Below are 56,770 nucleotides of genomic sequence, written 5' to 3' on the forward strand. Positions count from 1 at the left end.
GGCTGGCGCTGGCCCGTGCCTGGACCCTGCAGCCCGAAGTGCTGTTCCTCGACGAGCCGACCTCGGCGCTGGATGTCCGGGGCATCCGCGAGGTCGAGGAGGCGCTGACCCATTTCCACGAGACCGGCACCAAGATCGTCATGACCAGCCATGATTTCGGGCAGGCGCGGCGGTTGGCCGACGAGATCGTGTTTTTGCATCACGGAAGGCTGGTCGAGGTGACCCCGGCCGAGCGGTTCTTCCGGGAACCACAGAGCGAGGAGGCCCGCGCCTTCATCAAGGGCGAACTTCTCTGGTGAGAAATCGAAATTCCATAAACAGGAGGATAGCAATGAACAGGTTTGGCAAATTCCTCGCCGTCGCGGCGCTGGCTGTTACCGCAGCTGTGGGCTCCGCGCAGGCACAAGACAAGTTCATCACCGTGGCCTCGACCACCTCGACCGAGAATTCGGGGCTGTTCAAGCACATCCTGCCGCTGTTCAAGGCGAAGACCGGCATCGAGGTGCGGGTGATCGCGCAGGGCACCGGCCAGGCGCTGGACACCGGGCGGCGCGGCGACGCCGACGTGGTGTTCGTGCATGCCCCGGCGGCGGAAAAGAAGTTCGTGGCCGAGGGCCATGGCGTCGAACGGTTCGAGGTCATGTATAACGACTTCGTCATCGTTGGCCCGAAGAGTGATCCGGCCGGTGTGAAGGGCATGAAGGACGCCCCTGCCTCGCTGACGAAGATCGCCGCCGCCAAGGCTGCCTTCGCCTCGCGCGGTGACGATTCCGGCACCCACAAGGCGGAGCTGCGGCTCTGGAAGGAAGCCGGCGTGGATGTGAAGGCCGCCGGCGGCGGCTGGTACCGCGAGCTGGGCTCCGGCATGGGCGCCACGCTGAACACCGCGGCGCAGATGCCGGCCTATGCGCTGACCGACCGCGCGACCTGGATCAGCTTCCAGAATCGCGGCCCGCTAGAGATTAGCGTCGAGGGCGATGCCAAGCTGTTCAACCAGTATGGCGTGATCCTGGTGAACCCGGAGACGCACAAGCATGTGAAGAAGGCGGAAGGTCAGGCCTTCATCGACTGGCTGGTCTCCGGCGAAGGCCAGAAGGCGATTGCCGACTACAAGCTGAACGGCCAGCAGCTGTTCTTCCCGAACGCGAAGAAGTCCAGCAGCTAATGGTCGCAAGCGGCGCACAGGCGAAGGGAGGATGGCATGAAGCTCCGCACTCTGGTTGTGGTTCTGGCGGTGCTGGTGAGCATGCCCGCTAAAGCCGCTGATACTCTCACCCTGTTCGCTGCCGGCAGCCTGAAGACGGCGCTGGGGGAGGTGGCGAAGGCCTATACGGCCAGGCACAGCATGGCGGTGGCGACGGAGTTCGCCGCCTCCGGCCTGCTGCGCAAGCGCATCGAGGAAGGCGCGCGGCCCGATGTCTTCGCCTCCGCCAACATGGCGCATCCGCAGAAGCTGGCCGCCGCCGGCATTGGCGGGCCGGTCATGCTGTTCGCCCGCAACCGGCTGTGTGCCCTCGCCCAGCCGGGCCTCGCGGTGACCAGCGAGACGCTGCTGGAGGTCATGCTGCGCCCGGAGGTGCGGCTCGGCACCTCGACGCCGAAGGCCGACCCGTCCGGTGATTATGCGTGGGAACTGTTCGGCAAGGCCGATGCGCTGAAGCCCGGCAGCCTGAAGCTGCTGGACGGCAAGGCGCTGAAGCTGACTGGTGGCCCGGATTCGCCGAAGCCGCCGGTCGGGCGCAACACCTATGGCTGGGTGATGGCGGAGAAGCAGGCCGACCTCTTCCTGACCTACTGCACCAATGCAAGGCTGGCGCAGGCGGAGGTGTCGGGGCTGCAGATCGTCGCCCTGCCGGAGAGCCTGTCGGTGGGCGCGGATTACGGCCTGACCGTCATCGGGGCGGACAAGCCGGCGGCGTGGCAGCTGGCGGCCTTCATCCTCTCGCCGGACGGCCAGACCATCCTAGATAAGTACGGGTTCACCGTGGCCGGGGTGCCCGCCGAGAAATAGAACACAGGAGGATGTGGATGGGCCGTTTCGTCCTTCTGCTGCTGGGCGGCCTGATCTGCTGGAGCCTTGACTCTGCGCCTGCATCGGCGCGGACACTCACCGATTCGGCCGGGCGCACTGTCACCCTGCCCGACCGCGTCGAGACCGTGTTCGCCGCCGGTCCGCCGGCCACGGTCTTCCTTTACACCCTGGCACCGGAGACGCTGGCCGGCTGGTCGCGCCCGCTGCATGCCGATGAGCGCCCCTATGTGCCGGAACGCTTCCGCGACCTGCCGAACCTGGGGCGGCTGACAGGGCGCGGCGGCACCGCCAATCTGGAGGCTGTGCTGGCGGCGAAGCCCGACCTCATCTTCGATTTCGGCTCGACCGCGCCGACCTATGTGTCGCTGGCGGACCGGGTGCAGGCGCAGACCGGCATTCCCGCCATCCTGATTGACGGGCGCTTCGAGAATACGGCGGCGGCTTTGCGTCTGCTGGGCGAGGCGCTGGGCCGGCAGGAACGCGCGGAGGCACTGGCGCGCTATACCGAGCGCACGCTGGTCGAGGTCGATGCCATCGCCGCGCAGGTGCCGCAGGACCGGCGGCCGCGCGTCTATCTGGCGCGCGGGCCGGTCGGGCTGGAGACCGGGGTGCGCGGCTCCATCAATACCGAGATCATCGAGCGTGCGGGCGGCATCAACGTGGCCGACGCGCCCGGCCAGCGCGGCATCGTGAATGTCTCGCTGGAGCAGGTGCTGGCCTGGAATCCGGAAGTCATCATCACCTGGGACGAGCGCGGCCTCGCCCATATGCTGACCGATGCGCGCTGGCGCAATGTCCGCGCGGTACAGACCGGGCGGCTCTATCTCGCCCCCTCGGTGCCCTTCGGCTGGATCGACCGGCCGCCCTCGATCAACCGGCTGCTCGGCCTGCGCTGGCTGGCGAAGGTGCTCTATCCCGATATCGATACCGGCGACATGCGGGCGATCACCAGGGAGTTCTACCGGCTGTTCTACCATGTCGAGCTGGATGAGGCGCTGCTGGCGCCGCTGCTTGCCGGCCCAGGGCGCTAGACGGTTTTGGGCGCTAGCCTGATACTGCGCGCATGACAGTGGAAACCCGGCATGGCGCGGCGGCGGGCGTGCGCTCCTGGCTGATGCCGGGGGCGCTGCTGGTGCTCTTGGCGCTGCTCATCCTGCTGGCCCTGTCGGTCGGCCAGTATCCGGTGACGCCGGGGCAGCTGTTCGACCTGATCGTCGCCGGCCTGACTGGGCGGCCCTCCGCCGTGCCGGAAACCGTGCAGACCGTCATCTGGCAGGTGCGCCTGCCGCGTGTTGCCGGCGCGCTGCTGGTCGGCGCGGCGCTGGCTGCCGCCGGGGCCGCCTATCAGGGGCTGTTCCGAAACCCGCTGGTCTCGCCGGACATACTGGGTGTGTCTGCCGGCTCCGGGCTGGGCGCGGTGCTGGGCATCTTCCTGTCGCTGCCGGTCATCTTCATCCAGCTCAGCGCCTTCGTGTTCGGCATCGCGGCGGTCACGCTGGTCTATCTGATCGCCGCCTCGGTGCGCGGGCGCGAGCCGGTGCTGGTCCTTGTGCTGGCCGGCGTGGTGCTGGGCACGCTGGCCGGCGCCGTCATCTCGCTGCTGAAGGTGCTGGCCGACCCCTATGACCAGTTGCCCGCCATCACCTTCTGGCTGCTGGGCAGTCTTGCCACGCTCAATCCCGGCGATGTGCTGGCGGCGGCACCGCTGGTGCTGCTTGGCCTCGCGCCGCTGTATCTGCTGCGCTGGCGGATGAACCTGATGGCGCTGGGCGATGAGGAGGCGAAGACGCTGGGCGTCGATGCCGCGCGGCTGCGCCTGCTGTTCATCGCCGCCGCCACGCTGATGACCGCCGCCGTGGTGTCGATCAGCGGCATTGTCGGATGGGTCGGCCTCGTCATGCCGCATATCGCGCGCATGCTGGTGGGGCCCAATTTCGAGCGGCTGCTGCCCGCCTCGTTGCTGCTGGGGGCGGGCTATCTGCTGATCGTCGATACGCTGGCGCGCACCCTGACCGTGACCGAGGTGCCGCTGGGCATCCTGACCGCCTTCCTCGGCGCGCCCTTCTTCCTGTGGCTGCTGGCGCGCGGGAGGCACGGATGGCAGTAGAGGCAGGATTGCGCGTCGAGGCGCTTTCCTTCGGCTATGGCGGCCGGCCGGTCGGGCGGGAGGTCGGCTTCGCGCTGGAAGCGGGGGAGGTGATCTGCCTGCTGGGACCGAATGGCGGCGGCAAGACCACCCTGTTCAAGACCATGCTGGGCCTCTTGCGTCCGCTCGGCGGGCGGGTAACGCTGGGCGGTGAGGATATCGCTGGCTGGAAGCGCGAGACCCTGGCCCGCCACATCGCCTATGTGCCGCAGGCGCACAGCGCCTTCTTCCCCTTCACCGTACGCGACATCGTGCTGATGGGGCGGGCATCGCAGGTCGGCCTGTTCGCCACGCCGGGGGCGGCTGACCGCAAGGCGGCGGAGGCCGCGCTGGCGGCGCTGGGCATCGAACGACTGGCGGACCGCGCCTATACGGAGATCAGCGGCGGCGAACGCCAGCTCACCCTGATCGCCCGCGCGCTGGCGCAGGAACCGCGCGTGCTGGTGATGGACGAGCCGACGGCCAGCCTCGATTTCGGGAACCAGATCCGGGTGCTGGAGAAGGTGCGCGGGCTGGCCCGCACCGGCATCGCCGTGCTGCTCAGCACGCACGACCCGGACCATGCCTTCCTGTGCGCCGACCGGGTGGCGCTGCTGCATGAGGGGCGGCTGCACGCGCTGGGCGCCCCGGCGGAAGTGGTCACCGCCGAGGCGCTGCGCCTGCTCTATGGCGTGGAGGTCGAGATCGTGACGCTGCCGGAGTCAGGACGGCGCATCTGCGTGCCGTCCCTGGTTTCATTTTAGGGCCGATAGACCGCCAGGAACTGCGCGCGCTGCTGGCCGGCCTCATCCAGCAGGGACAGCCGGTCGCCGTCGATCCGCCAGGTCGCCGTCTCCTTCAGTACGTTCGTCAGCGCGGCCTCGCGGCTCATCGCCGGTTCCGGGCAGGCCATCCGGGTAGCAAGCCCGTCGCCGAAGCGCAGCGTGTCGCCTTCCAGCCGATAGCCGCCGGCAATCTGGTTGCAGCCGGCATTGGCGGCATAGCGCGCCGGCTCCGGCAGCAGCAGCAGATAGGGCTCACGCCCGCCTTCCGTAGGGGCCACCGGTTCGCCCTCCAGCGCAATCAGCCGCCAGTAGCCATTGGCCAGCGTGTTGGAGGCCGGCACGCCGGGATCGCAGGCGCGTTCGGTGGATAGCCGGTCGAAGCGCTGTACCAGAATGGTGGGCTCGCTGCCGGGGCCGTCCATTCTGGGTCGCTGGGTGAGGGCACCCTTGAACTCCGCCGTCAGCGGTGCGGCACCCTTCGGCTTGGCGGCGAGGTAGGCGCGCTCCAGCGCCAGATACTCGCCCTCCATTGCCACCGGATAGGAATTGCCGGTGCGGCATTCGGTCAGGCGCGGCGCATCGGCCATGTAAGTGAAGGCGCCGCGCAGCGGCAGCACCGGCTCCAGCGGCGCCGCGTCCATCTGTCGGGTCAGCTCGTAGGGCAGGGTAGAGGCAATCGGCTGGCCGGTACGGTCGAGCAGGCGCAGCGTGCCATTGCCCATTATCTCCAGGCGCAGCACCTCGGGCGTGCCGGCTTCCTCGCTGCCGAGGATCAGCGTGCGGCGCGCCGGGTCGGCATGCCAGCGCCCGATGCTCTCCTCGCTCAGATTGCGTTCCAGATAGGTCCGGCGCAGCGCGTAGCTCTGGTCCGGGCGCAGGGTCAGCTCGTGCCTGATGCCCGGGCAGTCGGCGCAGGGCAGCACGCCGGCATAGCTGCCGGGCAGGCTCAGGCCGTTCGCCGCGACATAGCTTGCCGGCATGGCGGGCGGCGTCATCGGCCCCTCGGCAATGTGCTGGTCCGTGGCACAAGCGGCCAGCGTCAGGCCAAGGGCCACGATGGACAGGCTGAGGGTGGGGCGCATTGGAACCTCCCGCGGTATCGCGCTCTTCGCATTGAGTACTTGCCAGAAACGGCAACGGCCCGCCGGCGGTTCCGGCGGGCCGTCAGGGCGGTGCGGAAGGCTGCCGTCTATTTCTGCGCGATCGGCGCGAACACGGTATCCATCTCGATGCTGTCCACATCCTCAGGTCGCGCGAAGGGCGCAGGCGCCGGCTCGCCGGGCGTGCGCGGGCGACCGATCTCCTCGAAGAACAGGTCGAGCCCGCCCGGCATGATGGTCCAGAACATCTTCAGGTCCTTCGTGCCGGTGTTCATGATCTTGTGACGGCGGAAGGAGCCCAGCAGGATCGCCGTGCCGGGGCGCACCGGATGCGGCTCGCCATCCAGCTCCACCGTGCCCTCGCCCTCATAGAAGAACAGGATCTCGGTATGGTCGGGGTGCTGATGGTCGCGGATGAAGCAGCCCGGCGCGATGGACTGGACGCCGGTGGAGAAGGGCAGGCCCGGCACGTTGCGCTGGGAGAACTTCACCTCGCCATAGCCATTGGCCGGCACCGGCTGCCACCAGCTCGGCCCCTCGTCAGGCTGCACCACCACCGCGAAATTCCGGGTTGCGTCTTCGTGCTTCAGCGCGGTCATCGCTTGTCCCTCTCCTTCGCCAGACCTCTATCCACCAATGCTGACATAAAGGTCAGGCGACGCCAAGGCCAGTCCGACAGGTTCGTCCATCCACAAAAGATAACCAATGGAATGACAATACTCAACTGTCATCATTTATAATGAATGCCGGGGATTCTTAAAGGTCCCTTAAGCCAGTGGCGTTAATCTCCGTGCATAACCGTGCGACCGCCGAGAAGAAGCGGGTCGCGCAGATAACAGGCCGGAAACGCCAGGCAGGAATCAGCATGCAGGACACCAAGCTCCCGGATCGTGTGAAAAGCTTCGTCGGCCGTATTTTTGGCGCCGCCGAGGCCGAACAGGCCGGAAACGGGCAGCCTTTGACCCGCCCCATTGTGGCGGCCGGCAACCGGTCCGTGCCGGAAGCACAGCGCAGCCGCGAGGATTTCCTGCGCCGGCTGACCGACGTGCTGCAACAGCACAAGGCGGCGGCGGTGGGCCGGGTGCATCTGTTCGACCTAGAGGCCATCCGGCAGAAGCTGGGCGGCCGCTGGGAAGACCATCAGGCGCGCGTGCATGGGCTGACGCAGAAGGTGCTGGGCCGGCACCTGCAGGGCGGCGATGTGTATTGCCCGGTTGCCGGCGATTCCTATGTCGTGGTGTTCGCCGACGCCAGCCCGGAGCATGCGAAGGTCATGCTGATGAAGGTTGCACTGGAGATCGAGCAGCAGCTGTTCGGTGAGGTCGAGAAGCCTGTCGCCGCGGTCCAGGTGGCCAGCGCCACGGTGGATGGCGATGTGGTGTTCGCCGAAGAGAATCTGGAGTCGGTGTTCGAGCGCATCGGCATGCTGCTGGACGCGACGCTGCCTGTGGTGAAGCCTGCCGCGAAGGCCGATGGCGATCCATTGCAGGCAAAGCGGCCGCAACGGGAATCCGTTGATCTGCTGATCGACCGGCATCTGCCAGAACAGCTCGTCACCGAGGAGGATATCTGCTTCCTCTACACGCCCTATTGGGACGTGAAGGCACAGGCGCTGTCGATCTGGCAATGCGCCGCCGTGCTGAAAGACGGCAGCCTGCCGGACATCGTCGGCTACGACGTTCTGGGCCGCAACCCGGATACCGGGGATATCGGCTGGCTGGACAGTTTGCGGCTGGTAAGCGCCTGCAGCACGCTGGTCGAGATGCTGGCGAAAGGCTTCACCGTCTTCATTTCCGCCAACATCCATTTCGAGACGCTGGCGAATCGGCGCAACCTGGCGACGGTCACCAAGATTCTCGACCGGCTGCCGGGCCATGCGCACAAGTTCCTGGTCATCAGCATTGCCGGCGCGCCGGCCGGTGTACCGCAGAGCCGGATCGCGGATTTCGTGAACCTCTTGCGCCCGCGCTGCCGGGCGGTGCTGCTGCAGACCGAACTGGGCACGACCGAGATCGGCACCTTCACCGGCGTCGGGCTGGGCGGCCTCAGTCTCAGGGTCGCGCCGGATGCCTGCTATGACGCCCGCTTCGAGGTCAAGCTGGCCGGTTTCTCGGCAGAATGCCGCAAGGCGCGGCTGCTGCTGGCGGTGAACGGGCTGAACAGCGAAGGCCTGGTCCGGTCCGCCGTCAATGGCGGGGCGCGCTATATCGCCGGCGCGGCCATCGGCGGTCGCGTGGAGAAGCCGCGCAATATTGCCCGTTACACGCTGGAAGAAGTGCTGGTCGCCGCCTGACCGTTCCAGTACCTGCCCTATCGCATGGCAGCCTCACCATCGCCGGGGTTACGCGATCCCGGCGATGGCGGCATGCTGTTCCCCTGAACGTCAATACTAACAGGGTAACAACAGGGATGGGCAGGCAATGACCCGACGGATTTTCACCGCCACGCTGGGCACCGAGACAAACACCTTCTCCTCGCTGCCGACCGGCATGAAGATGTTCGAGGATACCTGCCTCTACCGCAATGCCAGCTATGGCGACAAGCCGCCGATGTTCGGCGCGCCGCTGGTGGTCTGGCGCCGCCGGGCGGAGGAGCGCGGCTGGGATGTGGTCGAGGGGCTGTGCGCCTTCGCCATGCCGGCCGGCAAGACGGTGGCGCGCGTCTATCGCCAGTTCCGTGACGAAATCCTGGCCGACATCAAGGCGGCGATGCCGGTCGATGCGGTGCTGTTGTCGCTGCATGGCGCGATGGTGGCCGAGGAGCATGACGATGCCGAGGGCCAGCTGATCGAGGCGGTGCGCAAGCTGGTCGGCCCGGATGTCGCCATTGGCGTGGAGCTGGATTTGCACGCCAATGTCGGCAAGCGCATGCTGGAGAACGCCACGGTCATCGTGCTGTTCAAGGAATATCCGCATATCGACATCCCGGAACGCGCGGAGGAGGTCTTCACCCTGATCGCCGACCATCTGGACGGCAAGACGAAGCCGGTGATGGGCTGGTTCGACTGCAAGACCATCGGCGTGTTCCATACCACCCGCCCGCCGATGCGCGGCTTCGTGGACCGGATGGCGGCGCTGGAAGGCAAGGATGGCATTCTGTCAGTCTCCGCCATTCACGGCTTCCCCTGGGCGGATGTGCCGGATATGGGCAGCAAGATGCTGGTGGTTGCCGATGGCGACCGGGCGAAGGCGACCGCGCTGGCGGAAAAGCTGGGGCGGGAGTTCTACGGCTTCCGCGAAGAGGCGCAGCCCGCCTACACCAGTCTGGATCAGGCGATGGCGCGGGCGGCCAGCCACAACCAGCCGAAGCCGCTGGTGCTGGCCGATGTCTCCGACAATGCCGGCGGCGGGGCGGCCAGCGATTCCACCTTCGTGCTGGAGGCGATGCTGAAGAAGGGCATAAGCGACGCCGCCATCGGCATGTTCTGGGACCCGATGGCGGTGCGCGTCGCCTTCGAGGTTGGCGTGGGCGCGGAAACCGATATCCGGCTTGGCGGCAAGCTGGGCGCGTCCTCCGGCCAGCCGCTCGACCTCAGGGTGAAGGTGCTGGCCCTGCTGGAAGATGCGACCGTGCAGTTCGGCGGTGCCCGCAAGGGCCATCAGAAGGTCGGCGACATGGCGGCGCTGGAGGCGGACGGCATCGTGATCGTGGTGAACACGCTGCGCACGCAGTGCTCCAGCGCCGACTGCTTCACCAATCTCGGCATCGATCCGGCGTCAAAGAAGGTCGTGGTGGTGAAGTCGATGCAGCATTTCCATGCCGCCTATGCGCCGCTGGCCTCCGACGTGCTCTATGTCGCCGCTCCCGGCGCACTGATGCCGGACTTCACCAAGCTGGATTACAAGAAGGCGCCGCGCGATCAGTGGCCGCTGGTGCCGGCCCCGCTGGGCTGAAGCCTCAGGGCGGCGCGCCTGTCACGCAGGCGTGCCGCCAGCACCGGCAGCGCCAGCAGCAGGCTGGCCGCGCACCACAGCAAGGCCTGTGTGTTGTGCGGGCCTTCCCGGACGGCGATGAAGATGGCGCAGGGGACTAGGGCGAGGGCGAGGCCGACCTCCGCGTCGCCGATGGCTTCCGGCAGACCGCGGAGCAACGCCAGCAGGGCAAGCCCCACCGCCGGCAGCAGCGCGAAGGAGGCCGGGAAGTCGCGGTAACGCGGATCGAACACCAGCCCCAGACACATCGCCAGCACGAAGGCCAGCGCCAGCAGCCGCACCGGATCGACCAGCCGGCTTGTCGCGCTGTCGGGTTTTTCCTCAACAGCACGCGCCAGCGCCGTCGCCAGCACCAGCATGGCGCCCAGCGACAGCAGCCACAGCGCCCCGCCCGCCGCCCATTCGAAGGGCATGCGGCTCATCTCAACGACATAGCGTGCCTGCATGGTGAGCAGCGTGCCGGAGGCGGCACCCGTCAGCACCAGCGTGGCCCAGCCGGCGGCTGTACCCGGCGCCTCGCGGCGGAGGGTGGCCCAGGCCAGCGGCAGCAGGCCGAACAGCAGAGATCCGGTGAGCCAGAGCTTCCAGCCGGGCAGTTCCTCGACCGGGCCGGTCAGCGGGAACTTGGCCTCGCGGCCGACATCATACAGGCCCCAATGGCCGCCGACCGTGCCTTCATTGGCGCGCTTCCAGGGCTGGTCGAACGCCTCGATCAGATTGTAGTCGATGCCCTGCTTGCTGACCTCGGAAACGAAGTCGCGCAGGAAGGCGGCCTGGTTCACCCGGCCGGGCACCGCGCCCTCGCGCTGGCGGCCGGCGCTGGGCCAGCCGGTCTCGCCGATCAGCAGGGTGACACCCGGCATCTGCTTTTCGACGAAGCGGTAGATGTCCATGATGTGGGCGACGGCCGCGTCGATGCCGACCGGCTCGTCCTCCCAATAGGGCAGGATATGGATGGTGGCGAAATCCACCTCATCGAGCAGCGGCTTGTGCCGCATCCAGAATTCCCACACATCGGCATAGGTCACCGCCACCTGCGAGCGCTGCCGGACCCAGCGAATGGTCTCGGCCAGCTTCTCGCGCGGCAGCTCGCCGCGCAGCATCACCTCATTGCCGACGACGATGGCGCGGACCGTCTGCGGATGGGCGTTGGCGAGTTCGACCGCCTTTGCCATCTGCAGCATGTTCTTGTCGGCCTGGCTGCCGATCCACACGCCCAGCAGCACCTCCAGCCCGTGGCGGGCGGCGATCTCCGGCACCTTGTCGAGGCCCTGATCGACGGCATAGGTGCGCACGCAGCGCGTGTTGCTGGCGAGGGCCGCGAAATCCTCGTCGATCTGCCATTCCGGGATGATGATGCCTTCCTGGAAGGGCGACTGGCCCTCGCGGAACGGCGCGTAGGAGACGCAGGCGAACTTGCCGCCGCTTACATCCGGCAAGGCCACCGGAACGCCTTGCGCGATCCAGTGGCCAATACCGGCAATTGTGGCCAGCGCCAGCAGCGCCAGCCCGGCAAGCCTGCGTGCCCGCATCCTGTCCAGACTCACTTGGCCTGCTGGTTCGCCGGGGTCTTGCCCGTGCTGGTCCAGGGCAGCATGCCGACCAGCGCGCGGTAGGGGGCGACATTGATGAAGGACATGCCCAGCGCCGCCCAGTAGGGCAGGGACAGCACGCCCAGCATCGCCAGCCACAGCCGTTCCTCAAGCTGGTTGAAGTGGTTGGTCAGCAGCATGGCCGCCATCGCGCCCAGCAGCAGCACCAGCATCAGTGCCTCCTCGCGCACCTGGCCGATCACCTGCACCCAGGCCGGACGGTTCTCCAGCTTCGGGGTACGCAGGAACGGACGTCCGGAGGTGAAGATGCCGGTCAGCATCGCCTTGGCGACCATGTGGCCCAGTGCCAGGCCGCCCAGGGCCGCGCCCAGATTCTCCGCGAAGGAGCAGGGCACGCGCAGCTTGTACAGCCACAGCGACCGCAGCACCTTGAACACGAACACCGACAGGGCGGGCACCACGAAGGCGGCGGACGGGAATTCCAGCACCTTCGGGAAGGCGATCATCATGCCGGTCCAGAAGATCGCGGCGACGGTGAAGACCATGCCCAGCGCATCGGCGAACCAGGGCGCCCAGCCGCTGATGAAGTGATAGCGCTGCGCGTTGGTCAGGTGGGTGACGCCCGGCTTCAGCAGGCTGCGCCAGTGCCGCTTCAGGATCTGCACCGAGCCATAGGCCCAGCGGAAACGCTGGGTCTTGTAGGCATCCAGCGAATCCGGCATGACGCCCTTGCCGTAGGAGCGGGAATCATAGACCGACTGCCAGCCCTCCTGGAACAGGCGCAGGCCCAGCTCCGCGTCTTCGGTGATGCACCATTCCGCCCAGCCGCCGACATCCTGTAGCGCAGACTTGCGCACCATGGTCATGGTGCCGTGCTGGATGATGGCGTTGTCGTCGTTGCGCTGCACCATGCCGATCTTGAAGAAGCCGGCATATTCCCAGTAGCAGGCCTTCTTGAAGGCGCTTTCGTCCTGGTCGTAGTAATCCTGCGGCGCCTGCACCAGGCCGACGGCAGGGTCCTGGAAGTGCGGCACCATGTTCGTCAGCCAGTCGGGCGTGACGATGTAGTCGCTGTCGATGACGGCCACCACCTCGGCGTCGCCGGCGGTCTCCTTCAGGGCGAAGTTCAGCGCGCCCGCCTTGTAGCCCGGCCACGGGCACAAGTGGAAGAAGCGGAAGCGGTCCCCCAGCGCCTGGCAATGGATTTCCACCGGGCGCCAGACGGCCTCGTCCTTGGTGTTGTTGTCGATCACCAGCACTTCGAAATTCGGATAGTCGAGCTTCGCCAGCGCGTTCAGCGTCTGCTTCAGCATCTCCGGCGGCTCGTTGTAGCACGGCACGTGGATCGACACCTTGGGCAGGCGCGACATGTCCGTGCCGGCGACGCGCGGCGCCTGCACCCGGCGGTTCTTGCGCCAGATCACGTCGATCAGCTCCACCATGTCGCCGGCGACAGCGGTGAACAGCAGCACCTGCAGCATGATGAGCACGGCCCAGGCAGCGATCTCGCCGGCGCCCAGATAGCGCATGGCTGGGATCAGCATGGCCATGGTGATCGCCGTGCCGGCACCCTGGAAGGTGGCGGCGAACACGGCGCGGCCGGGCAGCTTCAGCTCGCCGCGGGCGCGCAGATAGACGATGGTCGGGATCAGGCCGATGAACACCGCGATGGCAGCCCAGAGCGGCCAGTCCGGCAGTTCGGAGACCGGCTGGTTCCAGGAGAATTTCGGCTGGCGGTCAGCGTCGTACAGGCCCCAATAGGCGCCGACGATGCCTTCCTCGCCGATCTTCCAGGGCTGGTCGAACGCCTCGATGATGTAATAGTCGAACTGGTGGATGCGCGCGACATTCACCCATTCGCGGATGAAGCGCGCCTGGTTGACCAGCGAGGCCTCGGCGGCGCCCACCTTCTTGCCGGCGCTCGGCCAGCCCACCTCGGTGATGACGATCGGCTTGTTCGGATACAGCTCGCGCAGCTTGGCGTAGCGCTGCAGCGTGTCCTCGATGGCCATTTCGACCGGCACGCCTTCCCAGTAGGGCAGCAGCTGCACGGCGATGAAATCGACGGCCTCGACCAGTTCCGGATGCTTGTGCCAGATGTGCCAGGGCTCCGCCGTGGAGACGCGCACCGAGGCATTCATCTGCACCTGGCGGATGAAGTCGATGATCTCCGGCACGGTCACCTCGGCGCGCAGCAGCGCCTCGTTGCCGACGATGACGCGCGAAACGTTGCGGTTCTGCCGCACGATGCTGATCAGGTCGGCCACCTCGCGCTTGTTGCGCGCGTCGTCGCTGCCGATCCAGGCGCCGGGCATGACACGCAGCCCATACTCGCGGGCCAGGGCCGGTATCCGGTCATGGCCATCGCTGGTGGTATAGGTGCGGATGCCCGAGGTCTCCTTCGAGACCAGTTCGAGGTCGCGGCGGATTTCCTCCGCCGACGGACCCTTGGTCAGCGGACCCTGGTCGCGCCGGTAGGGGCTGAAGGACATGCCGGCAATCGCGCCATCGGCATTGACGGCCGGGCGCGGCCAGTAGATGGCGCCCCAGACCGCGACATTCGCCAGAATGACAAGCCCGACGATAAGCAGATTCGACAAACGCAACATGTTCAGTGCCGTTTCATTGTCAGAAGGCTTCCGTGTTCAAGATCACAGCATGACGAGAAAAACGGCCAGCAAAGGGCGGAGGTTCCGTCCCTTGGCCCAGCAATGGCCATATTCCTGGCTGCCATTTCGGCTGTATGTCCCGAAGACGGGAGCGCTTTCACCCACCGGGAGGCTTGTTTGAGCCAGTCCGCTAGCCTCGACTTGCAGGATGGCTGGGGGTCCCTTCCGACCCGACGGCGGCAAATATAGCCATGTCGAAACCACCATTCAAGTCTTTATCGATTCTCGGAATTTAGAAGATTGTTATAGTAATGTGTTATTATTTACATAGATCATGAAGTAAAAATTGGCGCCTATTTGTATATTCGTAAATTCATATGGTGACGAAAAAAGGGGTGCGGCCTTGCTGCCGGGTCACGCGAAAAATGAATCCATCTCGCAGGTGCGGGATAAGCCCGTGCGCCGCCCATCAGTGCTGGCGATAAGCGATTCTTTTTAAGGGCTTATTCCGGCTTCTGGCCGGTGCGGCGCGCTTGTCTTGCGCCGGTCTTATCGGCGGGATTTATGGGGGCGATTTGCCGGTGGGGTTTAGAGGGGGCTTATTCGGGCAGCCAGTTGTCCGTGCGCACGCCCACCAGCAACCGGTCTGGCCGGTTGCCATCGGTCGAGAAAGGCAGCAGCAGGCGGGTGTAATGCCGGCGCGACCCATCCACGGTGGCGATCACCCGGTGATAGGCCGGCACGCCGGTCATGCGCACGGTGTTGTAGTCCGTCGCCACCGACTCCCGGTAGATCGGAATGGGGAAGTCGTGCAGGGTCCGGCCCGAGAAATTTCGGTTATTGAACAGGGTCACACGGCTGCCATAGACGCTGACGTGGAAGTTCATAGGGTTTTCGGAAGAAGCATCGATCAGATGTACGAAGCCCAGCATGCCGATATCGGCGATGAACTTCGGATCGATATCCGATAGCAGCGGCAGACCATGACGCCGCCCTGTCGCCTGCTGGGCCTGACGCCAGATCTGCAACAGGTTTTCCATGCCAAGGCTGTCGGAAGTCGAAACCTCATCTACCGGCATCGGCATGCGGTAGATGAAATTCCCCCGCTCGTCTTCGGCGGTCGCGGGCCTCGCATTGCGGCTGTTGCCGTATAGAGCCTTCAGCCCCAAGGCGGAACTGGCCATTGGCCGTTGCGCAAGCCGTTCTCTGCGATAGGCGGAAAGATCGATGACCTTGTGGCTTTTATAGACATTGCCGCCGCGACGGGAATGCTCCTCGTCCAGCACGACAAGCCGGTCGCGGAAAAACGCGCTATCGACTGGCGTGAGCAGGGCAGCATTCGCCCGCAGAGCGCCGATTGCACTGCTCGCGCTGGCAAGCTTGTTCTGTGCCAGGAACAGATTGGCCATATTCAACAGGTCGTGGCAGCGCCGTAAGTTGCCATCGATGAACGGCTGCGATGTCGTCATGAGGTCTCCCCACCCCAAACAGCCTAAAAATAGAATTATTATATTAAAGTAGAATTACGGAACTATTTTCAATAGGCAACTGTAAAATGCATACCATATGACGCGCCGCATCGCGGTCCGGCAGCCACGGACAAAACCGACATACCCCGGTGCGGGCAGGCGGTCACCCCTTCTAGATGACCGCTTTCCATATCCCGCGACCCCTTACGCGGCGGCGGTTTCGGCGGGCTCCAGCGTGGCGGGCTGCACCCATTCCGCGAACTGCTTCAATATTTCAGGTCGCGTGATCCATCCCATGTAAACCGTTTCATTCTTGTCGGTTACCGGGAAGTATCCATCGATGCAGACATCCATGTGCGGATAGCCATAGGCCTTCAGCGGCAGCCCCCTGTCGGCGATGTGCTTCAGAACCGCACCGCAATGCCAGTCCACATCGAAATGCCGCATCGACAATGCCCGCGTGAGCCGGGGCAGGGTGCCAGCCAGGCCATGACCGCGCCAGTCGGGGTGAACCCACAGGCCGCCATGATGGCCGACACGGCCACTGATGTGCGGCACATCCTCGGGCAGAACGATGTTCAGCGGCTGGCGGACCAGGACCGGCTTCAGGTCGTACCAAAGACGGAACGACCTCTTGAGGCCGATATAGTCATCGGTGATGAACAGACGGTTGGCGATGCAGGCAACCGTCTGTCCTTCATAGCGCAGCCGCAGCCAGAAGCTGTTGCCCGGATGCAGGTGACTTTCCGAGGGATCAAAAGTCGGGTTCAGCAACGACATCTTCGGAGCCGAGCGCATCACATCGGCCCAGCCGGCCATGTCGGTTTCGACCGTAAGTTCCAGCCCCATCCCCTCAAGGCTGTCGAGATAGAGGCTGATGACGGCTTGAATATTGTCGTAGTCCTGCGAAGTCAAAGCACGCATTTTGTCCTCCTGTGCCGTAAGCCCGCGGAATGCAGGCCAGCGTTCATTAGAAGGACTCTTTGCGCTTCGCTTCTAGGGCGGATGTACCTCTCTGCTCACTTTTCAATTCTGGATTGAATAAGGGCGGTTGAATGCAGGCCTCAGCGGATCGCGCCTAGGCCTTGCGATCATTGTGAAACTGCTTTTTCCGGGCTCTCGGCCTCTGCCTCCGTGGTGCGGATCGTCGGCAGGTGCAGCAGCAGGGCCGCGGCGACGAACACCGAGGAGAAGGTGCCGATCAGAATGCCCCAGACCAGCGCCACGGTGAAATTCAGCAGCGTGCTGGTGGCGAAGAACATCAGCGGCAGGATGGCCACCAACGTCGTGCCGGAGGTCAGGATGGTGCGCGACAGCGTCTGGTTCACGCTGAGGTTGATCAGCTCCGCCATCGGCAGCTTCTTGTGCTTGCGCATGGTCTCGCGGATGCGGTCGAACACCACCACCGTGTCGTTGATCGAATAGCCGGCCAGGGTCAGCAGCGCGGCAATCGCGGTCAGGTTGAATTCCAGCCCGGTGATCGACAGCAGCCCCAGCGTGACCACCACGTCATGCGCGGTGGCGATCATCGCCGCCACGCCGAACTGCCATTCGAAGCGGAACCAGACATAGAGCGCGATGCCCAGCACGGCCAGCGCCGTGGCCAGCGCACCGTCGCGGAACAGCTCGGCACTGACGCGCGGGCCGACCAGTTCGGTGCGGCGGAACTCGTAGCCTTCGCCCAGCGCGGCGCGGATGCGCGGGGCCGCCTGCTTCGCCTCGGTGGTGCCAAGCTGGTCGCTGTCGAGCCGGATCAGCGCCTCATTGGGCTTGCCGAACTGCTGTACTTCGGCGGCGCCAAGGCCGGCCTCGGTCAGCCGGCTGCGCAGACTGCCGGGATCGATGGGCTGGGCAGACTGGATCTCGACCAGCATGCCGCCCTTGAAGTCGATGCCGAGATTGAGGCCGTTGATCGCCAGCGACCCCAGGGTCGCCACGACCAGCAGCAGGGAGAAGGCATAGGCGGCGAAGCGATAGCGCACGAAGTCGAACGCCGTATTGTCCGGCAGCAGCCGGATGGGCAGGAAACGCATGGATAAAGCCTCCGGGCACGCCGCCGTCTGTTGTGGGCGCGTGCCGAAAATTGTCGGGAACTCCAGCCGCGCATCGGGCGGCCGGTACGGATCACGACAGGAGGCTGGGAGGGCCGGTCGGTCGGTGCCGGTCCGGTGTCCGGGTAGCGGGGAGAGGAAGCGTCGCAGCGGAAGCTGCCAGCGACACGGGCAGGGAGGTGTCCGCAAGGTTTGCGTGCGGCAATCCATAGCTATCGTTGCCGCCAGGCGCAGGGAGTTCGTCCGCGCGCTGCTGGACCTGCCGGAAATCCTCGGCCAGCACATGGCCGGAGGGGCCGAAGGTGCCGCCGCCCAGCTCCAGCGAGGCCGGTTGCGGGGTAAGGGCGATCACCTGCGTCTGCGTCGGCGGATGCGCCATCCCCAGCAACAGCCCGGCCAGCACCGCGAGCGCCGTGACGGCGCGCAGTACAGAAGCGGGCAGGGCTTTGGAGAAAGCGGTCAACCGGGTCGTCCAGAGGGACCGGGCTGAAAACGCCACAGTGGCGCAAGGCCGCCGGTCACAGGCGATAGATGCGCCTTCGTGCAAAGGCCGTCAAGAGGTGGGGGTCAAGAGGCAGCCTTTGCCAGTGCCGCCAGCAGATCGCGGACCTCGGCCGCCGGATCCTGCGCCCGCATGATACCGCCCATCACGGCGACGGCGGCGGCGCCGGCCTTCAGGCAGGTGCCGGCATTATCGACATCGATGCCGGCCAGCGCCACGATGGGAATTTGAAGCCGTGCTGCCACCTGGCGCAGCCCCTCGCTGCCCAGCGCCGGACCATGGCCGGGCTTGCTGGCGCTGGCGAAGATCGGGCTGAGAGTGACGTAATCGGCCCCGCTATCCAGCGCCTTCTCGGCCTCTTCCACACTGTGCGCGGACTGGCCGATCAGCACCTTTGGCCCCAGCACCGAACGGGCGCCCAGCGGCTTGCCGCCGGTCGGCAGGTGCAGCCCGGCCTTCAGCGCCTGTGCCGCCGCAATGTCGCTGTTGATCGTCAGGGTGGCGCCCTTGGCCGCGGTCAGTGCCGCGATCTCGTGGGCCAGTGCCAGCAGCTCGTCCGGCGGCAAATCCTTCTCGCGCAGCATCACCCAGCGGCAGCCGCCTTCCAGCGCCATTGCGACGGTCTCGGTCAGCGGGCGGGGGCTCTGCGTCCGGTCGGTGATCAGCAGCAGTCGCGCGGGGAGGGACCTCAAGAGCCGATCATGCCCAGCTGCGGACTCGACGCCTCGGCATAGCCCTTGCGCGGGATGCGCCCGGCGCGGCGCGCGGCGCGACCGGCGGCCACGGCGTCACGCATGGCAGCCGCCATCAGCACCGGGTTGCGTGCCTTGGAGATGGCGGTGTTCAGCAGCACCGCGTCAGCCCCTATCTCCAGCGCGCGGGCGGCGTCGGAGGCGGTGCCGATGCCGGCATCGACGATCACCGGCACGGTGGAGCGGTTGCACACCATCTCCAGATTATACGGGTTCACCAGCCCCATGCCGGAGCCGATGGGCGAGGCCAGCGGCATGACGGCGGCGCAGCCGACATCGGCCAGCTTCTGGCACACCACCGGGTCGTCGGTGCAGTAGGGCAGCACGATGAAGCCGTCCTTCACCAGCTCCTCCGCCGCCTCGACCAGCTGGGCGACATCGGGATACAGCGTTTCGCGGTCGCCGATCAGCTCCAGCTTCACCCAGTCGGTGCCGACTGCCTCGCGGCCCAGCTGCGCGGTCAGCACGGCGTCGCGCACCGTGCCGCAACCCGCCGTGTTGGGCAGCAGGTGGCAGCGGTCCTTCAGCAGGTCCCACAGGTTTTCGGCATAGGATTCGGTGCTGACCCGGCGGATCGAGACGGTGACGATCTCCGCGCCGCTGACCTCCAGCGCATCCAGCATGACCTGGCGGTTGGGATAGCCGGCCGTGCCGATCAGCAGGCGCGAGCCGAAGCTCTTGCCGGCCAGCGTGAAGGGGTCTTTCGCGGTGTCGTTCATCGCGTTCATGTCTCTCACCCGCCCTGGAAGGGCTGTACGATCTCGATGTCGTCGCTGGCGGAGATGGGCGTCGCCGCCCAGTCGCCGCGCTTCACGACCTTCTGGTTCACCGCCACGGCAATGCCGGGCCGGCTGGAATCGATGCCGCGCTCGGCCAGCAGGGCGGCGATGCTGCCGGCCATCGTGCCGTAGGGCTTGCCGTTCAGGCGGATCGAAAGCAGGGTCTTCGCGTCACTCATCGCAACCATACTCATTCTGCGGCGATCTCAGGTCTTGCAGCAGCCTTAGCGGCGAAGCGCGCCAGCGTAAAGGGGGCAGCTTCGGGCAGCGGGCTGCCGGTCAGGATCTGGCGGGCGATGGCGTCGGCGGTGATCGGCGCCAGCAGGATGCCGTTGCGGTGGTGGCCGGTCGCCACCAGCAGCCCATCGGTGCCGGTTTCGCCCAGGATCGGCGCATCGTCGCGGCTGGTCGGGCGGAAGCCCACCCACATCTCCTCAATCGGCAGTTCCTCAATGGCGGGAATCGCCCGCCAGGCCGCGTCCAGCAGCGCCAGCACGCCACCCGCCGTCAGCTCCGGGTCATGGCCTTTTTCCTCGACGGTGGCGCCGACGATCAGCCGCCCGTCGGCGCGCGGTACCAGATAGATTTTCGGCGCCCACAGCACTGACGTTGCCAGCGGTGCCTTCGGGTCCATGCACAGGCTCAGCATCTGGCCCTTCACCGGGCGGACCGGCGGCAGGGCGGCCTGCGGCAGGCCGGGAATGTCGCGCGACCAAGAGCCGGCGGCCAGCACCACGATGTCAGCCTTATGGAGATCATCGCCAACCCGCACGCCGACGGCGCGGCCGTCTTCGGTCTCGATGCCGGCGACCGGGCTGTTCTCGTGCAAGGTCCCGCCGGCATGCAGGAAGGCCGCCTTCAGCGCCTCGGACAGCCGGCGGTTCTCAACCTGATGATCGTCGGGTGCCCAGATCGCCCCCGGCACGCCGGGCCGCAGATAGGGCTCGCGCTTCCGCGCCTCCGCCCCGCTCAGCCATTCGACGGCGAGGCCGAGATCGCGCTGGAATTCGTAAGTGAAGCGCAGCTGCTCCGCCTCGTCGCGGTTGGTGGCGGCGACCAGCGTGCCGGTCTCGCGATACTCGACATCAATGCCGCTGGCATCCTTCAGCTCGACGGCGAAGCCGGGCCACATCTTCTGGCTGGCCAGCGTCAGCGGCAGCAGGGATTCCTCACCGGGTTCGGTCTCGGCATTGGCGGCCAGCATGCCGGCGGCGGCCCAGCTGGCGCCGCGCCCGGCCTGGCCACGCTCGAACACGGACACCGGACATCCCGCCTGCGCCAGCCGCCAGCCGATGCCGAGGCCGCAGACACCGGCACCGATGATGGCGACGGTTGGTTTAGGTGACATGGTAACGCTCCCTTCGCTGGCATGATCCAGATCAGGTTCAATGGGTATGATCTCAGCCGCGTCGGCTCATCCCGCCCCGGCACCCCAGCACACTATGCCATGTAATGGTTCTGTCCCGAAATGCAACGGCGGGGCTGGAGCCCCGCCGTTTTCTCATGCTCCCACTGGGGCGGGGCCTGCGCCCCGCCGTTTTCACATGCTCCGCAATGATTTTGCCTAAGCGGCGCGGACCTGGGACAGGAAGCTCTCCATCTCGCTGCGCAGCCTGACGGAAGACTGCGACAGCTCCTGCGCGCTGGACAACACCTGCCCGGCAGCCGAGCCGCCTTCGGATGCCGCCTGGCTGACCTGCACGATGGCGCTGGTCACTTCCTGCGTGCCGGCCGAGGCCTGCATGACATTGCGGGAGATTTCCTGCGTCGCCGCGTCCTGCTCCTCCACCGCAGAGGCGATGGCCGAGGCGATCTCCCGGCTTTCGCCGATGACGGCGGCGATATCGCGGATCGCACCGACAGTGCGCTGCGTGCCGTCCTGCACCTCGCCGATCTGCAGCGTGATGTCCTCGGTCGCCTTGGCGGTCTGGCTGGCCAGGTTCTTCACTTCCGACGCGACGACGGCGAAGCCCTTGCCGGCCTCGCCGGCGCGGGCGGCCTCGATGGTGGCGTTCAGCGCCAGCAGGTTGGTCTGCTCGGCGATCTCGTTGATGAGCTGCACCACCTCGCCAATCTTCTGCGTCGCGGCCACCAGCCCTTCGGCGGTCACCTGGGTCTGGTTGGCGGTGCCGACGGCGCGGTCGGCGACCTGGGAGGATTGCGCCACCTGCTGGCCGATCTCGCGGACCGAGGCTGCCAGCTCCTCGCAGGCAGTAGCCACCGTCTCGACATTGGTGCTGGCCTCGGTCGCGGCAGCCGCCACCGTATCGGCCTGGGCGGTGGTTTCCTCCAGGCTGCTGTTCAATGTCTGCGCCGCCGCTTCCAGCTCGTTCGCCGCCGAGGACACGACGCGCACGATGCTGCCGACATTCTGCTCGAACTGGTCGGCAAGCTGCGCCATGACGCGCTTCTTCTCAGCCTCCAGCCGCAGGCGGTTCTCTTCCTCCGCCTGCTTTTCGGCCAGCGCGCGGTCGATGGCGTTCTGCTCGATGCGCTTCACCGCCCGCCCGATAGCGCCGATCTCGTCGCCGCGATTCTGCGCCGGGATAGTCACTTCGGTCTGGCCGCCGGCCAGCGCATTCAGGGCGCCGGCCATGCCGACCAGCGGGCGCGAGATCGACAGGGCCAGCCAGATCGCCAGCAGCGACAGGGCCGCCAGGATGCTGGATATCATGATCCACAGCAGCTTTTCGGCTTCGGCATGTTCGGCGGCAAGGGTCTGCTGCGTGGATTCGTAGCCGGCGGCGATGCCGGCGAATACCTGCTCGATCAGCGGGTCGATGGCGGCATAGGCGCTGGACAGCGCCTCCACCTGCTCGACCAGTTGCAGGCGCGTGGTCGCGAAGGCGTTGAAGGCGTCCTGGTAGCTGTTCAGCAGACCGGTGATCTCCTGCTTGGTGGCGGGCGGGATACTGTCGGTTTCGGCCATCAGCGCGGTGAAGGCGACCTTCCGCTGCGCGATATCCTCGATATATTTCGGGGTGAGGCGCAGCATGAAATCCTTCTCGTGCCGGCGCATCATCAGCATTAGCACGGCAAGTTCCGCCTGCTCATATTCCTTCAGCCGGGTCTCCACCGCATGCACGGCGGCGCGGAGATTGCCTTCCAGCCCTTCCGTCTCCTTGTAGCCGAGGCGGCGCTGGGACTCGACGACGGCGGCGAAACGCTGCCGGTAGGTATCGAGACCGGCGCCGATCTCGCGCAGCTTCTCCGCCAGGGCGGCGTCGGTCCGGGCCAGCGAGGTTGCCAGCCCACCGATCATGCCGCTGGCGTTATCGATGATTTTCCCGTGCCGCTCGACATAACGGTCCTCCCGGCGGATCAGGAAATCCTTCTCCGCGCGTCGTGCATCGAGCAATGCCGCATCAAGGCGCAGCGCCTGGAACTGCTGATCGGCGGCGAGGTCCAGCCGGGCCTGCTGTTCGGCGAATTTCTCCATGCCCTGGAAGAAGACGGCAACAGCCGCCAAGAGCCCGACGATGCCGAGCAGGCCGAGCAGGCCAACCTGAAATTTGACGCTGACGCGCGAGAGGAAGCTGGACATGAAGGGGTTCCTGCGGTTCGGGGAAAAGAGTCGCGGCTGTTTTATTAGTGAATTATATTTTAATAATTAATTAAATGCCAAGCGCTTCGCCCGGCAATATCACGGTCGCGCTGAGCGGAGGCCTAAATCGGCAGGCGGATGGTGACGGTGGTTCCCTGGTCGGGGGCACTGTCCAGCGTGAAGCTGCCGCCATGCAGCTCGACCAGCCGGCGGGCCAGCGGCAGGCCGATGCCGATGCCGTCATGCTGGCGCACCAGCGCATCGTCGAACTGCACGAAGGGGGTCATCGCCTCGGCCAGCCGGTCTTCGGGAATCCCGATGCCGGTATCGGCAATGCGGATTTCCAGCCAGTGCTTCGGTGTCACACGGGCGGCCAGCGTAATCGCTCCGCCTGCCGGCGTATGGCGCAGCGCGTTGGACAGCAGCTGGTCCAGGATCTGCCGCAGGCGGGACTGATCGCAGGGCAGGGATGGCAGGTCTTCCGCGATATCGCCGGTGAGGCTCACGCCAAGGCGCGTGGCCGTCTCGCCATGATGCCGCAGGCAGTCCGCCAGCTCCTGCCGGATGTCGAGAGGCGTGCGGGAGAGCGTCAGCATCCCGGCCTCGGCCTGCGAGACCTCCAGGATCTGGGTGATGGTCTGCAGGGCGCGGGTGCCGCTTTCGTGGATATGGTCGATATAGGCCTTGTGCTTCGGGTTGCCGATCGGCCCCAGCACCTCGCTGCGCAGCATGTCGGAAAAGCCGATCACGGCATTCATCGGCGTGCGCAGATGATGGCTGAGCTGCGCCAGGGTCAGCTATTTGTTGCTCTGCGCCAGGGCCAGTTCCTGCCGGGTCGCTTCCAGCCGCCGGTGTTCCCGGTCCAGCGCGGCTTCCAGGCGCAGATTCTGCAGCAGCCGGCGGCTGTAGAAGGCGGAAATTACCCCCAGCATGATGGCGTAGAACAGCACCTGCCCCGCCATCGCCAGATAGACCGGCTGCTGCAGGATCAGCAGGGAAGCGGAAAGCGGCAGGGTGGCCCCCAGCAGATAGGCGAGATAGGCCGGCTGATACCAGCACAGGGCGGTGATCCCGCCGGCGGTCATGCCGGCGATCATGAAGCCGGCGAAGGCGAAATCCGCCTCGGTGCCGGCCGGCAGCAACAGCACCGGAAGGCACCCCCAGCTGAGGCCGCTCAGCGCTGCGCCCACGGTGAAGACATGCAGTTTCCGGCGGGTTGGCCATGCCGACCGCAGCATCCAGTGCGACAGGAAAAGCCGGGCAACATTGAGGGCCGCCATGCCGGCGATCCAGCCCAGTGTGGTCGCGGTCGGCAGGGTTTCCCGCAACACCAGGACGGAGAGCAGCGCAACGACAAGGTTGGACAGGATGGTCGCGCGGTTCCGCAACAGCCCTTCTGCCTGCTGCGGGGCGATATCCGGCGCTGCTTCGGGATTAGGCACCTGGCTGGTCCATCGCGGATGTCGTTGCGGGGTGGCCGTCGGGAGATGATCGAAGCACGCTAGAGTAGAAGAGTTGAGCGTCTGTTAACAGAAGGACAGGAAAAGGTGACGGGACGGTGGGGCCCATACCCCACCGTCCCGCCCGTTACCCGGTCGCGCTTCAGGCGGTACGCACGCGGTTCAGGAAGTTGCCCATCTCGTTGCGCAGCTTGGCTGCCGTACGGGACAGTTCCTTGGCGCTTTCTAGCACCTGGCTGGCCGCTGACCCGCCCTCGGACGCGGCCTGGCTGACCTGCACGATGGCGCTGGAGACCTCCTGCGTGCCGGCCGAGGCCTGCTGCACATTGCGGGCGATCTCGTCGGTCGCGGCGCCCTGCTCCTCGACGGCGGCGGCGATGGAGGAGGCAATCTCCCGGCTTTCGCCGATGACATTGGCGATCTCCTTGATCGCATCCACCGTGCGGTGGCTGACCGACTGGACCTCGCCGATCTGCAGGGTGATGTCCTCGGTCGCCTTGGCGGTCTGGCTGGCCAGGTTCTTCACCTCGGACGCCACCACCGCGAAGCCCTTGCCGGCTTCACCAGCTCGGGCGGCTTCGATGGTCGCGTTCAGCGCCAGAAGGTTGGTCTGCTCGGCGATCTCCTGGATGAGGTTCACGACCTCGCCGATCTTCTGGGTAGCGGCCACCAGCCCTTCGGCGGTGGTCTGGGTCTGGTTGGCGTTGCTGACCGCGCGGTCGGCGATGCTGGAGGACTGGCTGACCTGGCCGCCGATCTCGCGGACCGAGGCCGCAAGCTCCTCGCAGGCGGTCGCCACGGTCTCGACATTGGCGCTGGCCTGGTTGGCTGCCGCGGACACCGTATTGGCCTGGCTGTTGGTCTCGTCCAGGCTGGCATTCAGCGTCTGCGCCGCGGTTTCCAGCTCCGTCGCCGCCGCCGAGACGATGCTGACGATGCTGCCGACATTCTCCTCGAAGCTGTCGGCCAGCGCGATCATCGCCTGGCGTTTTTCCTCGGTGGCGCGGGCTGCATCCTGCTCGCGTTCGGCTTCCAGGCGCTGGCGTTCCTGCGCGTTCGCCTTGAAGATATCGAGCGCGCGGGCCATGCCGCCAACCTCATCGCCCCGCCCGGTATAGGGTGTGTCGCCGTCCAGCCGGCCGTTGGCGACTTCGACCATCAGCCCGCTCAGCCGGCCCAGCGGCGCGGTGGTCCGACCCATGAGCACCACGGCGATCAGCCCGCCGATCACCAGAACCACGCCGCTGGCCGTCAGGATGGCGACGATCATCTCGTTCAGCGTGGCGTTGATGGTGGATTTCAGTACGCCGGCATAGAGGATGCCGATCACCTTGCGCTCCGGGCCGAAGATCGGCTCGTAGATGGTGTAGTATTCCTTGCCCAGGATGGTGGCCTCGCCGTTATAGGTCTCGCCGCGCAGCATGTAGGGATAGACCGCGCCGTTCTTGCCCAGCGGCGTGCCGACGGCGCGCTGGCCGTCATCCTTGATGATGTTGGTGGAGCGGCGGAAGAAATCCTCCTTCGCCGGGTCCCAGGCGAAGACGGTCGCGGTCTCGCCGGTCAGCAGGCCGATCTCGTCGATCATGTCGTGGTTCGGAAAGTCCGGGATGGCCGGCAGGGTGAGGGCCGACACCCGGCCTTCCTTGCTGACCGTGAAGCGGGTTTCCGGGATCGCCTTCCGCAGCAGCACGGCAGCGGTGCGCAGGCTGGCATTCTGCCGGGCGATGACCTGGCTGGCGATGTCCTGCTTCAGGATATAGGCCGTGGTGCCGCCGACCGCGAGCACAGACAGCGCGATGAGGCAAAGGGTCAGGGTGACCAGCTTGCCGCGGAGAGAGAGGCTGAACCTGTTCTTCAATGTCTTGTCTCCCGTCAGGAGTGATTGTTCGGGCTAAGGCTATTTCCAGTCCCTGACCGATAAGCTGCAGGTTGAATTTCTTTTGTTTTTTAAAGGTTTGTTAAAGTCGCGCTAAATTAGATATCAGCCTATTCTTAATTTTTCTTAAACATGTCCGGCGCTGCTCTTCAGAGCCTGCTGCGCCATGCAGGCTCCGGACGCGAAAAGGGCGCCGGCAGTGCTGCCGGCGCCCTTCTGTTGCGGTGTCAGATGGAGTGTTGATCAGGCTGCGCGCCTTAGGCCGCGCGAACCCGGGCGAGGAAGCTTTCCATCTCGGTCCGCAGCTGGGCGGCGGACTGGGAGAGTTCCTGCGCGCTGGACAGCACCTGGCTGGCCGCCGAGCCGCCTTCGGATGCCGCCTGGCTGACCTGCACGATGGCGCCCGAGACCTCCTGCGTGCCGGCCGAGGCCTGCTGCACATTGCGGGCGATCTCCTGGGTTGCCGCGTCCTGCTCCTCCACCGCCGAGGCGATGGCCGAGGCGATCTCCCGGCTCTCGTTGATGACCTGGGCAATCTCCTTGATGGCGCCGACGGTGCGCTGGGTACCGCCCTGCACCTCACTGATCTGCAAGGTGATATCCTCAGTCGCCTTGGCGGTTTGGCTGGCGAGGTTCTTCACCTCCGAGGCCACCACGGCGAAGCCCTTGCCGGCCGCACCAGCGCGGGCCGCCTCGATGGTGGCGTTCAGCGCCAGCAGATTGGTCTGTTCGGCGATCTCCTGGATCAGGTTCACCACCTCGCCGATCTTCTGGGCGGCGGCAAACAGGCCTTCGGCGGTTTCCTGGGTCTGTTCCGCCGTGCCGACCGCGCGTTCGGAGACGCGGGAAGACTGGCTGACCTGGCTGCCGATCTCGCGGACCGAGGCCGCCAGCTCCTCGCAGGCAGTGGCCACCGTCTCGACATTGGTGCTGGCCTGGGTCGCCGCGGCCGCGACCGTGCTGGCCTGGGCGTTGGTCTCTTCCAGGCTGGCGTTCAGCGTCTGCGCCGCCGCCTCCAGCTCCGTCGCCGCCGCCGAGACGATGCCGACGATGCTGCCGACGCTCTGCTCGAAACTGTCAGCAAGCTGCAGCATCGCCTGACGCTTTTCTTCCTCGGCCCGCGCCTCGCGCTCGGCCTGTTCCGCCTCCAGCCGCTTGATCTCGATGGTGCGCTGCTTGAAGGTGCGGAAGGCGAGGCCGACCTGGCCCACCTCGTCACGGCTGCGCACATCGACATCGATGCTGGTGTCGCCCTCGGCAAGCCGCAGCAGCGCATTGACAACCTGCGACAGCGGGCGGGTGATCTGGCCGCGTACCAGCCAGGCGGCGATGCCGAAGCCCAGCACGGCGCCGGCAATCGACAGCGCAGCCATGAGCTTCAGGGCGAACTGCTCATGCGCATAGGCGGTTTCCATGGCCTCCGCGGTGAAGCTGTCCAGCTTGTTGATCAGCGCGACGAACTGCTTGTGCAGGGTTTCCTCGCTGGCCAGCACACCGGCCAGCATGCCTTCCGCCTGCTCGATACGGCCCTCGCGCAGGGCCGTGGTGATGTCGCGGATCTGATCGGACAGGATAACGAAGTTGCGGTCGATGGCCTCCAGATCATGCAGGGCGGTGCTGTACTCTTCCGCTTCCGCCGCATCCTTGGCGTTCGCGATGGCCGCTTTCGCCAGATCCTCTGCCGCGCGGATTTCCGCATAGACCTTCGGTGTCGTTGCTTCCAGTGCCGAGATGGCGTTCTGCAGGCTGGTGGCGTTGGCATCGGACCGCAGGCCGCCGAGGCGGGTCACCCGCTCCAGCAGTACCGCCTGTTCAAGCTGATGTTCGGAAACCTTGTGGACCATGGAGGTCAGCGGCATGTCGTTGCGCACGACCGACTGCATTTCCTCGCCGATCAGTGAGAGCTGCCAGACGGCGGCACCGCCGACGGCGAAGGTGAAGGAAATGCAGAGGCCGACAATGGCCAGCAGCTTCTGCATGACGGAGAGGCTGCGACCGTCGCGCCGGGCGCGGACGGGGCTGCCTGACAGGGCAATATCGCTCATGTTCATGAACTCCTCAGAAGGGAAAATTATTCCGACATTTTGAGGCTTTATCGCCGGAATTTTCCCGATAATAATTCGCGATAAAAATTAAAATTTTATTAACGATAAGATTATATTCACAGTAAAAAATGCTTAATATTTGTGCTGTTGCAGGCTAATTGGTCATCATTTCTGATGATTATTATCCATTTCAGAGTTTATGTTTTGGTTTTTGCAGATTAAAAACGGGCTGCACTTCATAAGTGTGGCGATGCACAATATTTCTTGTGATGGGAGGCGTCGGGCTGTCACGGCATGCTTGACCTGCTATCTATTACGCCTGCCCGCTACATCTGGATCACCCGGATCGCAAAAAAAGGACAACACGGTATGAGCGTGCTGGTCACCGGCGTTGCCGGCTTCATCGGCTTCCATCTGGCGGCGGCGCTGCTGCGCGCCGGGCAGCGCGTGGTCGGCATCGACAATCTGAACGATTATTACGACCCGGCGCTGAAGCGCGCCCGGCTGGCCGCTCTGCCGAAAGGCGATTTCCGCTTTATCGAGGCCGACCTGGCAGAGGCGGCAGGCGTGCGCGCGGCATTGGCCGGCGAGGGGCCGTTCGAGGCGATCGTGAATCTCGCCGCGCAGGCCGGCGTGCGCTATTCGCTGGAACATCCGGAAGCCTATGTGCGCAGCAACATCCAGGGCTTCCTGACGGTGCTGGAACTGGCCCGCCATAGTGAACAGCCGGTACATCTGGTCTATGCCAGCTCGTCCTCCGTCTATGGCGCGAACAAGAAGCTGCCCTTCGCGGTGGGCGACCCGACCGACCGGCCGGTCTCCTTCTATGGCGCGACCAAGAAGGCGAACGAGGCGATGGCCTATTCCTATTCCAGCCTGTACGGCATCCCGGCCACGGGGCTGCGCTTCTTCACCGTCTATGGCCCGTGGGGCCGGCCTGACATGGCGCCCTGGCTGTTCGCCGACGCGATCTTCGCCGGCCGGCCGATCAGGCTGTTCAACCGGGGGGAGATGGCGCGTGATTTCAGCTATATCGACGATGTGATTGCCGGAGTGATGGCCGCCATTGCCCGTCCGCCGGCAGCGGACGAGGCGGGCGTGCGCCACACGCTCTATAATCTCGGCAACAGCCGGCAGGAGCCGCTGCGCCGCTTCCTGTCGGTGATGGAACAGGCCGCCGGGCGCACGGCGATCATCGAGGAACTGCCGATGCAGGCCGGCGATGTGACCGCCACCCATGCCGATATCGCGGATAGCCGCCGTGACCTTGGCTACGACCCGGCCACGCCCATCGATGAGGGCGTGCCGCGCTTCATCGACTGGTTCCGCCAGTACAAGGGCGTATGAAAAAGGCCGGCGGGATGATCCGCCGGCCTGTTCATCTTGGTATGTAGCCTGCACTCAGTGCAGGGTCTTCAGCACATCGCCCAGCGTGCCGAACATCTCGTCGATGTGGCTCTTCTCCAGGATCAGCGGCGGGGAGAGGGCGATGATGTCGCCGGTGGTGCGGATCAGCAGGCCCTTCTCATAGGCCTTGGTGAAGGCCTCCATGGCGCGCGCCGTCGGCTTGCCGGGGATGCCCTCCAGCTCGATGCCGGCGATGATGCCGAGATTGCGCAGGTCGATGACCGGGCCGGTGCCCTTCAGCGAATGCACGGCATCCTCCCAGTAGGGCGCCAGCTCGGCGGCGCGCTCGAACAGCCCTTCTTCCTTATAGACGTCGAGCGTGGCGAGGCCCGCGGCAGCGGCCAGCGGATGGCCGGAATAGGTGTAGCCGTGGAACAGCTCGATGGTGCCTTCCGGCGCCTTGTCCATGAAGGTGTCGTAGATGCCCTGCTTCGCGAACACGGCACCCATAGGCACGCAGCCGTTGGTAAGCCCCTTGGCGGTGGTGATGAGGTCCGGCTTCACGCCAAAATGCTCGGTGGCGAAGCTGGATCCCAGACGGCCGAAGCCGGTGATGACCTCGTCGAAGATCAGCAGGATGCCGTGCTTGTCGCAGATCTGCCGCAGCTTCTGCAGATAGCCCTGCGGCGGGATCAGCACGCCGGTCGAGCCGGCCACCGGCTCCACGATGACGGCGGCGACGGTGGAGGCGTCATGCAGCGCCACGATGCGCTCCAGCTCGTCGGCCAGATGCCCGCCCCAGGCCGGCTGGCCGCGCGTGAAGGCCTGGTTTTCCGGGCTGTGGGTGTGCGGCAGATGATCGACGCCGGGCAGCAGGCTGCCGAAGAATTTGCGGTTGGCGACAATGCCGCCGACCGAGATGCCGCCGAAGCCGACACCGTGATAGCCGCGCTCGCGCCCGATCAGCCGGGTCCGTGCCCCTTCGCCGCGCACCCGGTGATAGGCGATGGCGATCTTTAGCGCGGTATCTACCGATTCCGACCCGCCGCCGGTGAAGAACACCCGGTCATAGCCGGGCAGCATGGTGGTCAGCCGGCTGGCCAGCTCGAAGGACAGCGGGTGGCCCATCTGGAAGGACGGCGCGTAATCCAGCTTCTCCGCCTGCTTCTGGATCGCCTTCACGATCTTCTCGCGGCGATGGCCGGCATTCACGCACCACAGGCCGGCGGTACCGTCCAGGATGCGGCGGCCATCGGCGGTGGTGTAGTGCATGCCCTCGGCCTCGACCAGCATGCGCGGGTTCTTCTTGAAGGCGCGGTTCGCGGTGAACGGCATCCAGAAGGATTCGAGGTCGTTCGGACGGGTGATGTCCTGATAGTCGGTGTCCATTGTCGGCAGCTCCCTGTCTAGTGCCTTTGATCGATGATTACCGCGTTGCTGACCTATAGGTAAAGTGCCGCCACTCATCGGGCATGGCAGGCTTGCATCCACGCCGCGCCAGACCGAGATATGATCGGCACGCTGATCCGAGGAAATCGCCATGACCGAGCTTTCTTACATCCTGCCGCCGCGCCGTCTGCTGAAGGTTTCCGGCGAGGACCGGCTGAGCTTTCTGCAGGGGCTGGTGTCCAACGATGTGGCGAAGGTGACGCCGGACCGCGCGCTCTGGTCGGCGCTGCTGACGGCGCAGGGCAAGTTCCTGCACGATTTTTTCATTGCCGAGCAGGACGGGACCTATCTGCTGGATGGGGAAGCCGACCGGCTCGACGATCTGAAGCGGCGGCTGTCGCTCTACCGGCTGCGCGCCAAGGCCACCATCGAGGTGGTGGAGGATAGGCAGGTCGTCATCGCCTGGGGCGAAAATGCAATATCAGCACTCGGACTGCCGGATGAAGCCGGCGCGGCGGCAACTTTCGGCGGCGGCGTCGCCTTTGCCGATCCGCGCCTGGCGGGAGCGGGCGCACGGCTCTATCTGCCCGATGTCGCGGCGCTGGAAGCGGCCGGGTTCGCCGCAGGCGATCCGGCGGCCTATGACCGGTTGCGGATATCGCTCGGCCTGCCGGATGGCAGCCGCGACATGCAGGTGGACAAGGCGATCCTGCTGGAAAACGGCTTCGACGAGCTGCACGGCGTCGACTGGAAGAAGGGCTGCTATGTCGGGCAGGAGCTGACAGCGCGCACGAAATATCGCGGTCTCATCAAGAAGCGGCTGCTGCCGGTCGGCATCGCCGGGCCGCTGCCGGATGCCGGCGCGATCATCGAGGCGGACGGCAAGGAAGCCGGCGAGATGCGCAGCGCCGTGGATGGGCCGGATTTCGCGGTCGGTCTCGCCTTGCTGCGGCTGGAAGCGCTGGAGAGCGGCGCAAGGCTGACCGTCGGCGACACGGTGCTGACGCCGCTGACGCCGGATTGGGTCGTGCTGCCGGAGAAGAAATCCGCCTGACACGCGCTTTCCCTTTCGATGCAACGGGGCGTTACGGCAATCGCGATTGACCCGCCCTCCCTGCCGTGGTGTCTGCGGATATTCGGATATCTTGCGGATCATCGCGGTGCTACAGGCTGACTCTCTCTTTTCGATACATCTCAGGCCGTCATTCCCGGTCTTGTTCCGGGAATCCAGGGTTCAGCCTGCTCGACCGACGATCCAGCAGGCCGAAGCCTGGACCCCCGCAATAAATGTGGGGGTGACGGGTGGAGTAGGTGGCGGTGTCCCGGCGATGAGACGGCATGTGCGGATTCTCGCAGCGGGGCAGGAATCGTGACGGCGGCTTCGGACACAGCTTCAGTATCTCCCGGGCGCGGGCCGGTCATCGGTGCGGCGATGATGGTGTGTTCCTGCGCGCTGATCGCCGCGACCAGCCTGATGGCAAAGGCGCTGGGGCCGCTGGGCAGTGCAGCACTGGGGATCGAGGGCACGCCGCTGCATCCGATGCAGGTCAGCGCCGGGCGCTTCGGCTTCGCCTTCCTGGCGCTGCTGCTAATACTGACGGTCTGGCGGCCGCGCTTCCATGGCATCCAGTGGGGCACCCATGCGGCGCGCAGCACGGTCGGCTGGGCCGGCGTGTCCTGCATGTTCGCCGCCGCCGCGCATATGAACCTGGCCGACGCCATGGCGATCAGCTTCCTCAGCCCGATCTTCACCATGATGCTGGCGATCCCTTTCCTGGGGGAGAAGGTGGGCCGCTGGCGCTGGCTGGCCGCGGCCATCGCGCTGGTCGGCGGCATGCTGATCGTGCGGCCGGGCACGGACGCCTTCCAGATCGTGGCGCTGGTGGCGCTGTCCGCCGCCCTGCTGATGGGGGCGGAGGCGATCCTCATCAAGCGGCTGACCAGCCGAGAGCCGCCCTTCCAGATCCTGGTGGTGAACAATGGCATCGGCGCCGCCATCGCACTGACCGCGGTGCTGTTCGTCTGGCTGCCGCCGACGCCCGCGCATTGGGGCGTGATGGCGCTGATCGGCGTCACCATGCTGTGCGCCCAGACCTTCTTTCTGCAGGCGATGCGCCGGGCCGAGGCCAGCTACGTCATCCCATTCTATTACGCCACCCTGATCTTCGCGACCTTCTACGATTTCGTGGTGTTCGGCGACCTGCCGGCCTGGATCAGCGTGGCGGGTTCGGCCCTCATCGTCAGCGGCGCGCTGCTGCAGGTCTGGCGCGAGAAGCTGGCCCGCGAACGCAAGGCTGCTGCAGCATAGTTCCCCCTCACCCGGCTTCGCCTAATCTCGGCTATCTCCTCGATAAGGCTGCGCAACCCTCTCCCTCCAGGGGAGAGGGAAAGAAGGGGGCAGCTTTGTAACCCTCTCCCCTCGCGGGAGAGGGTGGTGAGCGACAGCGAGCCGGGTGAGGGGGCAACCTGAAAAGGCTGCAACCAAAGCGTAACCCTTGCGGCCTTGCATGGCGGGGGGCTTGCGGTAATCCTGCCGGCCTGACCGACCGGAGGAGTGCCCGCGCGCCATGAGTTCCGTTCCCCGCCATTCCGTCCTCGACATTTTTCTGATCTTCCTCCGGCTCGGCTGTACCTCCTTCGGTGGGCCGGTCGCGCATCTGGGCTATTACCGGCAGGAATTTGTCGCAAACCGGCGCTGGCTGGATGAGCAGACCTATGCCGACCTTGTGGCACTGTCGCAGTTCCTGCCGGGCCCCGCCTCCAGCCAGACCAGCTTTGCCATCGGCACGCTGGCGGGCGGGCGGCTGGGCGGCATTGCCGCCTGGATCGGCTTCACCCTGCCTTCGGCGGTGGCAATGGCACTGTTCGCCTATGGCGTGATGGCGCTGGGCGAGACGCAGGCGGCCTGGCAGCAGGGCGCGCTGAAGGGGCTGAAGCTGGTGGCGCTGGCGGTGGTCGCGCAGGCGGTATGGGGCATGGCGAAGTCGCTCTGCCCGGACCGGGAGCGCGCGACGCTGGCGGTGGCAGCGGCTCTGATCGTCGTGTTGTGGGCGGGATCGGTGGCGCAGATCGCCGCCATCCTGCTGGGGGGCATCGTCGGTGCGGCGCTGCTGAAGCCGGCGGCGGGCAATGGCGCCCAGCATGTCGCCGCCCCCTATGGGCGCGGTTTCGGCTGGCTGTGCCTTGCCTTGTTCTTCGCTCTGCTGGCGGGACTGCCGCTGGCGGCGTCGGCGGGGGATTCGCTGATGCTGTCCGCCTTCGACAGTTTCTACCGTATCGGCGCGCTGGTGTTCGGCGGCGGCCATGTCGTGCTGCCGCTGCTGCAGGCGGAGGTGGTGGAGCCCGGCTGGGTCGGGCGCGAGGCCTTCATCGCCGGCTATGGCGTGACCCAGGCGATGCCGGGGCCGATCTTCACCATCGCATCCTATCTCGGTGCGCTGATGGGCGGCGTGCCGGGGGCGCTGCTGGCCACGCTGGCGATCTTCCTGCCGGGCTTCCTGCTGATCTGGGGCGCGCTGCCCTTCTGGTCGTCCTTAAGGGCGCATCCGAAGGCGCAATCGGTGCTGATGGGGGTGAATGCCGCCGTGGTCGGGCTGCTGCTGGCGGCGCTCTATGACCCGGTCTTCACCACCGCCGTCGCTGGCGCGCCGGATTTAGCGGCGGCGCTGGTCTGCTACGCCGCGCTGCAATTCTGGAAGGCACCGCCCTGGGCGGTGGTGGTGCTGGCTGGCCTCGTGGGCGCCGTGCTCTACAGCCTCTAGCGCGTGGTGCGGCCGTCCAGCGTCAGGAGCGGCGCATAGAGTTCCGGCCGACGGTCACGGAAGAATCCCCAGCCGGCGCGCTCGGCGCGGATGCGCTCAATATCGAAGCTGGCGGTGATGACCGCCTCGTCGGTGCGGTTGGCCTCCGCCACCATCTGCCCCTTGTGGTCGGCGATGAAGGAGGAGCCGTAGAAGGTGATGCCGGCGGCCTCGCCTTCCTCCCGCTCGATGCGGTTGCTGGCGATCAGCGGCACCATGTTGGCCGCCGCATGGCCGCGCATGACGGTCTGCCAGTGATCCTTCGAATCGAGGCTGGCATCCTGCGGTTCGCTGCCGATGGCGGTCGGGTAGAACAGGAAATCCGCCCCCAGCAGCGCCATGGCGCGGGCGCATTCCGGGAACCACTGGTCCCAGCAGATGCCCACGCCCAGCCGGCCGAAGCGTGTATCCCAGACCTTGAAGCCGGTATCACCGGGGTTGAAGTAGAATTTCTCCTGATAGCCCGGCCCGTCGGGGATGTGCGACTTGCGGTAGATACCCAGGATCGACCCGTCCGCATCCACCATCGCCAGCGAATTGTAATAGGCGTTGTTGGCGCGCTCGAACACGCTGACCGGCAACACCACGCCCAGCTCAGCCGCCAGGTCGCGGAAACGCGCGACCGCCGGGTTCTCGTCGATCGGCTTGGCGAGTGCGAACAGCTCCAGCTTCTGATCGACGCAGAAATAGGGCGTCTCGAACAGCTCCTGGATCAGCACGATGTTGGCGCCGCGCCCGGCCGCCTCGCGCACCAGCTTCTCCGCCGTCGCGATATTGGCCGCACTGTCCCAGGAGCAGGCCATCTGGGTGGCGGCAACGGTGATCTGGGTCATGCGTCTTTCCTCATCCTGTCCCGGGGGGTATCGCAGGGGCTATCGCGGTGGCGCCTGCCGGTGATATGGCTATGCCACTGCCTCTTGCAATGATAATCCTCGGTTTGTCAGTCTGTTATCGCTCGTTCACGACAATATTATTGGAATTGAATAAAAATACGTGCGACTTTGCGCATGCAAGTGTGCACACAAGGCGGTGTCATGGCGGAAACGAAGCCGGGGGTTTGGGACCCGGACATGAAGGTGGAGGCGCCGCTGCTGCTGCGGCTCTACACACTCTGGCAGGAGAAATGCCGGGGAGACCTCCTGCCCGCCCGCGCTGACTTCGATCCGCTGGAGATGCGCGACTGCCTGGGGAGCGTGTTCCTTGTCGAGGCACTGCCGGAGGATGATGATTTCCGCTACACGCTGGTCGGCAGCGAGATCACCAGCGTGGTGCGCCGCGACAGCACCGGCCTGCTGATCAGCGAGGTGTTCGGCGCCGCGGGGCTGGCGCTCTATCGCAAGGTGCGCGACGAACGGCGGCCGATCCGCGTTCACGGGCCTGTCGACTGGCTGGGCCGGGACTATATCGGCTATGAAACCGTGGTCCTGCCGCTGGCCGACGATGGCAGGCAGGTGAACCGGTTCATCGGGGGGATGATCTTCCGTCTGGCGAGCGAACAATAATGCAGGCGATATGGAAGATGATGGTTACATACCGCACGAGGATGTCGAACTCGATACCGAGGTAAGGCTCGAGTCGCCGCGCCTCATTCTGCTGCACGATCTCTGGCGCGGCAAATGCCGGGATGGCCACCTGCCGGCGCGCCGGGATTTCGATCCGCCGGAGATGAAGGAGGTGCTGGGCGCCATCTTCCTGACCGAATATGTGCCGGAACTGGATGATTTTCGTTACACGCTGATCGGCACCGAGATCGTGAAATGGGTCGGCGTCGATAATACGGGCCGTCTGGTCGGCGAGCTTTTCGGTGAGCATGGCCGCTCCTTCTATCGGCTGGTCCGCACCTCCGGAAAACCGGCCCGTATTCATGGCACCGTGCATTGGCGCGACAAGCGGCATGTGCGCTTCGAGCTTCTGGCCCTGCCGCTGGCTGATGACGGGGTGACTGTGGACCGGATCATGGGCGCCACGATCTATTGGCTGGAATCCTTCGCGTGAATTGGCTGCGTTGGCGGTCAAAGCCACTGATTGTGCAAGCCAGTCGCAATATTAAAGGGAGGGGAAGTCCCGGAATATCCTGTGATTTCTTGGTAAATCGCGCGGTGTCACCTTTATTTACAAAGCTGCGTCCCGCCTTTTTGCGCACGATTAACTGTGCGGGCGAAAAATGATCCAGATAAGTGCGTGTGTTCGTATATATTGAATAAAATTCGATCCAGTGACGCAGAAGGCGCCGCGAGCGTTTGACCATGGCGATGAACGATACCAGCAAGGGCGCCGATACGGTGCCAGGCGCGCTCCCGGCGGAGGATACACCCCCGCTCGTCAATAGCCCCCGCGACGATGCCATTGCGGATTACGGCATGGACATCCAGTCGCCGATGCTGATGCGGCTCTATGAGTTGTGGCGGAGCAGGCGTGTCGGGGGGAAGCTGCCGGCGCGTGGCGATTTTGATCCGGTCGAGATGAAGGAATGTCTCGGGAATATCTTTATTCTCGAATATGTCCCCGAACTCGATAATTTCCGCTACACGCTGATCGGCACCAAGATCGTCAACTGGGTCGGCGTGGACAATACCGGCAAGCTGGTGGACGAGATTTTCGATGACCGCATGCGGCAGTTCTACAAGGGGTTGCAGGCACGACAGCTACCGGTCCGCACTTCCGGAAAAGTGGTCTGGCGGGGTAAGGACCATGTCGCCTATGAGCTGGTCACCCTGCCGCTGTCCGACGACAAGCAGGTGGTCAATCGCTTCATCGGGGCGATGGATTTCCATATGAAGTGCTGAGCGCTGGCGTCCCCCTTCAGGGCATCGGCTCCTGCTGGGTAATGCAATGCACCCCGCCGCCGCCCTCGAACAGGATGGTGCCGGGCACGGTGACGATCTCACGCTCCGGGAATACGGCTTGCAGCGCGGCGATGGCGGGTTCGTCCGCCGGATCGTCATAGATTGGCAGCACCAGCCCCTGCTTCCCGTCCGGCACGCCGGCCAGGTAGAAATTCACGTAAGACATCGGCAGCCGTCCGCCGGTTGCCTCATCTTCGCGCCGTGCCGGCTGTTCGATCTCCACTACCTCCAGCTTGCGGCCCCGCGCATCCGTCGCGGCCTTCAGCGCGCGCAGATTTTCCTGCAGCGTCTCGTAGTCGCTGTCAGCCGGGTCGCGCGTCACCTGCGCCAGCACGAGGCTAGGTCGGGCGAAGCAGGCCACCGTGTCGATATGGCCGTCGGTGCCGACCGGCCCGTAATCGCCATCCAGCCCGCCGGGCAGCCAGATCACCTTCTCCGCACCGGTGGCGGCGCAGAGTTCGCGTTCGATCTCGACATGGGTGAGGTCGGGATTGCGGTTCTGGTTCAGGATCGTGGTCTCGACCGCCAGCAGCGTGCCCTCGCCATCGACATGAATCGCCCCGCCCTCATTCACCAGCGGCGAGGGGCGGCGGGTGATGCCCTCACGGTCCAGAATCCAGCCGGCCAGCGCCGCGTCGCGCTCATGCGGCTGGCGCTCGCCCCAGCCATTGAACACCCAGTCGGTGCCGGCGATGCCGCCCGTGCCATCGATGACGAAGCTGGGGCCGGTGTCGCGCAGCCAGGAATCGTCGTAGGACGCCTCGATCACTTCCGCAACGCCGTCCAGCAGCTGGCGGGCGTTCGGCGCATCCTCCGGGTTGGCCAGCATGCGCACCGGCTCGAACCGGGCAATCGCGCGGGCGACGGCGACGAAGGCGGCATGCGCCTCGCCCGTCTTCTCGCCCCACAGCCGCGTGCCGGCGGGCCAGGCCATCCAGCAGCGCCGGTGCGGGTGCCATTCGCCGGGCATGTAGAAGCTGCCGGTCATCCTTTGTCCTCAGTCATGAATGCATCGAAGGCGCGCCAGAATTCCAGCCGGATGGCATCCCGTTCAAGCAGGATTTCGTGTTCAGCCTCGGGAAAGTCGAGAATCCGGCAGGCCGGCATGTGCCGGGCAAGCTCGTGTTGGGCGGCGCTGCGCACGATGCGGTCGCGCCCGGCGCTGGCGATCAGCACCGGCGTTGTGATCTCGGCGGCATAGGAAGGCCGGCGCAGCAGACTCATGCTGTCGAAGGCGCTGTCCAGCCAGCGCCAGGTCGGCCCGCCCAGCGCGAGGTCGGGATCGTCCAGGATGAGCTGCTTGGTGCGCTCAAACCGTGCCCGGTCGCCGGTCAGCGGGTTGCCCTCGAAGCGCTTCTTCGCCGGGTCATAGGGGCCGGTATTCGGCACATAGGAATCGGGCGTGATATGCACCATCGCACAGGCAATGGCCCGGCTGATGGCGGGCGGCAGGAAGCCCGACCAGATGTCGATCATCGGCGCCACAGCCACGGCGCGGCGGAAATCGCCGCCCCGGTCATGCAGCAGCCGCAGCAGGTTGTGCCCGCCCATGGAATGGCCGAGGCCGTAGAGCGGCCGCCCCGCCGCCAGCGGCAGCGCGACCTCGTCCAGTAGCTGCCTTGCATCCTGCTGGAAATGGCCGAAATCCAGCACATGCCCCTTGTGCCGGTCGGCCAGCCGCGGGTCCGACTTGCCCTGGCCGCGCCAGTCCAGCACCACGCAGTCATGGCCGCGTGCCGCCAGTTCCTCCACCACCTCCAGATATTTTTCGATGAATTCGGTGAAGCCCGGCAGCACCAGGAAGCAGCCGTGCGCCCCTTCGTGGCGGAAGGTCGCGTAACGCAGCCGCGCGCCGTCGCTGGCGGTCAGCCAGCCGACATTGCCGCCGGCCTGTTGGATTGGGTCTGACATGCTGTCCTTAACTTTCCGAATCCTGCCGGTAGGGGCTGTATTCCTGGGTCAGTGCCGCGATCTCGCGCTCGACCAGCGGGCGTTCGCGGTCCATGGCGCGGGCAACGGCCTCGGCGAGGCCGGGATGGGCGATCCAGTGCGCGCTGTAGGTCGGGGCGGGCAGGTAGCCGCGCTGGATCTTGTGCGGGCCCTGCGCGCCGGCCTCCACGCGGGCCATGCCCTGCTCGATGGCCCAGTCGATGGCGCGGTAGTAGCAGGCTTCGAAATGCAGGAATTTCACATGCTCGTCGCAGCCCCAGTTGCGGCCATAGAGCGTGTCGGTGCCGGCAAGGTTCAGGGCACCGCAGACCGGTCGCGTGCCGTCCTCGCCGAGGAACAGCACGACGCGCTCCCCCAGCTTTTCGCCCAGCAGGTCGAAGAAGCCACGCGTCAGATAGGGCCAGCCCCATTTGCGGTCGATGGTGCTTTCATAGAAGCGGTAGAAGGCATCCCAGTGCGCCGGCTTCAGGTCGCTGCCGCTGTAAGCGGTAATGGCAATGCCGCTATCCTGTGCCTCGCGGCGTTCCTTGCGGATCTGCTTGCGCTTGCGGGAGTTCAGCGCGCCCAGGAAATCCTCAAAGCTGCCATAGCCCCGGTTCTCCCAGTGATATTGCTGGCCCATCCGGCGGATCAGGCCGAGATCGCCCATCTGCCGGTATTCCGGCTCGGTCGGGAAGGTCACATGCAGCGAGGACAGGCCGGCCTGCTCGCACAGCTGCACCAGCGCCGTCACCAGCGCCGGGCGCAGCCGCCCGGCATCTTCTCCGGGGGATACCAGCAGGCGCGGTCCGGTCGCCGGGGTGAAGGGTACGCAGACCTGCAGCTTCGGATAATAGCGCCCGCCCGCGCGCTCAAAGGCGTCGGCCCAGCCATGGTCGAACACATATTCGCCCTGGGAATGCAGCTTGATATAGGCCGGCGCGCAGGCCAGCAGCCGGTCCGCCGTGTCGCGCAGCGCCACATGCTGCGGCAGCCAGCCAGTCGCCTCCGTCCCGACCGAGCCGGATTCTTCCAGCGCTGACAGGAAGGCATGGCTGATGAAGGGATTGTCCGGCCCGGCGCAGCGATCCCATTCGGCGGCGCCGATCTCGGATATCCGGGCATGGACGGTGGCGGTGAGGCGCTCTTCCGGCGCGTCATCTGGCATGAAGAAAACCTGCGTTGCGGTCACCAGCCCATTAGATCGGTCACCCGGCGCTCTGTGCAAGCGTTCGGTGCGCACCGGATCAGGACCGGATCAGGACTCGCTGTCGCGCAGGGCCAGTGTCAGCTGTGCGGGGTCGATGACGGCGTCCCGCAGATTGGCGCCGATCAGGTTGGTGTTGTGCAGCTTGGCGCCGGTCAGGTCGGTCTTGGCCAGGTTGGCGCCGGACAGGATGGCGTTGGTGAGGTCGGCGCGCGACAGGTCGGCGCCAGCCAGGTTCGCCGGCCACAGCCGGCCGGTCGGCTTGCCGTCACTGTTCTTGATCTCGACCGAGGCGAGGGTGGCACCGCGCAGCCGGGCGGCGGTCATGTTGGCGTTGGACAGGTTGACCCCGTCCATCACCGCGCCTTCGAGGTCGGCCCCTTCCAGATTGGCCTCCGACAGGTCCGACATGACCAGCCGGCTGCCGGCCAGGCGCGCGCCCACCAGCACCGCGCCGCGCAGGTCGGCGCCGGACAGGTCGGCGCCGGACAGGTCCTGGCGGCTGAGGTCGGCCTTCGAGAGTTCGGCACGCACGCCCATAACGCCGTCGCTCTCGACCCAGGTGACATGGTCGCGGACGATGTCGTGGATCGAGCGCGACAGGGCACGGCGCGTCTCCGCCATGTTGGCGCCGGTCAGGTCGGCGCCGCCCAGATCGACATTGGTCAGGATGGCGCGGTTCATCTCCGCGCGCGCCATGTTGGTCCGCGAGATCACGGCGCCGGTCAGGTTCACGCCGGTCAGATTGGCATCGGCCAGGTTGGCGCCGGTCAGGTTGGCGCCCGACAGGTCGGCCCCTTCCAGCTGTGCGCCCCGCAGATTGACGCCGGACAGGTTGGCGCCGCACAGCAAAGCACTTTCCAGATTCGCCTCGACCATAGTGGCGTTCGATAGGTCGGCGCCGGACATGTTGGCGCTCTGCAGCATGGCGGCATCCATCTCCGCGAAGCTGAGGTCGGCACGCAGCATGGTCGCCGGGTTCGCGGGATTGCCGCTGATCAGCGCGCCGCCGCGCAGGTCGGCTTCCTTCAGATTGGCGCCGGTGAAGTTGGCGTTGCGCAGATGCGCGCCGCGCAGATCGGCACGGTGCAGCACCGCATTGCTGAGGTCGGCGGCATCCAGATTGACGCAGAACAGGTCGCAATAGCTGAGGTCCGCGCCGGCCAGGATGCAGCGGCTGAGATTGGCGCCGGAGAATTTGGCGGACTGCAGGTTCAGATTGGCGAGGTTGAACCCGGACAGGTTCATGCCCGACAGGTTTGCACGGCCACCGCCGGGCTTCCGTTCAAGCCAGAATTCGTGACGCTGAATGAGCAGCAATATTTCCTGGGGGGTCATTCAATAATCCGTTCTAGGCCGTTCGCCCCGGGAAACAGAAGTGATGTGTCATCGTCACCAACATTCTCGCGCTGCGCATACTATGTCTTGGTGGCCCGGCCATCAAGACAGACGGGTGTTAATTGATGGTTAAGACCAGCCATCGACCACCACCTTATATATACGTGTGAAAACAGGTTGCTGGCTGTAGAAATGTTCTTCCAGCCGGGCGGTAAGGTGCCGCAGCTTGCAGGTCTCCACCAGATTTGCGAAACCCTCTGTCTCTTCCATCTCCTTCATTGTGATGCCAACACGCACAAGCGTCGTGTCCTTCAGGGGCTCGCCTTCGCTGTTGCGCAGGAAATAGAGCACGAAGCCGACGGCGGCCGGAACCGGGCTGCTTGCGGCATGATGCGTCACATCCTGCGAAACGCGTTTTGCGATATCCTCGAACTGCCGGCTTATATGCAGCAAGACAGCCTCTCGGCTGTTGCGGTCCTGGTGCTGCGGCATGTGAATCCCCGAGTCGGAATGATGCTGAAGGAGAGCAGATGACGCTATTATAGTATCGTATGCCGCTTTCAACATCCCCAGATTTTTTGTGTATTAGCAGATTCGAACAAGCCTGATTCGCGAAAAAGCATCTTGTTCATTAAGCTTTTTTAAAAATCACCCCCTAAATAAAAAGGTATGTTGACATTGGGCACACAATGTTGCTCGTTAGTTTGTCTAAAAATCGCATAGATTTATCGCAATCTGCTGGCGGGACACGCCAAGTGAAGCGGCCGGGGTGGCCAGACGGAACGTTCATGATTCTTCGCATCGGCGATAGCGGATATTCCGGATGACCGGGGACGCCAGCAGACAACAACCCAGGGACGGTGTGCCCTCGTGGCCGGCGGTCTTCGATCATCCGCTGCTCGGCATGTTCCTGCTGGCCGATGACGGTGCCGGCGGATTCCGGCTGGCCGAGGTGAATACCCGCTTCGCCGCGCTGGCCGGGTTGCCGCCCGAGGCCATGGCCGGCCGGAGCCTCTACGACCTGATGAGCGTGCAGGAGGCGGCGTCCCTGCAGGCGCGGTTCCGGCAATGCCGGGACAAGGGCCTTCCGGTGCAATGCGAGGAAGTGGTGACGCTGCCGGCGGGAAAGATGTGGTGGCGTCTCGATCTGCATCCTGTTGGTGGAAGCCCGGCTGGGGCGGTGGTTTTCGGCAGTGTCCTCGACCTTAGCGAACAGAAGCGGCTGCTTCAGGTGGTCCGGCAGAGCGAGCGGCGCATCCAGACGCTGGTCGAGGCGGTGCCCGACACGATGCTGCGGATCGACCGGACCGGGCGCGTGCTGGACATCGAGGAGGGCAAGGACAGCGCCCTGTGGATGGCGCCGGCAACGCTCATCGGCCGGCCGCTGGAGGCGGTTCTGCCGCCGGAGGCCGCCCCGCTTGTCCGTGCCGCGATCGACGCTGTCTTCGCCACCGGGACGACACAGCTGTTCGAGTTCTGGCTACAGGATTCGGCCGCCGGCGATGCGGCATCGGGCAGACGTGATCTGGAGGCGCGCATCGTGGTGCTGGATGCGGGCGAGGCGATGGCCTTCGTGCGCGACATCACCGGGCGCAAGCGGTTCGAGCGGGAAATGCTGCTGGCCAAGGAACAGGCCGAGGCGGCGAACCGCGCGAAGTCGGAATTCCTGGCCAATATGAGCCATGAGCTGCGCACGCCGCTGAACGCGATCCTGGGATTCTCCGAGATCATCCGCGATCAGGGGCTGGGGCCGGTCGGCCAGACAAAATATGCCGAATATGCCGCCGACATCCATCACAGCGGCAGCCAGCTGCTGGACAAGATCAACGACATTCTGGATCTGGCGCGCATCGAATCCGGGCGGTTCGAATTCGCCGAGGGGCTGCTGGATATGGGCGGGCTGATCGATGCGGTCCTGCGCCCGCTTCAGCCCCGGCTGGAAGGCGCCGGCCTGACCGTGATCCGCCAGCCTGCGGCGGAGACGCTGCACATCCGTGCCGACGCCCGTGCATTGAAGCGCAGTCTGCTGAACCTGCTGTCGAACGCCGCCAAATTCACCCGGCCGGGCGGTACGGTCACCTTGTCCTCGGGCCTCCTGCCCACAGGCGAGGTGGAGATCGCGGTGGCGGATACCGGCATCGGCATCGAACCGGCGGCCATGGAACTGATCCTGCAGCCTTTCGGTCAGGCCGACGGTTCGCTGACCCGCTCCTTCGAAGGGGCGGGGCTGGGATTGCCGCTGGTGAAGTCGATGACCGAGATGCAGGGCGGCCGGCTGGTGCTGACCAGCACGCCGGATGTCGGTACCCGCGTTGCCATCGTGCTGCCGGCCAGCCGGCGCGTCGCCTCGGAACAGCCCGGCTGACGGGGGTTATTTTCCAGCGGCTATTCCCCGGTGATCGCCTTGTCCATCTGCGCGACGTCGATGATGGTATCGGTCAGGTTCGCGTCGGTCAGGTTGGCGCCGTTCAGGTCGGCGTCAGTCAGGTCGGCATCCATCAGATTGACGTGCCGCAGATCGGCCTGCGCCAGCTTTGCGCCGCGCAGCCGGGCGCCGGCCAGGTTGGTCGGCCATTTGCGCCCGGTCGGCCGGCCCTGGCCATCCTTCAGATCGACCGGGCCGAGGCTCGCCTTGCGCATGTCGGCGCCGGACAGGTCGGCATCCACCATGCTGGCGCCATCGACGATGGCGCCCAGGAAGCTGGCATTGGTCAGCACGGCGCGCGACAGGTCGGCCATCACCAGCCGGCAGCGCTCGAACTTGGCGCCGACCAGCTTGGTGTCCTTCAGTTCCGCGCCGGACAGGTTGGTGCCGCTGAAATCCATGTAGCTGAGGTCGGTGCCCGACAGCACCGCGCGCTCGCCAGTGCGGCCCTGGTCCTTGATCCACAGCGCATGCTTGTCCAGCACCGCCTGCACGTTCGGCGGCAGCCCTTCCTGCATGCCGACCAGCTGGGCGCCGGTGACATCGACCGCCGACATGTCCACGCCTTCCAGATTGGCGCCGACCAGCGTGGCGTTCTTCATCACCGCATTGGCGACGACGGCGCCTTCCAGATTGGCGCCCGACAAATTGGCGCCGGTCAGGTTGGCCTCGGCCAGATTGGCGCCCGACAGATTGGCGCCCGTCAGGTCGGCACCCTTCAGGTTGACGCCCGACAGGTTGGCGCCGGCCAGCGCCGCCCCCTTCAGGTTGCAGTTCATCATCGCGGAGTTCGACAGGTCGGCGCCGTTGGAATTGGCGTTGCGCATCCGCTCATTCTCGTGGTCGCCGCCGCCATACAGGGCGCCGCCGCGGAAATCCGCCTGCTCCAGATTGGCATTGTTCAGATTGGCCCGCCGCAGGCTGACGCCGCGCAGGTCGCATTTGCGCAAATTCGCCTGGCGCAAATCGGCGCGGTCCAGCGTCGCGCAGAACAGGTCGGCCTCTTCCAGTACGCAGCCCGCCAGCACGGTGCGGTGCAGATTGGCGCCCGCCATATTGGCGCCTTTCAGGTTCGCCCTGGCCAGGGTCAGCCCCGACAGGTCGCGCATCGACAGATTGGCGCGTAACCCGCCCTTGCGGTGTTTCAGCCAGCTTTCATGCTGGTCGATGATCGAGGCAATTTCCTGCGGCGTCATGGCATCCTGCGCTGTAAGGCCGCCCTTACTGGAGGCCTGTTTCGGTCGTCGTTCTGTCTGTCGCGCCCGTTTATCGGGTCGCCGGTTTGTGAGTGCCGTACGAAAGAAAGCAGGCCCGGTAAGTGAAAGTGTTTTTCGTAAAGATTGTATTACCGGTCCCGCGCAATCCCCATCGGAGTATGTTGTGAGAGCGCTGCGACCGCAAGACGTTCGGCAATGTCTTCGGCGCCCTGATTTTCATATTGTCGGTCGCCGGTCCGCCGTGCTTCCCTCGATTTTGGGAAAATTGTCCTATATTTCCGTGTTCCCCAATAAAGACCCGACAGTAAAGACCGGACAGGGAAGACCCGATGGCGACGCTGCTCTACACGCACGAGGCCTGCCTCGCGCACGATACCGGCCCCTATCACCCGGAGCGACCGGACCGGCTGCGCGCCGTGCTGGAGGCGCTGGACGAGCCGCGCTTTGCCGGTCTTGTCCGCCGTGAGGCGCCGGCCGCGACGGAGGAGCAGCTGCTGCGCGCCCATCCGCAGGCGCATGTCGATGCGGTGAGGGCGGCGATCCCGGCCGAGGGGCTGTCGGGAATCGATGCCGATACGATTGTCAGCCCGCAGTCGCTTGAGGCGGCACTGCGCTGCGCCGGCGCGGTCTGCGCGGCGGTGGATGCGGTCGTCGGCGGCGAGGCGGAGAATGCCTTCTGCGCCGTGCGCCCGCCCGGACACCATGCCGAGGCGGCCCGCGCCATGGGGTTCTGCCTGTTCAACAGTGCTGCCGTCGGCGCCTATCATGCACGCGCCGTGCATGGGCTGAAGCGCGTCGCCGTGGTGGATTTCGACGTGCATCACGGCAATGGCACGCAGGACATCTTCTGGAACGACCATGAGATGTTCTACGCCTCGACGCATCAGGCGCCGCTCTATCCCGGCACCGGGGCAGCCAATGAACGCGGGCTGGACAACATCCTGAACGTACCGCTGCCGCCGCTGGCCGATGGCGCGGCGTTCCGCCATGCCTTCGCCGAACATCTGCTGCCGGCACTGACGGAGTTCCGCCCCGACCTGGTGATCATCTCGGCCGGCTTCGATGCCCACAAGGACGACCCGCTGGCCGCCCTGTGCCTGGAGGAGGAGGATTTCGCCTGGGCCACGCGGGAGCTGATGCGGCTGGCGGCCTATCAGTGCGGCGGACGGCTGGTCTCCACGCTGGAAGGCGGCTATGACCTCGACGCGCTGGGTCGGTCGGCCGCTGCTCATGTTGCCGCGCTTATGGGGCAATAGCGCGCGGCTTCGGCTTGTTCCGGCGGGGCGAGGTGGCTACACTCCGCCCCCTTTCCACCCAGCAGGCGCCAAGGCAACAGCATGAGCGAAAAGACCCACAGCGACATCGACGCCCTGAGCTTCGAGCAGGCCCTCGCCGAGCTGGAGGCCATCGTCTCCAAGCTGGAGAAGGGCGAGATCGGCCTTGAGGATTCGATCGATACCTACGAGCGCGGCGTGCTGCTGAAGGCGCATTGCGAGCGCAAGCTGCAGGACGCGCAGATGAAGGTGGAGCGCATCAAGCTGGGGCCGGATGGCAGCGTCGCCGCCGAACCCTTCGATCCCGCCAACTGAGCGGTCCTGCGATGGATGTCAAGGCCGCCATGGCGGAGGCCGCCGAGGCCGTCGCCGAGACGATGGACCGGCTGCTGGCCTTGCCGGACGGGCCGGAGGCGCGCGTCGTCGAGGCGATGCGCTATTCAGCACTGGGCGGCGGCAAGCGGCTGCGCGCCTTCCTGGTGCTGCAAAGCGCGGCGCTGTTCTCGGTCAGCCGCAGCTGCGCGCTGCGGGTAGCGGCGGCGGTGGAATTCCTGCACGCCTATTCGCTGATCCATGACGATCTGCCGGCGATGGATGACAGTGACCTGCGGCGCGGCCGGCCCAGCTGCCACAAGGCGTTCGACGAGGCGACGGCGGTACTCGCCGGCGATGCGCTGCTGACCTACGCCTTCGAGGTGCTGGCGCAGGAAGAAACCCACAGCGACCCCAGGGTCCGGGCCGAGCTGGTGCTGGCGCTGGCGCGTGCCTCGGGCACGCAGGGCATGGTCGGCGGCCAGATGCTCGACCTGCTGGCCGAGGACATGGACAGCATCGATGCCAGCCTGATCACCCGGCTGCAGCGCATGAAGACGGCGGAGCTGCTGTGCTTCAGCTGCGAGGCCGGCGCCATTCTGGGCAAGGCCGGCAAGGCGGCGCGCCACGCGCTGCATTCCTACGGGCAGGAGATGGGGCTGGCCTTCCAGATTGCCGACGACCTGCTGGATATCGAGGGCGACAGCAGCGTGACCGGCAAGCCGACCGGCCTCGACGATGCCGCCGGCAAGGCCACGCTGGTAGCGGCGCTGGGCGTCGAGAATGCCCGCGCCCATGCGCTGATGCTGGTCGATCAGTCGGCCCGGCACCTTGATTTCTTCGATGACAAGGCGAAGCTGTTGAAGCAAGTTGCCCGTTTCGTCGTCGAACGGCAGGCATGAGCGATAGTCCCATCGCGGATAAAGAGGTAAGGCCCATGGCCGACAGCCCGACCCCGGTTCTGGACAAGGTCACCACACCGGCGGACATGAAGGATTTCTCCATCGACCAGCTGACTGCGCTGGCCGGCGATCTGCGCCGTGAGACCATCGACGCGGTCTCGCGCACCGGCGGCCATCTGGGCGCCGGGCTTGGCGTGGTGGAGCTGACGGTGGCGATCCACCATGTGTTCGACACGCCGCGCGACCGGCTGATCTGGGATGTCGGCCACCAGGCCTATCCGCACAAGATCCTGACCGGGCGGCGCGACCGCATCCGCACGCTGCGCCAGGGCGGCGGCCTTAGCGGCTTCACCCGCCGGTCGGAGAGCGAATACGACCCGTTCGGTGCCGCGCACAGCTCGACCTCGATCTCCGCCGGTCTCGGCATGGCGGTGGCGCGTGACCTGCAGGGCGGCGACAACAATGTCATCGCGGTCATCGGCGATGGCTCGATGAGCGCCGGCATGGCCTATGAGGCGATGAACAATGCCGGCTCGATGGACAGCCGGCTGATCGTCATCCTGAACGACAATGACATGTCCATCGCGCCGCCGACTGGGGCGATGAGCAACTATCTCTCCCGTCTCATTGCCTCGAAATCCTATCGCGGGCTGCGCGAGGCGATGAAGCAGATGGCCAGCCGCTTCCCGAAGCCGCTGGAGAATGCGGCGCGCCGGGCCGAGGAATATGCCCGCGGCATGGTCACCGGCGGTACGCTGTTCGAGGAGATGGGCTTCCTCTATATCGGCCCGGTGGACGGGCACGATATCAGCCATCTGGTGCCGATCCTGAAAAGCCTGCGCGACCGGCCGGAAGCCGGCCCGGTGCTGCTGCATGTCGTCACCGAAAAGGGCAGGGGGCATCCCTTCTCGAAGGACAGCCCGGAGAAGTATCACGCGGTCCAGAAGTTCGATCTGGTGACCGGCGCGCAGGTGAAGGCGAAGGCGAACGCGCCCAGCTACACCAATGTCTTCGCCCAGGCGCTGATCCAGGAAGCGGAGGCCGACGAGCGCATCGTCGCCATAACCGCCGCCATGCCGGGCGGCACCGGTCTCGACAAGTTCGCCGAGCGGTTCCCGGACCGCAGCTTTGATGTCGGCATCGCCGAGCAGCATGCCGTCACCTTCGCCGCCGGCCTGGCGACGGAGGGGATGAAGCCGTTTGCGGCGATCTACTCCACCTTCCTGCAGCGCGGCTATGACCAGGTGGTGCATGACGTGGCGATCCAGCGCCTGCCGGTGCGCTTCGCCATCGACCGCGCCGGGCTGGTCGGCGCCGATGGCGCGACTCATGCCGGCAGCTTCGATGTTGCCTATCTGGGCTGCCTGCCGGATTTCGTGCTGATGGCAGCGGCCGACGAGGCGGAGCTGGTGCATATGGTGGCCACTGCGGCCGCCATTGATGACCGGCCGTCTGCCGTACGCTATCCGCGCGGCGAGGGCACCGGCGTGGAACTGCCGGCGCGCGGCCAGCCGCTGGAGATCGGCAAGGGCCGGGTGATGCGCGAGGGCACGGCGGTCGCCATCCTCTCCTATGGCGCGCGGCTGCAGGAATGCCTGGCCGCCGCTGAGGAGCTGGCGGGCTACGGCCTATCCGCCACGGTCGCCGATGCGCGCTTCGCCAAGCCGCTGGATACCGGGCTGGTGGAGCGGCTGGCGCGCGGCCATGAGGTGCTGATCACCATCGAGGAAGGCTCGGTCGGCGGCTTCGGCTCCTTCGTGCTGCAGCATCTGGCCACATCGGGGATGCTGGATGCCGGCCTGCGCGTGCGGCCGATGGTGCTGCCCGACCGCTTCATCGACCATGATTCGCCGGAGAAACAGTATGCCGAGGCCGGGCTGAACGCCGACGGCATCGTGCGCACTGCCCTGGCGGCACTCGGCCGTAGCGCCAGCGAGGCGCCGGCCCGGGCGTGAGGGATAAAACCCTCGCCCCGGAAGGGGAGAGGGATGCCGAGGCTTGGCGAACGATAGTGAGGCTAGCTGCGGCTGGGTGAGGGGAGACTAACTCCGCCCGTGCGACACCCCCTCACCCAGCTCCGCCTAATTCGCTGCGCGATTAAGGCTGCGCAACCCTCTCCCCCAAGGGGGCGAGGGATTGTTTAAATTCCTCCTACTCCCGAGGCACGCCGTTCGGGTCTTCGCTGCCGGCGCGGTAGCGGAAGGTGCCGGTGCCGGTGGCGACCAGCGTGCCGTCCTCGGCGGTCACCTCGGCGGCGACGAAGAATATCTTGCGCCCGCCGCCGGTCACGCGGGCGGTCGTGCGCAGCGTGCCCTTCGAGGCCTGCCCCAGATATTGCGTGGTCAGCGACAGCGTCACGCAGCGCCGCACCCGGCCGGGGATCGGGCAGTAGCAGCCGCAGAAGCCGGAGATCGTGTCGATCAGCGAGGCCGGCACGCCGCCATGCAGCACACCGGCGCGGTTCAGATGCTGCGGGCCGATATCCAGCTCCAGCACGGCATAGCCCTCGCGCCACTCCACCAGCCGGTAGCCCATCAGTTCCTGATAGCCCGAGATGGGCTCCAGCGCGATCAGCTCGCGCATCAGGCTGTCGTCATGCTGCGCTGCGGCGGCGGAGGCGGCGGATTTCGTCATCTTGATCCCGTTCGGGTTGCGGAAAGACAGGGGTTTTTCGGCATGCCCCGCAGCATATCGCACTGCGGTGCCGCCGTCCCTCTTGACCATCAATGGGTATGTGTACAGTCTAGCCTGTACGCAAAGCAAACAGGTTGATCGGAGCACCGCGCGCCGATGAGACCGAAATCTCACTCCGGAACAGGGAGCACACAATGCGGAAATTCTTCACGGCCATGGCGCTTTCCATGGCGGTTGCCGGCTTTTCCACCGCCGCCTCGGCGGAAACCTGGGACATGCCGCTGCCGTACCCCGATACCAACTTCCACACCAAGAACACGCGGATGTTCGCCGAGGATGTGGCGAAGCTGTCGGGCGGCAAGCTGACCATCACCATCCACAGCGGTGCCTCGCTGTTCAAGATGCCGGAGATCAAGCGCGCCGTCCGTACCGGACAGGCGCAGATCGGCGAGATCCTGCTGTCCGCCTACGGTAACGAGAACGCGGTGTTCGAGGCTGACGGCGTGCCGTTCCTGGCCACCGGCTACGACAATGCCATGAAGCTGTACAAGGCCCAGAAGCCGGTGCTGGAAAAGCTGCTGGCCGAGGAAGGGCTGAAGCTGCTTTATGCAGCGCCCTGGCCGGGCCAGGGGCTGTTCGTGCAGACCGAGATCGCGTCGGTTGAGGGCATGAAGGGCGTGAAGTTCCGCGCCTACAACGCCGCGACCGCGCGCTTTGCCGAGCTGGCCGGCGCGGTGCCGACCACCGTGCAGTATGCCGAGGTGCCGCAGGCCTTCTCCACCGGCCTGGTCTCCTCGATGCTTACCTCCGGCGCCACCGGCGTGGACGTGAAGGCCTGGGACTTCGTGAAAGTGTTCTATCAGACCGACGCGATGCACCCGAAGAACATCGTCTTCGTGAACAAGCGTGCCTTCGACGGGCTGGACAAGGCAACGCAGGACGCGGTGATGAAGGCCGCCGCCGATGCCGAGACCCGCATCTGGGCCGCCAGCAAGGAAGAGGCCGATCGCACCGTGAAGGCGCTGGGCGACAATGGCATGAAGGTGCTGATGCCGAGCGACAAGCTGCAGGCCGACCTGAAGGCCATCGGCGACCAGATGGTCAAGGAATGGCTTGAGAAGGCCGGCGCCGACGGCAAGACCATCGTGGACGCCTACAACAAGATGTAAGGCGTCTCCCGGTCCGAAACGCCCAGGGCTGCAACCGGCACCCTGGGCGTTTCTCCATCGGCCGGGCCTCTATCCCTTTTCCAACCTGTCACGCATCGCGGGGTGGCCATGCGCGCGGCGCTCGATTTCCTGTACAAGCTGTGCGGCGTTCTGGCGGCGATCTCGCTGGCCGGCATCGCCGTCCTTATCCTGGCGCAGATCGTCGGCCGCTTCTTCGGCGTGCTGGTGCCGTCCGCGAACGAGATCGCCGGCTTCCTGATGGCCGCCTCTTCCTTCCTGGCGCTGGCCTATGCCTTCAAAGCGGGCAGCCACATCCGGGTCAATCTGGTGCTGCTGCGGCTCGCCCCCTCGTCGCGGCGCTGGGCCGATATCGTCTGCCTGGTGGCCGGCACCATCCTGTCCTCCTATTTCGCCTGGTACACCTGGGTGCTGGTTGCCGATTCGATCCGCTTCAAGGAAGTCGCGGACGGGCTGGTGCCGATTCCGCTGGCCTGGCCGCAAGGCGCCATGCTGGTTGGCCTTACGGTACTGGCCATCGCCTTCCTGGACGAGCTGATCTCCGTGATTCGCGGCAATACGCCGTCCTATGACAATTCCGAGGATGTGGTGCTGGAGAACCGCCCTGAGCTGGGGCCATCCGACCGCATCGAAGCGAACGATTAAGGCGGGGACCGGTTCATGGACCAGCTTATCCAGTCGATCCTGCTGATCGCGCTGCTCTTCCTCTTCCTCGGCGGCGGCTTCTGGGTCGCCATGTCGCTGCTGGCCATCGGCTATGTCGGCATCTCCATGTTCGCCAGCGCGCCGCCCGGCATCGTCATGTCCACCACGGTGTGGGGGGCGTCGGCCAGCTGGACGCTGACCGCCCTGCCGCTGTTCATCTGGATGGGCGAGATCCTGTTCCGCACCAAGCTGTCGGAGGACATGTTCCAGGGGCTGGCCCCCTGGCTGACCCGGCTGCCGGGCCGGCTGCTGCATGTGAATGTGCTGGGCTGCGCGGTGTTCGCCGCCGTCTCCGGCTCCTCGGCGGCGACTGCGATGACGGTCGGCAAGATGTCGGTGCCGGAGCTTTCCCGGCGCGGCTATGACGAGAAGCTGTCGATCGGCTCGCTGGCCGGCTCCGGCACGCTCGGCCTGCTGATCCCGCCCTCGATCATCCTGATCGTCTATGGCGTCTCGGCCGAGGTGTCCATCGTCCAGCTGTTCATTGCCGGTGTGTTCCCCGGCATGCTGCTGGCCGGGCTGTTCATGGGCTATATCGCGCTGTGGGCGGTGATCCATCCGGGCAAGACCCCGCCCGCCGATTTCAGCATGGGCTTCCTGGAGAAGGTCTATGCCTCGCGCCGGCTGATCCCGATCATCCTGCTGATCGTCTTCGTCATCGGCTCGATCTACTGGGGCTGGGCGACGGCGACGGAGGCGGCGGCCTGCGGTGTCGCCGGCGCGCTGTTCCTGTCGCTGGTCACCGGCTCGCTGAACTGGCAGGCCTTCTGGTCCAGCCTGCTGGGTGCCACCCGCACCTCCTGCATGATCGCCTTCATCCTGGCGGGGGCGGCCTTCCTGTCGGTGGCGATGGGCTATACCGGCCTGCCGCGCGTGCTGGCGGAATGGATCCGCGACATGCAGCTCTCGCCCTATGTGCTGCTGATCGCGCTGACCCTGTTCTTCATCGTGCTGGGCTGTTTCCTGGACGGCATCTCGGTGGTGGTGCTGACCGTCGCCATCATCCTGCCGATGGTGCAGGCGGCGGGTATCGACCTGCTGTGGTTCGGCATCTATGTCGTGCTGGTGGTGGAGATGTCGCAGATCACCCCGCCGGTCGGCTTCAACCTGTTCGTGCTGCAGGGCCTGACGGGACGCAACATCCTCTATATCGCCTATGCGGCGCTGCCCTTCTTCCTGCTGATGGTGGTGGCGGTCGTGATCATCACCATCTTCCCGGAGATCGTCACCTACCTGCCGCAGCAGGCGACGGCGCGGAACTGAGGGGGAGCTTGTAAACCCTCTCCCCTGGCGGGAGAGGGTGGTGAGCGTCAGCGAACCGGGTGAGGGGGCGGCTCGGCCCGTGCAACTACCCCTCACCCAGCTTCGCCTAATTCGCTCCGCTCATAAGGCTACGCAACCCTCTCCCGCAAGGGGAGAGGGAGAACACGAAATAGCCCCACCCCCCTCACCCCGCCGGGTATAGCCCCTCATTGATGGCGAGGCGCTTCAGCAGCGCGTAGATCAGGTCGATGGAGGGCGTATCCACGCCGGTCAGGTCGCCCAGTTCGACGACCGCGCCGACGATCGGCTCGATCTCCAGCGGCCTGCCGGCCAGCAGGTCCTGCAGCGTCGAGGTCCTGAAGTCCTTCAGCCGGGGCCCGCTCTCGAACCGCTTGTCGATGCTGACCGGCAGGCTGGCGCCCAGCGCGCTGGCGACGGCTTCCGCCTCCTCCATCATCCGGCGCATGAAGCCGCGCAGGATGTCGTCGTCATAGAGCTGGCCCATGGTCGCGCGGGTCAGCGCGCTGAGCGGGTTGGAGGTGATATTGCCGAGCAGCTTCGACCACACATAGTCGCGGATATTGTCGTGCGCGACGGCGGTGATGCCGGCGGTCCCGAACGCCTCCATCAGGCGGGTCAGGCGCGGGCTCATGCTGCCGTCCGGCTCACCCATCTCGAAACGTTCGCGGCCGGTGACGGTCACCGTGCCGGGGCTGGTGACTTCCGCGCCGATATGGACGACGCAGCCGATGGCGCGCTCAGGCCCGGTGGCGTCGCGGATGGTCCCGCCGGGGTCCAGCCGGTCGATGGAGCGGCCCTCATGCTGGCCGGGCAGGGCGTGGAAATACCACCAGGGCACGCCGTTCATGGCGAACACCACGGCGGTGTCCGGCCCCAGCAGTGGCGCCATGCTGCGCGCGATGCCGGTAAGGCCGTGCGCCTTCACGGTGCAGATCACCACATCCTGCGGGCCGAAATCCGCGGGATTGTCGCTGGCGGCGGGGCGCACGGTGACGCTCTCGCCCTGCTGGTGCAGGGTCAGCCCGTCCTGGCGGATCGCCGCCAGATGCGCCCCCCGGGCGATCAGGCTGGCCTCGATGCCGTCCGCCGCCGCCAGCCGCGCGCCGAGATATCCGCCGACCGAGCCGGCGCCATAGATGCAGATTTTCACGCTTTCAGCCTCCGATTTGCTTTGTGCGCTTTGTACTGCCTGACGGCGCGGCGGGCAATCATCGCTGTCATGCCGCGCTGACGGTTGACGCGGCGCGCGTGCACAACACACTCTCATCGCAACACAAGAAAAGACGAGGGTCGGAAACCATGGATGCCAGCGTCGCGCTGCCGCGCAGCGACACGAAGGTCATTGGCCTTATCAGCACGGCGCACTTCCTCAGCCATGTGTACATGCTGGTGCTGCCGCCGCTGTTCCCGCTGCTGAAGGACGTCTATGGCGTCAGCTTCGCGGCGCTGGGGCTGGCGCTGACCGTGTTCAACGTGGCGACCGGCCTGACCCAGGCGCCGATGGGCTTTCTGGTGGACCGGTTCGGTGCCCGCGCCATCCTGATCGCCGGGCTGATCGTCGAGGCCATCGCCTTCATGATGATCGGCCTGTTTCCCAGCTACTGGGCGCTGATCGCGCTGATGGCCGTCGCCGGCCTCGCCAATGCCGTCTATCACCCCGCCGACTACACGATCCTGTCGGCCTCAGTCGATGGCAAGCGCATGGGGCGGGCCTTTTCCATCCATACTTTCGCCGGCTATTTCGGCTTCGCCGTCGCCCCGGTGATGATGGTGTTCCTGCTGGGCGCGGTGGGCTGGCAGATGGCGCTGGTCATCGCCGGCGGGGCGGGCCTTGCCGTGGCGCTGGTGCTGATGGCGTTTTCCGGCGTTCTGAAAGACGAGACTCCTGCTGGCGCCCAGGCGGGAGGCCGCAAGCCGAAGGCGGAAGAGTCAGCGTCCGCATCTGGCCCGCAAGGTATCAAATTGCTGCTCAGCCTGCCGGTCATCATGGGCTTCCTGTTCTTCGTCGGCATCTCGATGACCAATGGCGGCTTCACCAGCTTCGGCGTCTCGGCGCTGGTGACGATCTATGAGGCACCACTGGCGCAGGCCAACGTGCCGCTGACCGCCTATCTGTTCGCCAGCGCGGCCGGCGTGCTGGCCGGCGGCTGGGTTGCCGACCGCACCAATCGCCATTCGCTGGTGGCCGGTGGCTGCTTCCTGCTGGTCGGGCTGTTCGTCGCCTGCGTCGCCGCCTTCAGCCCGTCGCTGGCGGTGGTCGGCGTGCTGTTCGCGCTGGCCGGCTTCTTCAGCGGCATGGTGGCGCCCTCGCGCGACATGATGATCCGCGCGGTCACCCCGGCGGGTTCGACCGGCAAGGT

At 65.8% G+C, this 56,770-nt stretch carries 50 protein-coding genes, 1 pseudogene and 1 riboswitch (1 of these 52 cut by a window edge); of the genes and pseudogenes, 24 read left to right on the top strand and 27 right to left on the bottom strand.

Features of this window, described 5'->3' with window-relative positions; all coding sequences use genetic code 11:
- The 6 genes and pseudogenes from P24_RS20270 to P24_RS07410 form a co-directional block, all read left to right on the top strand.
- A pseudogene (locus P24_RS20270) lies at positions 1–299 on the top strand (phosphate ABC transporter ATP-binding protein); the annotation flags it as partial.
- A 32-nt stretch (positions 300–331) separates the two neighbouring features.
- Positions 332–1,165: a substrate-binding domain-containing protein gene (locus P24_RS07390; protein WP_008944076.1), complete on the top strand. Its 834-nt coding sequence runs from the start codon at positions 332–334 to the stop codon at positions 1,163–1,165.
- A 36-nt stretch (positions 1,166–1,201) separates the two neighbouring features.
- Complete coding sequence (locus tag P24_RS07395; protein WP_008944077.1) at positions 1,202–2,011, top strand: molybdate ABC transporter substrate-binding protein; 810 nt, start codon at positions 1,202–1,204, stop codon at positions 2,009–2,011.
- A 17-nt stretch (positions 2,012–2,028) separates the two neighbouring features.
- On the top strand, positions 2,029–3,063 hold the full coding sequence (locus P24_RS07400) for an iron ABC transporter substrate-binding protein (RefSeq protein WP_008944078.1): 1,035 nt from the start codon (positions 2,029–2,031) through the stop codon (positions 3,061–3,063).
- A gap of 32 nt (positions 3,064–3,095) precedes the next feature.
- Positions 3,096–4,139, top strand: coding sequence for a FecCD family ABC transporter permease (locus P24_RS07405; protein ID WP_008944079.1), 1,044 nt, complete (start codon positions 3,096–3,098; stop codon positions 4,137–4,139).
- Positions 4,130–4,921, top strand: a complete 792-nt coding sequence (locus tag P24_RS07410; RefSeq protein WP_040706958.1) for an ABC transporter ATP-binding protein — start codon at positions 4,130–4,132, stop codon at positions 4,919–4,921. Before P24_RS07405 ends, P24_RS07410 begins: the two co-directional genes overlap by 10 nt.
- On the opposite strand, the gene P24_RS19170 is transcribed toward P24_RS07410, so the two are convergent.
- Both P24_RS19170 and P24_RS07420 read right to left on the bottom strand, forming a co-directional pair.
- Positions 4,918–6,024 (bottom strand): META domain-containing protein, encoded by a 1,107-nt coding sequence (locus P24_RS19170; protein WP_008944081.1) that lies wholly within the window; start codon positions 6,022–6,024, stop codon positions 4,918–4,920. The two genes, P24_RS07410 and P24_RS19170, sit on opposite strands and share 4 nt — an antisense overlap.
- Positions 6,025–6,131: 107 nt before the next feature.
- Entirely contained in the window at positions 6,132–6,641 is a 510-nt protein-coding gene (locus P24_RS07420; RefSeq protein ID WP_008944082.1) for a cupin domain-containing protein, read from the bottom strand.
- Positions 6,642–6,907: 266 nt separating this feature from the next.
- On the opposite strand from P24_RS07420, the gene P24_RS07425 reads away from it, so the two are divergent.
- Both P24_RS07425 and P24_RS07430 read left to right on the top strand, forming a co-directional pair.
- Entirely contained in the window at positions 6,908–8,335 is a 1,428-nt protein-coding gene (locus tag P24_RS07425; RefSeq protein ID WP_008944083.1) for a hypothetical protein, read from the top strand.
- 127 nt (positions 8,336–8,462) lie between these two features.
- A complete protein-coding gene (locus tag P24_RS07430; protein ID WP_008944084.1) occupies positions 8,463–9,935 on the top strand; it encodes a M81 family metallopeptidase in 1,473 nt (490 codons plus the stop codon).
- Here P24_RS07430 and P24_RS07435 read toward each other — a convergent pair.
- The 15 genes from P24_RS07435 to P24_RS07500 form a co-directional block, all read right to left on the bottom strand.
- Positions 9,902–11,521, bottom strand: a complete 1,620-nt coding sequence (locus P24_RS07435; protein ID WP_156816216.1) for a glycoside hydrolase family 17 protein — start codon at positions 11,519–11,521, stop codon at positions 9,902–9,904. The two genes, P24_RS07430 and P24_RS07435, sit on opposite strands and share 34 nt — an antisense overlap.
- Complete coding sequence (locus P24_RS07440) at positions 11,518–14,136, bottom strand: glycosyltransferase (RefSeq protein ID WP_008944086.1); 2,619 nt, start codon at positions 14,134–14,136, stop codon at positions 11,518–11,520. The genes P24_RS07435 and P24_RS07440 overlap by 4 nt, the downstream gene beginning before the upstream one ends.
- 599 nt (positions 14,137–14,735) lie before the next feature.
- A complete protein-coding gene (locus P24_RS07445; protein WP_008944087.1) occupies positions 14,736–15,605 on the bottom strand; it encodes a PAS domain-containing protein in 870 nt (289 codons plus the stop codon).
- A gap of 204 nt (positions 15,606–15,809) precedes the next feature.
- Positions 15,810–16,529 carry a GNAT family N-acetyltransferase gene (locus P24_RS07450; RefSeq protein WP_008944088.1) on the bottom strand — a complete coding sequence of 240 codons (720 nt, stop codon included), beginning with the start codon at positions 16,527–16,529 and terminating at the stop codon, positions 15,810–15,812.
- A 167-nt stretch (positions 16,530–16,696) separates the two neighbouring features.
- Positions 16,697–17,638 carry a protein translocase subunit SecF gene (gene secF / locus P24_RS07455; RefSeq protein ID WP_008944089.1) on the bottom strand — a complete coding sequence of 314 codons (942 nt, stop codon included), beginning with the start codon at positions 17,636–17,638 and terminating at the stop codon, positions 16,697–16,699.
- Positions 17,639–17,729: 91 nt separating this feature from the next.
- Positions 17,730–18,119, bottom strand: coding sequence for a hypothetical protein (locus P24_RS19175; protein WP_008944090.1), 390 nt, complete (start codon positions 18,117–18,119; stop codon positions 17,730–17,732).
- Between the two features lie 104 nt (positions 18,120–18,223).
- Positions 18,224–18,850 (bottom strand): thiamine phosphate synthase, encoded by a 627-nt coding sequence (locus tag P24_RS07465; RefSeq protein ID WP_008944091.1) that lies wholly within the window; start codon positions 18,848–18,850, stop codon positions 18,224–18,226.
- Positions 18,847–19,638, bottom strand: a complete 792-nt coding sequence (thiG, locus tag P24_RS07470; RefSeq protein WP_008944092.1) for a thiazole synthase — start codon at positions 19,636–19,638, stop codon at positions 18,847–18,849. The genes P24_RS07465 and thiG overlap by 4 nt, the downstream gene beginning before the upstream one ends.
- Before the next feature lie 5 nt (positions 19,639–19,643).
- Positions 19,644–19,868, bottom strand: coding sequence for a sulfur carrier protein ThiS (thiS, locus tag P24_RS07475; protein ID WP_040707004.1), 225 nt, complete (start codon positions 19,866–19,868; stop codon positions 19,644–19,646).
- A gap of 11 nt (positions 19,869–19,879) precedes the next feature.
- Positions 19,880–21,037, bottom strand: coding sequence for a glycine oxidase ThiO (gene thiO, locus P24_RS07480; protein WP_008944094.1), 1,158 nt, complete (start codon positions 21,035–21,037; stop codon positions 19,880–19,882).
- Positions 21,029–21,134, bottom strand: a riboswitch (TPP riboswitch). Its footprint overlaps the gene before it by 9 nt.
- A 119-nt stretch (positions 21,135–21,253) precedes the next feature.
- The gene (locus P24_RS07485) at positions 21,254–23,233 is read right to left on the bottom strand and encodes a methyl-accepting chemotaxis protein (RefSeq protein ID WP_008944095.1); all 1,980 of its coding nucleotides are present in this window, start codon (positions 23,231–23,233) and stop codon (positions 21,254–21,256) included.
- 122 nt (positions 23,234–23,355) lie between these two features.
- Positions 23,356–24,030 (bottom strand): sensor histidine kinase, encoded by a 675-nt coding sequence (locus P24_RS07490; RefSeq protein ID WP_322095724.1) that lies wholly within the window; start codon positions 24,028–24,030, stop codon positions 23,356–23,358.
- A complete protein-coding gene (locus tag P24_RS19180) occupies positions 24,031–24,675 on the bottom strand; it encodes a hypothetical protein (protein ID WP_156816217.1) in 645 nt (214 codons plus the stop codon). It lies immediately after the preceding gene.
- Positions 24,676–24,835: 160 nt separating this feature from the next.
- Entirely contained in the window at positions 24,836–26,551 is a 1,716-nt protein-coding gene (locus P24_RS07495) for a methyl-accepting chemotaxis protein (RefSeq protein ID WP_008944098.1), read from the bottom strand.
- Positions 26,552–26,826: 275 nt separating this feature from the next.
- The gene (locus P24_RS07500) at positions 26,827–28,614 is read right to left on the bottom strand and encodes a methyl-accepting chemotaxis protein (protein WP_237740175.1); all 1,788 of its coding nucleotides are present in this window, start codon (positions 28,612–28,614) and stop codon (positions 26,827–26,829) included.
- A 369-nt stretch (positions 28,615–28,983) separates the two neighbouring features.
- Here P24_RS07500 and P24_RS07505 point away from each other — a divergent pair, with 369 nt between their 5' ends.
- Positions 28,984–29,961, top strand: a complete 978-nt coding sequence (locus tag P24_RS07505; protein WP_008944100.1) for an NAD-dependent epimerase/dehydratase family protein — start codon at positions 28,984–28,986, stop codon at positions 29,959–29,961.
- Positions 29,962–30,015: 54 nt separating this feature from the next.
- Here the strand turns inward: P24_RS07505 and P24_RS07510 are convergent, their stop codons facing one another.
- Positions 30,016–31,350, bottom strand: coding sequence for an aspartate aminotransferase family protein (locus tag P24_RS07510; protein WP_008944101.1), 1,335 nt, complete (start codon positions 31,348–31,350; stop codon positions 30,016–30,018).
- A 151-nt stretch (positions 31,351–31,501) separates the two neighbouring features.
- On the opposite strand from P24_RS07510, the gene ygfZ reads away from it, so the two are divergent.
- The 3 genes from ygfZ (at position 31,502) to chrA (ending at position 35,111) form a co-directional block, all read left to right on the top strand.
- Entirely contained in the window at positions 31,502–32,404 is a 903-nt protein-coding gene (gene ygfZ, locus P24_RS07515; protein ID WP_008944102.1) for a CAF17-like 4Fe-4S cluster assembly/insertion protein YgfZ, read from the top strand.
- Positions 32,405–32,719: 315 nt separating this feature from the next.
- Positions 32,720–33,658: a DMT family transporter gene (locus tag P24_RS07520; protein ID WP_040706965.1), complete on the top strand. Its 939-nt coding sequence runs from the start codon at positions 32,720–32,722 to the stop codon at positions 33,656–33,658.
- A gap of 259 nt (positions 33,659–33,917) precedes the next feature.
- Complete coding sequence (gene chrA / locus P24_RS07525) at positions 33,918–35,111, top strand: chromate efflux transporter (protein WP_008944104.1); 1,194 nt, start codon at positions 33,918–33,920, stop codon at positions 35,109–35,111.
- Here chrA and aguB read toward each other — a convergent pair.
- A complete protein-coding gene (gene aguB, locus P24_RS07530; protein WP_008944105.1) occupies positions 35,108–35,983 on the bottom strand; it encodes an N-carbamoylputrescine amidase in 876 nt (291 codons plus the stop codon). The genes chrA and aguB overlap by 4 nt on opposite strands.
- A gap of 201 nt (positions 35,984–36,184) precedes the next feature.
- Between aguB and P24_RS07535 the strand changes: the two genes are divergently transcribed.
- From P24_RS07535 to P24_RS07545, 3 genes are all read left to right on the top strand, one after another.
- Positions 36,185–36,652: a PAS domain-containing protein gene (locus P24_RS07535; protein ID WP_008944106.1), complete on the top strand. Its 468-nt coding sequence runs from the start codon at positions 36,185–36,187 to the stop codon at positions 36,650–36,652.
- Positions 36,653–36,662: 10 nt separating this feature from the next.
- Positions 36,663–37,145 (top strand): PAS domain-containing protein, encoded by a 483-nt coding sequence (locus P24_RS07540; protein WP_008944107.1) that lies wholly within the window; start codon positions 36,663–36,665, stop codon positions 37,143–37,145.
- Positions 37,146–37,396: 251 nt separating this feature from the next.
- Positions 37,397–37,936 (top strand): PAS domain-containing protein, encoded by a 540-nt coding sequence (locus P24_RS07545; RefSeq protein WP_008944108.1) that lies wholly within the window; start codon positions 37,397–37,399, stop codon positions 37,934–37,936.
- A gap of 16 nt (positions 37,937–37,952) precedes the next feature.
- Here the strand turns inward: P24_RS07545 and P24_RS07550 are convergent, their stop codons facing one another.
- The 5 genes from P24_RS07550 to P24_RS07570 form a co-directional block, all read right to left on the bottom strand.
- A complete protein-coding gene (locus P24_RS07550) occupies positions 37,953–38,984 on the bottom strand; it encodes an agmatine deiminase family protein (protein WP_008944109.1) in 1,032 nt (343 codons plus the stop codon).
- A complete protein-coding gene (locus tag P24_RS07555) occupies positions 38,981–39,907 on the bottom strand; it encodes an alpha/beta fold hydrolase (RefSeq protein WP_008944110.1) in 927 nt (308 codons plus the stop codon). Before P24_RS07555 ends, P24_RS07550 begins: the two co-directional genes overlap by 4 nt.
- Before the next feature lie 7 nt (positions 39,908–39,914).
- Positions 39,915–41,093 carry a GNAT family N-acetyltransferase gene (locus tag P24_RS07560; protein WP_040707012.1) on the bottom strand — a complete coding sequence of 393 codons (1,179 nt, stop codon included), beginning with the start codon at positions 41,091–41,093 and terminating at the stop codon, positions 39,915–39,917.
- 90 nt (positions 41,094–41,183) lie between these two features.
- The gene (locus P24_RS07565; protein ID WP_040706969.1) at positions 41,184–42,470 is read right to left on the bottom strand and encodes a pentapeptide repeat-containing protein; all 1,287 of its coding nucleotides are present in this window, start codon (positions 42,468–42,470) and stop codon (positions 41,184–41,186) included.
- A 129-nt stretch (positions 42,471–42,599) separates the two neighbouring features.
- Positions 42,600–42,962 (bottom strand): hypothetical protein, encoded by a 363-nt coding sequence (locus tag P24_RS07570; protein WP_008944113.1) that lies wholly within the window; start codon positions 42,960–42,962, stop codon positions 42,600–42,602.
- Between the two features lie 370 nt (positions 42,963–43,332).
- Between P24_RS07570 and P24_RS19185 the strand changes: the two genes are divergently transcribed.
- Positions 43,333–44,835, top strand: coding sequence for a PAS domain-containing sensor histidine kinase (locus P24_RS19185; RefSeq protein ID WP_008944114.1), 1,503 nt, complete (start codon positions 43,333–43,335; stop codon positions 44,833–44,835).
- A 20-nt stretch (positions 44,836–44,855) separates the two neighbouring features.
- On the opposite strand, the gene P24_RS07580 is transcribed toward P24_RS19185, so the two are convergent.
- Positions 44,856–46,091, bottom strand: a complete 1,236-nt coding sequence (locus P24_RS07580; RefSeq protein ID WP_008944115.1) for a pentapeptide repeat-containing protein — start codon at positions 46,089–46,091, stop codon at positions 44,856–44,858.
- A gap of 350 nt (positions 46,092–46,441) precedes the next feature.
- Between P24_RS07580 and P24_RS07585 the strand changes: the two genes are divergently transcribed.
- The 4 genes from P24_RS07585 to dxs all read left to right on the top strand — a co-directional run bounded on the left by P24_RS07585 (position 46,442) and on the right by dxs (position 50,555).
- Positions 46,442–47,368, top strand: a complete 927-nt coding sequence (locus P24_RS07585) for a histone deacetylase family protein (protein ID WP_008944116.1) — start codon at positions 46,442–46,444, stop codon at positions 47,366–47,368.
- Between the two features lie 81 nt (positions 47,369–47,449).
- The gene (locus tag P24_RS07590; protein WP_008944117.1) at positions 47,450–47,701 is read left to right on the top strand and encodes an exodeoxyribonuclease VII small subunit; all 252 of its coding nucleotides are present in this window, start codon (positions 47,450–47,452) and stop codon (positions 47,699–47,701) included.
- Between the two features lie 11 nt (positions 47,702–47,712).
- A complete protein-coding gene (locus P24_RS07595) occupies positions 47,713–48,600 on the top strand; it encodes a polyprenyl synthetase family protein (protein ID WP_008944118.1) in 888 nt (295 codons plus the stop codon).
- 35 nt (positions 48,601–48,635) lie between these two features.
- Positions 48,636–50,555, top strand: coding sequence for a 1-deoxy-D-xylulose-5-phosphate synthase (dxs, locus tag P24_RS07600; RefSeq protein WP_008944119.1), 1,920 nt, complete (start codon positions 48,636–48,638; stop codon positions 50,553–50,555).
- 196 nt (positions 50,556–50,751) lie between these two features.
- Here dxs and P24_RS07605 read toward each other — a convergent pair whose 3' ends face one another.
- The gene (locus P24_RS07605) at positions 50,752–51,234 is read right to left on the bottom strand and encodes a PaaI family thioesterase (RefSeq protein WP_237740176.1); all 483 of its coding nucleotides are present in this window, start codon (positions 51,232–51,234) and stop codon (positions 50,752–50,754) included.
- A 194-nt stretch (positions 51,235–51,428) separates the two neighbouring features.
- Here P24_RS07605 and P24_RS07610 point away from each other — a divergent pair, with 194 nt between their 5' ends.
- The 3 genes from P24_RS07610 (at position 51,429) to P24_RS07620 (ending at position 54,389) form a co-directional block, all read left to right on the top strand.
- A complete protein-coding gene (locus P24_RS07610; RefSeq protein WP_008944121.1) occupies positions 51,429–52,403 on the top strand; it encodes a TRAP transporter substrate-binding protein in 975 nt (324 codons plus the stop codon).
- A 108-nt stretch (positions 52,404–52,511) separates the two neighbouring features.
- Positions 52,512–53,066, top strand: coding sequence for a TRAP transporter small permease (locus P24_RS07615; protein WP_008944122.1), 555 nt, complete (start codon positions 52,512–52,514; stop codon positions 53,064–53,066).
- A 15-nt stretch (positions 53,067–53,081) separates the two neighbouring features.
- Positions 53,082–54,389 (top strand): TRAP transporter large permease, encoded by a 1,308-nt coding sequence (locus P24_RS07620; protein WP_008944123.1) that lies wholly within the window; start codon positions 53,082–53,084, stop codon positions 54,387–54,389.
- A gap of 184 nt (positions 54,390–54,573) precedes the next feature.
- Here P24_RS07620 and P24_RS07625 read toward each other — a convergent pair whose 3' ends face one another.
- Positions 54,574–55,560: a ketopantoate reductase family protein gene (locus P24_RS07625; protein ID WP_008944124.1), complete on the bottom strand. Its 987-nt coding sequence runs from the start codon at positions 55,558–55,560 to the stop codon at positions 54,574–54,576.
- Between the two features lie 149 nt (positions 55,561–55,709).
- Here P24_RS07625 and P24_RS07630 point away from each other — a divergent pair, with 149 nt between their 5' ends.
- Positions 55,710–56,770: the 5' portion of an MFS transporter gene (locus P24_RS07630; protein WP_008944125.1), read on the top strand. 172 nt of this gene lie beyond the right edge of the window; 1,061 of the gene's 1,233 nt are visible here — the first part of the coding sequence; it begins with the start codon at positions 55,710–55,712; its stop codon lies beyond the right edge, outside the window.

Source organism: Oceanibaculum indicum P24, from assembly GCF_000299935.1.
In the GTDB taxonomy this organism is placed as follows: domain Bacteria; phylum Pseudomonadota; class Alphaproteobacteria; order Oceanibaculales; family Oceanibaculaceae; genus Oceanibaculum; species Oceanibaculum indicum.

What these genes read in the sequence shown, in the direction of transcription:
- P24_RS07390 (WP_008944076.1), top strand. Translation starts at nt 332, where the DNA reads ATGAACAGGTTTGGCAAATTCCTCGCCGTCGCGGCGCTGGCTGTTACC.
- P24_RS07395 (WP_008944077.1), top strand. Translation starts at nt 1,202, where the DNA reads ATGAAGCTCCGCACTCTGGTTGTGGTTCTGGCGGTGCTGGTGAGCATG.
- P24_RS07400 (WP_008944078.1), top strand. Translation starts at nt 2,029, where the DNA reads ATGGGCCGTTTCGTCCTTCTGCTGCTGGGCGGCCTGATCTGCTGGAGC.
- P24_RS07405 (WP_008944079.1), top strand. Translation starts at nt 3,096, where the DNA reads ATGACAGTGGAAACCCGGCATGGCGCGGCGGCGGGCGTGCGCTCCTGG.
- P24_RS07410 (WP_040706958.1), top strand. Translation starts at nt 4,130, where the DNA reads ATGGCAGTAGAGGCAGGATTGCGCGTCGAGGCGCTTTCCTTCGGCTAT.
- P24_RS19170 (WP_008944081.1), bottom strand. Translation starts at nt 6,024, where the DNA reads ATGCGCCCCACCCTCAGCCTGTCCATCGTGGCCCTTGGCCTGACGCTG.
- P24_RS07420 (WP_008944082.1), bottom strand. Translation starts at nt 6,641, where the DNA reads ATGACCGCGCTGAAGCACGAAGACGCAACCCGGAATTTCGCGGTGGTG.
- P24_RS07425 (WP_008944083.1), top strand. Translation starts at nt 6,908, where the DNA reads ATGCAGGACACCAAGCTCCCGGATCGTGTGAAAAGCTTCGTCGGCCGT.
- P24_RS07430 (WP_008944084.1), top strand. Translation starts at nt 8,463, where the DNA reads ATGACCCGACGGATTTTCACCGCCACGCTGGGCACCGAGACAAACACC.
- P24_RS07440 (WP_008944086.1), bottom strand. Translation starts at nt 14,136, where the DNA reads ATGTTGCGTTTGTCGAATCTGCTTATCGTCGGGCTTGTCATTCTGGCG.
- P24_RS07445 (WP_008944087.1), bottom strand. Translation starts at nt 15,605, where the DNA reads ATGACGACATCGCAGCCGTTCATCGATGGCAACTTACGGCGCTGCCAC.
- P24_RS07450 (WP_008944088.1), bottom strand. Translation starts at nt 16,529, where the DNA reads ATGCGTGCTTTGACTTCGCAGGACTACGACAATATTCAAGCCGTCATC.
- secF (WP_008944089.1), bottom strand. Translation starts at nt 17,638, where the DNA reads ATGCGTTTCCTGCCCATCCGGCTGCTGCCGGACAATACGGCGTTCGAC.
- thiG (WP_008944092.1), bottom strand. Translation starts at nt 19,638, where the DNA reads ATGAACGCGATGAACGACACCGCGAAAGACCCCTTCACGCTGGCCGGC.
- thiS (WP_040707004.1), bottom strand. Translation starts at nt 19,868, where the DNA reads ATGAGTGACGCGAAGACCCTGCTTTCGATCCGCCTGAACGGCAAGCCC.
- thiO (WP_008944094.1), bottom strand. Translation starts at nt 21,037, where the DNA reads ATGTCACCTAAACCAACCGTCGCCATCATCGGTGCCGGTGTCTGCGGC.
- P24_RS07485 (WP_008944095.1), bottom strand. Translation starts at nt 23,233, where the DNA reads ATGTCCAGCTTCCTCTCGCGCGTCAGCGTCAAATTTCAGGTTGGCCTG.
- P24_RS07500 (WP_237740175.1), bottom strand. Translation starts at nt 28,614, where the DNA reads ATGAGCGATATTGCCCTGTCAGGCAGCCCCGTCCGCGCCCGGCGCGAC.
- P24_RS07505 (WP_008944100.1), top strand. Translation starts at nt 28,984, where the DNA reads ATGAGCGTGCTGGTCACCGGCGTTGCCGGCTTCATCGGCTTCCATCTG.
- P24_RS07510 (WP_008944101.1), bottom strand. Translation starts at nt 31,350, where the DNA reads ATGGACACCGACTATCAGGACATCACCCGTCCGAACGACCTCGAATCC.
- ygfZ (WP_008944102.1), top strand. Translation starts at nt 31,502, where the DNA reads ATGACCGAGCTTTCTTACATCCTGCCGCCGCGCCGTCTGCTGAAGGTT.
- chrA (WP_008944104.1), top strand. Translation starts at nt 33,918, where the DNA reads ATGAGTTCCGTTCCCCGCCATTCCGTCCTCGACATTTTTCTGATCTTC.
- aguB (WP_008944105.1), bottom strand. Translation starts at nt 35,983, where the DNA reads ATGACCCAGATCACCGTTGCCGCCACCCAGATGGCCTGCTCCTGGGAC.
- P24_RS07535 (WP_008944106.1), top strand. Translation starts at nt 36,185, where the DNA reads ATGGCGGAAACGAAGCCGGGGGTTTGGGACCCGGACATGAAGGTGGAG.
- P24_RS07540 (WP_008944107.1), top strand. Translation starts at nt 36,663, where the DNA reads ATGGAAGATGATGGTTACATACCGCACGAGGATGTCGAACTCGATACC.
- P24_RS07545 (WP_008944108.1), top strand. Translation starts at nt 37,397, where the DNA reads ATGGCGATGAACGATACCAGCAAGGGCGCCGATACGGTGCCAGGCGCG.
- P24_RS07550 (WP_008944109.1), bottom strand. Translation starts at nt 38,984, where the DNA reads ATGACCGGCAGCTTCTACATGCCCGGCGAATGGCACCCGCACCGGCGC.
- P24_RS07555 (WP_008944110.1), bottom strand. Translation starts at nt 39,907, where the DNA reads ATGTCAGACCCAATCCAACAGGCCGGCGGCAATGTCGGCTGGCTGACC.
- P24_RS07560 (WP_040707012.1), bottom strand. Translation starts at nt 41,093, where the DNA reads ATGCCAGATGACGCGCCGGAAGAGCGCCTCACCGCCACCGTCCATGCC.
- P24_RS07565 (WP_040706969.1), bottom strand. Translation starts at nt 42,470, where the DNA reads ATGACCCCCCAGGAAATATTGCTGCTCATTCAGCGTCACGAATTCTGG.
- P24_RS07570 (WP_008944113.1), bottom strand. Translation starts at nt 42,962, where the DNA reads ATGCCGCAGCACCAGGACCGCAACAGCCGAGAGGCTGTCTTGCTGCAT.
- P24_RS07580 (WP_008944115.1), bottom strand. Translation starts at nt 46,091, where the DNA reads ATGACGCCGCAGGAAATTGCCTCGATCATCGACCAGCATGAAAGCTGG.
- P24_RS07585 (WP_008944116.1), top strand. Translation starts at nt 46,442, where the DNA reads ATGGCGACGCTGCTCTACACGCACGAGGCCTGCCTCGCGCACGATACC.
- P24_RS07590 (WP_008944117.1), top strand. Translation starts at nt 47,450, where the DNA reads ATGAGCGAAAAGACCCACAGCGACATCGACGCCCTGAGCTTCGAGCAG.
- P24_RS07595 (WP_008944118.1), top strand. Translation starts at nt 47,713, where the DNA reads ATGGATGTCAAGGCCGCCATGGCGGAGGCCGCCGAGGCCGTCGCCGAG.
- dxs (WP_008944119.1), top strand. Translation starts at nt 48,636, where the DNA reads ATGGCCGACAGCCCGACCCCGGTTCTGGACAAGGTCACCACACCGGCG.
- P24_RS07605 (WP_237740176.1), bottom strand. Translation starts at nt 51,234, where the DNA reads ATGACGAAATCCGCCGCCTCCGCCGCCGCAGCGCAGCATGACGACAGC.
- P24_RS07610 (WP_008944121.1), top strand. Translation starts at nt 51,429, where the DNA reads ATGCGGAAATTCTTCACGGCCATGGCGCTTTCCATGGCGGTTGCCGGC.
- P24_RS07615 (WP_008944122.1), top strand. Translation starts at nt 52,512, where the DNA reads ATGCGCGCGGCGCTCGATTTCCTGTACAAGCTGTGCGGCGTTCTGGCG.
- P24_RS07620 (WP_008944123.1), top strand. Translation starts at nt 53,082, where the DNA reads ATGGACCAGCTTATCCAGTCGATCCTGCTGATCGCGCTGCTCTTCCTC.